Source organism: Streptomyces sp. STAM6, assembly GCF_054963715.1.
The window spans coordinates 169954-224933 of the sequence record NZ_JBUEFZ010000007.1; the positions used below are offsets into that span (position 1 = coordinate 169954).

50 protein-coding genes, 1 tRNA gene and 3 pseudogenes (2 of these 54 only partly in view) are annotated in these 54980 nt (G+C 73.1%); 24 read left to right on the top strand and 30 right to left on the bottom strand.

From position 1 onward, the window contains the following. The 3 genes from ACY34K_RS12250 to ACY34K_RS12260 all read left to right on the top strand — a co-directional run. Window positions 1–1127, top strand: partial view of a SpoIIE family protein phosphatase gene (locus tag ACY34K_RS12250; protein WP_462746225.1) — the end only. Its footprint begins 1708 nt before the window's first position; only the last 1127 of its 2835 coding nucleotides appear in the window; its start codon lies off the left edge, out of view; the stop codon is at window positions 1125–1127. 122 nt (window positions 1128–1249) lie between these two features. Beyond that, a complete protein-coding gene (locus ACY34K_RS12255; protein WP_462746227.1) occupies window positions 1250–2392 on the top strand; it encodes an ABC transporter substrate-binding protein in 1143 nt (380 codons plus the stop codon). Between the two features lie 384 nt (window positions 2393–2776). Next, window positions 2777–2977: a hypothetical protein gene (locus tag ACY34K_RS12260; protein ID WP_462746229.1), complete on the top strand. Its 201-nt coding sequence runs from the start codon at window positions 2777–2779 to the stop codon at window positions 2975–2977. Between the two features lie 471 nt (window positions 2978–3448). On the opposite strand, the gene pspAB is transcribed toward ACY34K_RS12260, so the two are convergent. The 3 genes from pspAB to ACY34K_RS12275 are packed head-to-tail and all read right to left on the bottom strand — an operon-like array spanning window position 3449 to window position 5332. Continuing rightward, on the bottom strand, window positions 3449–4027 hold the full coding sequence (pspAB, locus tag ACY34K_RS12265) for a PspA-associated protein PspAB (protein WP_462746231.1): 579 nt from the start codon (window positions 4025–4027) through the stop codon (window positions 3449–3451). Window positions 4028–4047: 20 nt separating this feature from the next. Then, a complete protein-coding gene (gene htpX, locus ACY34K_RS12270; RefSeq protein ID WP_462746233.1) occupies window positions 4048–4971 on the bottom strand; it encodes a zinc metalloprotease HtpX in 924 nt (307 codons plus the stop codon). Window positions 4972–4984: 13 nt separating this feature from the next. Next, on the bottom strand, window positions 4985–5332 hold the full coding sequence (locus tag ACY34K_RS12275; RefSeq protein ID WP_462746234.1) for a hypothetical protein: 348 nt from the start codon (window positions 5330–5332) through the stop codon (window positions 4985–4987). A gap of 520 nt (window positions 5333–5852) precedes the next feature. Between ACY34K_RS12275 and ACY34K_RS12280 the strand changes: the two genes are divergently transcribed. Further along, window positions 5853–6392 carry a DinB family protein gene (locus ACY34K_RS12280; RefSeq protein ID WP_462746235.1) on the top strand — a complete coding sequence of 180 codons (540 nt, stop codon included), beginning with the start codon at window positions 5853–5855 and terminating at the stop codon, window positions 6390–6392. 11 nt (window positions 6393–6403) lie between these two features. On the opposite strand, the gene ACY34K_RS12285 is transcribed toward ACY34K_RS12280, so the two are convergent. The 3 genes from ACY34K_RS12285 to ACY34K_RS12295 are packed head-to-tail and all read right to left on the bottom strand — an operon-like array spanning window position 6404 to window position 8595. Continuing rightward, window positions 6404–7465 (bottom strand): ArsO family NAD(P)H-dependent flavin-containing monooxygenase, encoded by a 1062-nt coding sequence (locus tag ACY34K_RS12285; RefSeq protein ID WP_462746237.1) that lies wholly within the window; start codon window positions 7463–7465, stop codon window positions 6404–6406. After that, complete coding sequence (locus ACY34K_RS12290) at window positions 7462–8244, bottom strand: aquaporin (RefSeq protein WP_462746238.1); 783 nt, start codon at window positions 8242–8244, stop codon at window positions 7462–7464. The genes ACY34K_RS12285 and ACY34K_RS12290 overlap by 4 nt, the downstream gene beginning before the upstream one ends. A 36-nt stretch (window positions 8245–8280) precedes the next feature. Then, window positions 8281–8595 (bottom strand): ArsR/SmtB family transcription factor, encoded by a 315-nt coding sequence (locus tag ACY34K_RS12295; protein WP_462746240.1) that lies wholly within the window; start codon window positions 8593–8595, stop codon window positions 8281–8283. 79 nt (window positions 8596–8674) lie between these two features. On the opposite strand from ACY34K_RS12295, the gene ACY34K_RS12300 reads away from it, so the two are divergent. The 4 genes and pseudogenes from ACY34K_RS12300 (at window position 8675) to ACY34K_RS12315 (ending at window position 10607) form a co-directional block, all read left to right on the top strand. Next, window positions 8675–9262: a hypothetical protein gene (locus ACY34K_RS12300; protein ID WP_462746241.1), complete on the top strand. Its 588-nt coding sequence runs from the start codon at window positions 8675–8677 to the stop codon at window positions 9260–9262. Between the two features lie 48 nt (window positions 9263–9310). Beyond that, complete coding sequence (locus tag ACY34K_RS12305) at window positions 9311–9730, top strand: arsenate reductase ArsC (RefSeq protein WP_462746242.1); 420 nt, start codon at window positions 9311–9313, stop codon at window positions 9728–9730. 43 nt (window positions 9731–9773) lie between these two features. Continuing rightward, a pseudogene (locus tag ACY34K_RS12310) lies at window positions 9774–9905 on the top strand (thioredoxin-disulfide reductase); the annotation flags it as partial. A gap of 174 nt (window positions 9906–10079) precedes the next feature. After that, window positions 10080–10607: a MarR family winged helix-turn-helix transcriptional regulator gene (locus ACY34K_RS12315; protein ID WP_462746243.1), complete on the top strand. Its 528-nt coding sequence runs from the start codon at window positions 10080–10082 to the stop codon at window positions 10605–10607. 299 nt (window positions 10608–10906) lie between these two features. On the opposite strand, the gene ACY34K_RS12320 is transcribed toward ACY34K_RS12315, so the two are convergent. Further along, window positions 10907–11449, bottom strand: coding sequence for a DoxX family protein (locus ACY34K_RS12320; RefSeq protein ID WP_462746245.1), 543 nt, complete (start codon window positions 11447–11449; stop codon window positions 10907–10909). A gap of 211 nt (window positions 11450–11660) precedes the next feature. On the opposite strand from ACY34K_RS12320, the gene ACY34K_RS12325 reads away from it, so the two are divergent. Next, window positions 11661–12083, top strand: coding sequence for a DUF350 domain-containing protein (locus ACY34K_RS12325; RefSeq protein ID WP_462746247.1), 423 nt, complete (start codon window positions 11661–11663; stop codon window positions 12081–12083). A gap of 90 nt (window positions 12084–12173) precedes the next feature. On the opposite strand, the gene ACY34K_RS12330 is transcribed toward ACY34K_RS12325, so the two are convergent. Next, entirely contained in the window at window positions 12174–12644 is a 471-nt protein-coding gene (locus tag ACY34K_RS12330; protein ID WP_462746248.1) for a hypothetical protein, read from the bottom strand. Beyond that, window positions 12641–14074 carry a WGR domain-containing protein gene (locus tag ACY34K_RS12335; protein ID WP_462746249.1) on the bottom strand — a complete coding sequence of 478 codons (1434 nt, stop codon included), beginning with the start codon at window positions 14072–14074 and terminating at the stop codon, window positions 12641–12643. Before ACY34K_RS12335 ends, ACY34K_RS12330 begins: the two co-directional genes overlap by 4 nt. 198 nt (window positions 14075–14272) lie before the next feature. On the opposite strand from ACY34K_RS12335, the gene ACY34K_RS12340 reads away from it, so the two are divergent. Beyond that, entirely contained in the window at window positions 14273–15031 is a 759-nt protein-coding gene (locus ACY34K_RS12340; protein WP_462746250.1) for a peptidoglycan recognition protein family protein, read from the top strand. A gap of 2 nt (window positions 15032–15033) precedes the next feature. Here the strand turns inward: ACY34K_RS12340 and ACY34K_RS12345 are convergent, their stop codons facing one another. The 4 genes from ACY34K_RS12345 to ACY34K_RS12360 form a co-directional block, all read right to left on the bottom strand. Next, a complete protein-coding gene (locus ACY34K_RS12345) occupies window positions 15034–16257 on the bottom strand; it encodes a carboxylate-amine ligase (RefSeq protein ID WP_462746251.1) in 1224 nt (407 codons plus the stop codon). 13 nt (window positions 16258–16270) lie between these two features. Then, the gene (locus tag ACY34K_RS12350; RefSeq protein ID WP_462746252.1) at window positions 16271–18625 is read right to left on the bottom strand and encodes an MMPL family transporter; all 2355 of its coding nucleotides are present in this window, start codon (window positions 18623–18625) and stop codon (window positions 16271–16273) included. Between the two features lie 259 nt (window positions 18626–18884). After that, entirely contained in the window at window positions 18885–20192 is a 1308-nt protein-coding gene (locus ACY34K_RS12355; protein WP_462746253.1) for a phytase, read from the bottom strand. A 215-nt stretch (window positions 20193–20407) separates the two neighbouring features. After that, window positions 20408–21310: a CAP domain-containing protein gene (locus tag ACY34K_RS12360; protein WP_462746255.1), complete on the bottom strand. Its 903-nt coding sequence runs from the start codon at window positions 21308–21310 to the stop codon at window positions 20408–20410. 408 nt (window positions 21311–21718) lie between these two features. Here ACY34K_RS12360 and tgmA point away from each other — a divergent pair, with 408 nt between their 5' ends. From tgmA to ACY34K_RS12375, 3 genes are all read left to right on the top strand, one after another. Then, on the top strand, window positions 21719–21910 hold the full coding sequence (tgmA, locus tag ACY34K_RS12365; RefSeq protein ID WP_462746256.1) for a putative ATP-grasp-modified RiPP: 192 nt from the start codon (window positions 21719–21721) through the stop codon (window positions 21908–21910). 17 nt (window positions 21911–21927) lie between these two features. Then, window positions 21928–22869, top strand: a complete 942-nt coding sequence (gene tgmB / locus ACY34K_RS12370; RefSeq protein WP_462746257.1) for an ATP-grasp ribosomal peptide maturase — start codon at window positions 21928–21930, stop codon at window positions 22867–22869. Between the two features lie 137 nt (window positions 22870–23006). Continuing rightward, the gene (locus ACY34K_RS12375; protein WP_462746258.1) at window positions 23007–24869 is read left to right on the top strand and encodes a transglycosylase domain-containing protein; all 1863 of its coding nucleotides are present in this window, start codon (window positions 23007–23009) and stop codon (window positions 24867–24869) included. Window positions 24870–24937: 68 nt separating this feature from the next. Here the strand turns inward: ACY34K_RS12375 and ACY34K_RS12380 are convergent, their stop codons facing one another. After that, window positions 24938–25300: a hypothetical protein gene (locus tag ACY34K_RS12380; RefSeq protein ID WP_462746259.1), complete on the bottom strand. Its 363-nt coding sequence runs from the start codon at window positions 25298–25300 to the stop codon at window positions 24938–24940. Window positions 25301–25350: 50 nt separating this feature from the next. Beyond that, window positions 25351–25716: a hypothetical protein gene (locus ACY34K_RS12385; protein ID WP_462746260.1), complete on the bottom strand. Its 366-nt coding sequence runs from the start codon at window positions 25714–25716 to the stop codon at window positions 25351–25353. A 226-nt stretch (window positions 25717–25942) separates the two neighbouring features. On the opposite strand from ACY34K_RS12385, the gene ACY34K_RS12390 reads away from it, so the two are divergent. Next, the gene (locus ACY34K_RS12390; RefSeq protein ID WP_462746261.1) at window positions 25943–26545 is read left to right on the top strand and encodes a Type-2Aa cytolytic delta-endotoxin; all 603 of its coding nucleotides are present in this window, start codon (window positions 25943–25945) and stop codon (window positions 26543–26545) included. A 26-nt stretch (window positions 26546–26571) separates the two neighbouring features. Here the strand turns inward: ACY34K_RS12390 and ACY34K_RS12395 are convergent, their stop codons facing one another. Then, complete coding sequence (locus tag ACY34K_RS12395; protein ID WP_462746263.1) at window positions 26572–27774, bottom strand: FAD-dependent monooxygenase; 1203 nt, start codon at window positions 27772–27774, stop codon at window positions 26572–26574. Window positions 27775–27911: 137 nt separating this feature from the next. Between ACY34K_RS12395 and ACY34K_RS12400 the strand changes: the two genes are divergently transcribed. Beyond that, entirely contained in the window at window positions 27912–30698 is a 2787-nt protein-coding gene (locus ACY34K_RS12400) for a SpoIIE family protein phosphatase (protein ID WP_462746265.1), read from the top strand. A gap of 105 nt (window positions 30699–30803) precedes the next feature. Here ACY34K_RS12400 and ACY34K_RS12405 read toward each other — a convergent pair whose 3' ends face one another. From ACY34K_RS12405 to ACY34K_RS12420, 4 genes and pseudogenes are all read right to left on the bottom strand, one after another. Further along, window positions 30804–31997, bottom strand: coding sequence for an FAD-dependent monooxygenase (locus ACY34K_RS12405; protein ID WP_462746267.1), 1194 nt, complete (start codon window positions 31995–31997; stop codon window positions 30804–30806). Window positions 31998–32266: 269 nt separating this feature from the next. Next, window positions 32267–32533, bottom strand: a pseudogene (locus ACY34K_RS12410) (DUF4246 family protein); the annotation flags it as partial. A 211-nt stretch (window positions 32534–32744) separates the two neighbouring features. Then, window positions 32745–32821: transfer RNA gene (locus ACY34K_RS12415), tRNA-Pro, on the bottom strand. A 52-nt stretch (window positions 32822–32873) separates the two neighbouring features. Further along, window positions 32874–35528 carry an ATP-binding protein gene (locus ACY34K_RS12420; RefSeq protein WP_462746268.1) on the bottom strand — a complete coding sequence of 885 codons (2655 nt, stop codon included), beginning with the start codon at window positions 35526–35528 and terminating at the stop codon, window positions 32874–32876. Between the two features lie 123 nt (window positions 35529–35651). On the opposite strand from ACY34K_RS12420, the pseudogene ACY34K_RS12425 reads away from it, so the two are divergent. Beyond that, a pseudogene (locus ACY34K_RS12425) lies at window positions 35652–36146 on the top strand (DUF309 domain-containing protein); the annotation flags it as partial. Here ACY34K_RS12425 and ACY34K_RS12430 read toward each other — a convergent pair. The 5 genes from ACY34K_RS12430 to ACY34K_RS12450 form a co-directional block, all read right to left on the bottom strand. Further along, window positions 36144–36779, bottom strand: a complete 636-nt coding sequence (locus tag ACY34K_RS12430) for a LutC/YkgG family protein (RefSeq protein ID WP_462746269.1) — start codon at window positions 36777–36779, stop codon at window positions 36144–36146. The pseudogene ACY34K_RS12425 and the gene ACY34K_RS12430 overlap by 3 nt on opposite strands. Further along, the gene (locus ACY34K_RS12435; RefSeq protein ID WP_462746270.1) at window positions 36776–38188 is read right to left on the bottom strand and encodes a lactate utilization protein B; all 1413 of its coding nucleotides are present in this window, start codon (window positions 38186–38188) and stop codon (window positions 36776–36778) included. Before ACY34K_RS12435 ends, ACY34K_RS12430 begins: the two co-directional genes overlap by 4 nt. Further along, entirely contained in the window at window positions 38185–38895 is a 711-nt protein-coding gene (locus tag ACY34K_RS12440) for a (Fe-S)-binding protein (RefSeq protein ID WP_462746271.1), read from the bottom strand. The genes ACY34K_RS12435 and ACY34K_RS12440 overlap by 4 nt, the downstream gene beginning before the upstream one ends. Before the next feature lie 54 nt (window positions 38896–38949). Beyond that, window positions 38950–40182: a cytochrome P450 gene (locus ACY34K_RS12445; protein WP_462746272.1), complete on the bottom strand. Its 1233-nt coding sequence runs from the start codon at window positions 40180–40182 to the stop codon at window positions 38950–38952. A gap of 139 nt (window positions 40183–40321) precedes the next feature. After that, entirely contained in the window at window positions 40322–40918 is a 597-nt protein-coding gene (locus ACY34K_RS12450) for a TetR/AcrR family transcriptional regulator (protein ID WP_462746274.1), read from the bottom strand. Window positions 40919–41083: 165 nt separating this feature from the next. Here ACY34K_RS12450 and ACY34K_RS12455 point away from each other — a divergent pair, with 165 nt between their 5' ends. Both ACY34K_RS12455 and ACY34K_RS12460 read left to right on the top strand, forming a co-directional pair. Further along, the gene (locus tag ACY34K_RS12455) at window positions 41084–41878 is read left to right on the top strand and encodes a phosphatase PAP2 family protein (protein ID WP_462746275.1); all 795 of its coding nucleotides are present in this window, start codon (window positions 41084–41086) and stop codon (window positions 41876–41878) included. Beyond that, the gene (locus ACY34K_RS12460; protein WP_462746276.1) at window positions 41875–42774 is read left to right on the top strand and encodes a DMT family transporter; all 900 of its coding nucleotides are present in this window, start codon (window positions 41875–41877) and stop codon (window positions 42772–42774) included. The genes ACY34K_RS12455 and ACY34K_RS12460 overlap by 4 nt, the downstream gene beginning before the upstream one ends. Here ACY34K_RS12460 and ACY34K_RS12465 read toward each other — a convergent pair. Next, window positions 42764–43132 carry a DUF488 domain-containing protein gene (locus tag ACY34K_RS12465; protein ID WP_462746277.1) on the bottom strand — a complete coding sequence of 123 codons (369 nt, stop codon included), beginning with the start codon at window positions 43130–43132 and terminating at the stop codon, window positions 42764–42766. The two genes, ACY34K_RS12460 and ACY34K_RS12465, sit on opposite strands and share 11 nt — an antisense overlap. 234 nt (window positions 43133–43366) lie before the next feature. Between ACY34K_RS12465 and solA the strand changes: the two genes are divergently transcribed. Next, complete coding sequence (solA, locus tag ACY34K_RS12470) at window positions 43367–44530, top strand: N-methyl-L-tryptophan oxidase (RefSeq protein WP_462746279.1); 1164 nt, start codon at window positions 43367–43369, stop codon at window positions 44528–44530. 105 nt (window positions 44531–44635) lie between these two features. Here solA and ACY34K_RS12475 read toward each other — a convergent pair whose 3' ends face one another. From ACY34K_RS12475 to ACY34K_RS12490, 4 genes are all read right to left on the bottom strand, one after another. After that, window positions 44636–46006, bottom strand: a complete 1371-nt coding sequence (locus tag ACY34K_RS12475; protein ID WP_462746280.1) for a carbohydrate-binding protein — start codon at window positions 46004–46006, stop codon at window positions 44636–44638. Between the two features lie 156 nt (window positions 46007–46162). Continuing rightward, complete coding sequence (gene aspA, locus ACY34K_RS12480; RefSeq protein ID WP_462746282.1) at window positions 46163–47584, bottom strand: aspartate ammonia-lyase; 1422 nt, start codon at window positions 47582–47584, stop codon at window positions 46163–46165. A gap of 94 nt (window positions 47585–47678) precedes the next feature. Further along, window positions 47679–48680, bottom strand: coding sequence for an asparaginase (locus ACY34K_RS12485; RefSeq protein WP_462746283.1), 1002 nt, complete (start codon window positions 48678–48680; stop codon window positions 47679–47681). Next, window positions 48677–49354, bottom strand: coding sequence for a FadR/GntR family transcriptional regulator (locus ACY34K_RS12490; RefSeq protein ID WP_462746309.1), 678 nt, complete (start codon window positions 49352–49354; stop codon window positions 48677–48679). Before ACY34K_RS12490 ends, ACY34K_RS12485 begins: the two co-directional genes overlap by 4 nt. A gap of 338 nt (window positions 49355–49692) precedes the next feature. Between ACY34K_RS12490 and ACY34K_RS12495 the strand changes: the two genes are divergently transcribed. The 5 genes from ACY34K_RS12495 to ACY34K_RS12515 all read left to right on the top strand — a co-directional run. Then, the gene (locus ACY34K_RS12495; protein ID WP_462746284.1) at window positions 49693–50148 is read left to right on the top strand and encodes a hypothetical protein; all 456 of its coding nucleotides are present in this window, start codon (window positions 49693–49695) and stop codon (window positions 50146–50148) included. A 260-nt stretch (window positions 50149–50408) separates the two neighbouring features. Continuing rightward, complete coding sequence (locus tag ACY34K_RS12500) at window positions 50409–51446, top strand: RBBP9/YdeN family alpha/beta hydrolase (RefSeq protein ID WP_462746286.1); 1038 nt, start codon at window positions 50409–50411, stop codon at window positions 51444–51446. Beyond that, window positions 51443–53500, top strand: coding sequence for a vWA-MoxR associated conflict system protein (locus tag ACY34K_RS12505; protein ID WP_462746288.1), 2058 nt, complete (start codon window positions 51443–51445; stop codon window positions 53498–53500). The genes ACY34K_RS12500 and ACY34K_RS12505 overlap by 4 nt, the downstream gene beginning before the upstream one ends. Further along, complete coding sequence (locus ACY34K_RS12510; protein WP_462746290.1) at window positions 53497–54432, top strand: AAA family ATPase; 936 nt, start codon at window positions 53497–53499, stop codon at window positions 54430–54432. Before ACY34K_RS12505 ends, ACY34K_RS12510 begins: the two co-directional genes overlap by 4 nt. Continuing rightward, window positions 54425–54980, top strand: partial view of a NaeI family type II restriction endonuclease gene (locus ACY34K_RS12515; RefSeq protein WP_462746291.1) — the beginning only. It continues 4220 nt past the right edge of the window; 556 of the gene's 4776 nt are visible here — the first part of the coding sequence; the start codon lies at window positions 54425–54427; the stop codon falls past the right edge of the window. The genes ACY34K_RS12510 and ACY34K_RS12515 overlap by 8 nt, the downstream gene beginning before the upstream one ends.

Below are 54980 nucleotides of genomic sequence, written 5' to 3' on the forward strand. Positions count from 1 at the left end.
CCCGGGGCGTACCGGAGCAGTCCGCGGTCGAGGTCGCGCACCGCTATCTGGCTGCCCAGGCCGGTGTGGGTGGTGACTGGTTCGATGTCATCCCGCTGCCCGGCACCCGGGTGGCCCTGGTGGTCGGCGACGTCGTCGGCCACGGTCTCCACGCAGCCGCCACCATGGGCCGCCTGCGCACCGCCGTGTACAACTACTCCACCCTCGACCTGCCCCCCGACGAACTCCTGAGCCACCTGGACGAGCTGGTCGCCCACATCGACACCGACGAGCAGGAGTGGCAGGGGATCACCGGAGCCACCTGCCTGTGCGCCATCTACGATCCCGTCTCGGGGCAGGTGACGGCCGCCACCGCCGGGCATCCGGGCCCCGCTCTGGTCCGCCCCGACGGAACCGTGTCCTTCCCCGAGGTGCCGGTCTCCCCGCCGCTGGGCCTGGGCGAGGGCCTGCCCATGGAGACCATGACGGTCACCCTGCCCGAAGGCTCCCGGCTGGCACTCTTCACCGACGGGCTGATCGAGAGCCGCGACCGCGATCCGGACGCGGGCCTGGCAGCGCTGCGCGCCGCCCTGGCCGGGCCCGCCCGCACCCCGGAGGGAACCTGCACCGCGGTGATCGACGCGATGCTGCCCACCAGGCCCAGCGACGACGTCGCGCTGCTGGTCGCCCGCACCCGCCGACTGGACCCCGCGCGGATCGCCGAGTGGGACGTGCGCCCCGACCCTGCGGCGGTGTCCCCGGTGCGCAACGCCTGCGCCCGCCGACTGGCGGAGTGGGGCCTGGAGGACATCGCCTTTACCACGGAACTCATCCTCAGCGAGCTGATAACCAACGCCATCCGCTACGGCACCGAGCCCATCCGGGTGAGGCTGCTGTACGACCGCAGCCTGATCTGCGAGGTCTCCGACGGGTCCAGCACCTCCCCGCACCTGCGCCGGGCCGAGGCCACCGACGAGGGCGGTCGCGGCCTGTTCCTCGTCGCGCAGTTCGCCGAGCGCTGGGGCACCCGCTACACCGCCCGCGGCAAGATCATCTGGAGCGAGCAGGCCCTCCACGACGGGTCCGCACCGCCCGCGATGGATCTCGGGGAGGCACTCCTGGCCGGGTGGGACGACGAGGGGTCCTGAGAACGCGTCGGTACGGCAGCCGCAGCGGAGACAGCGGACACCACCGTCTGGGACTGCGCTGCCGAGGCTGCCGAACGTACGCCGGCCTCGATCAGTACGCGACCGCCCGTTATGGTGCCTTTGTGCCCGCACCTCGTCTCCGGACAGCCTTCGTCGCCGCCTGCCTGGTCCTCGCGGCGCCCCTCGGCGCCTGCGGAGACAAGCCCACCACCGCGCCCAGAGCACCCGCTGTGGCCACCTCCGCCGCGGACGCCGGCGGCATGGCAGCACTGACCACAGCGGCGAAGAAAGAGGGCTCGCTCAACACGATCGCGCTCCCGAGCGACTGGGCCAACTACGGCGCACTGATCGACGGCTTCGAGCAGAAGTACGGGATCAAGGTCATGGTGGAGAACCCGGAAGGTACCAGCCAGGACGAGATCAACGCCCTGAAGGAGCACAGAGGCGGAGGCCGCGCCCCCGATGTGATCGACGTGGGGGGCTCGTTCGCGCAATCCGCGGCACGGCAGGGCCTGCTCGCTCCGTACAAGGTCGCCACGTACGACGAGATCCCCAAGGAGCAGAAGGACGACCGGGCCCGCTGGTACAACAACTACGGCGGTTACATCTCGATCGGCTGTGACGCCAAGCGCGTCAAGACCTGCCCCGCGACCTTCGCCGACCTGCGCAAGCCCGAGTACAAAGGCAAGGTCGCACTCAACGGCAACCCCACCAAGTCCGGCTCCGCCTTCGCCGGGGTCTACGCGGCGGCCCTGGCGAACGGGGGTTCCTTCGACGACGTCCAGCCCGGCATCGACTTCTTCGCCGAGCTCAGCAAGAACGGCAACTTCATCCCGGTCGAATCCACCCCGGCCACCATCGCGAAGGGCCAGACCCCGATCAGCATCGACTGGGACTTCCTCAACCTCGGATACGCCCAGGAATTCCGCGAGAATGGCACGGACGTCGACTGGCGGACCGCCATCCCCTTCGACGGCAGCTTCGCTCAGTACTACGCGAACGGGGTGAACAAAGACGCTCCGCACCCCGCGGCGGCACGTCTGTGGCAGGAGTACGTCTTCAGCCCGGAGGGCCAGAACCTCCGGCTCGGCGCCTATGCACGCCCCGTCCTCATGGACGCCATGGAGAAGGACGGCACCCTCGACAAGGCCGCCGCGGAGAAACTGCCGACGGTCGAGGGCACGCCGACGTTTCCGACGGAGGCGCAGAGGGAGAAGGCAAGAGAGACCGTCAACCGCGGCTGGGCCGAGGCCGTCTCGAGCTGAGAGCCAAGGGCGCTCCTGGCCAGGCGTGCACCCGCCCGTCCGGGCCTCACACCGGTAGCCACAAGACGAATGCCGGAAATTGCAAGGTGGAGAGGAATCGCTGGTCCACGCGACCCGCGACCTTGCCCACGGCAGTGCCGAACACCGCTACCACCCGAACTCGTGGTCGCCCATGCCCTCGGGGTCCGGGCATCTGGGCAACCGGAGCACGCTCGGGGAAGGACAACGAGCCCGTGCACATACGGTGACCGGACTTGTACTGAAAGATCCGCACGACCTGCGGAATGCGGATGGTTCCCGGCAGCGACCAGTCCTGGCCGGACCGGGATACGTGGTTCAGGATCTCCGCCACAAGGTCGCCCCACCCCCAACCCGACGATCGACGTGCCCTCGACAGCGATCACCGCCTCCGGTGCCGCGATGCGGAACGGTGAGTCCAGCAGGGCGTCCAGCCCGGTCGAGACGACGGCCGCAGGCGGCAGGATCGTGACCGTGCGCGGCATCGCGGCCCCCGCCCGCCTCGCCCGTCTCATCGAAGCCTGGCGGCAGCAGGAACCGGACACGCCGCTCGTCGCCCGGTGGTGATGACGCCCTGCCTTTCAAGGGTGATGGGGACATCGTCGATCGCACTGTGCGAAGGCCGCGACGACGTCGCGGCCGCGGGGCGACCTGGAGAGAGTGGAGTTCGGCCCTCTGGGGTGGGCAGAAGTAGGTGAAGTGCGGGGGGCTTCGATGCGCCCGGTGCCAGGTATCTGCCGGCGCGCCCGTCGGACGACGGGCGGCGACCGGCCGCTGACCGATACCGCGCTCCCGAGGCCGGACGGGTCGCCGCCGAGAGTCGGTGACGGACCAGGTCGATGCCACGCCGGCGTTCACGCACGGGCATGCGGGTCGTTGTGGCTGATGGCGCCGACGATGCGGAGCAGCCTCGGTCCGCTGCGGCCACCCGAGCCGCGGTGTTGCCCCGAACCGACCGCCACCGGTCTCGCGGCGCCGTCGCGTCCCGGCCGATCCGCGCCCCCCGCGGCACGCCGCCGGCGGCGCGGTCCCTCCGTGTCACAGGCCGGGGGCGCCCCAGAGGGGGAACCAGCGGCTCAGGTCCTGCTCGATGCGCAGGTCGTCCTTCAGTACGGCTTTGACCTGGAGTTCCAGCGGGTTGTCGCGCTTGTCGCCGGGCAGCGGGGCGAACGGGTAGAACGTGCCGCGCTTGTAGAGGTAGACGAACGCGAGCGGGCGCAGCTCGGTGTTGTGGAAGGTGACGAGGGAGCAGAGGAGGTGCGGGGCGAAGCCACTGTCCTGCAGGGAGGTGTTGACCGCGTGGAGGTCGCCCACCAGGGCGGGCAGGTCGCCCGGAGGGCGGCGGGAGAGCAGCCAGGAGTAGCCGTAGGTGTCGCGGCTGAACTCCACCGGTGCGCCGCCGCGTGCGGAGTCGGCCTGGAGGAGGGCTCGTACCTCCTGCTGGATCCGGGCGAAGGCGCCGCCTTCGACGGCGGCGAAGCAGACCGAGCCCGCTCCGGTCGGGGTGAAGCCGGTCGCGGCCTGGAGGGTGATCGCCGCCGAGGGCAGGGCGAAAAGCTGGTCGAGGTCGGGCCGGACCGGCTTGCTCCGGCCGAACAGGACGTCCCAGAAGCCCACGGGGGTTTCGCCTCCTTCCCTCACTCCCCGCCCGGTGCGCCGCCCGCCTCGCCGAGCTGTGCCGAGAGTTCCGCGAGCGCCTCCAGCCGGCGTTCCAGCGTGGGGTGGGTGGAGAAGATGTTCGCCACCACTGTGCCGGGTCCGAGGGCGGGGGTGAAGAAGAACGCGTTGAACGCCTGCGCGGTGCGCAGATCCCTCGTGGGGATGCGGGCGATGTCGCCGCTGACCTTGGTCAGCGCCGAGGCCAGCACGGACGGCTTGGCGGTCAGCATGGCGGCCGCGCGGTCGGCGGCCAGTTCGCGGTAGCGGGACAGGGCGCGGATGAGCAGGAAGCTGACGGCGTAGACGAGGGCGGAGACACCCATCACGGCCAGGAAGACGGCGGCGGTGTTCTGGTCCCGCTGATTGCGCCCGCCGAACAGTTGGGAGTAGAAGGCGAAGCGCACGATGAGGCCGGCGACGACGCCCAGGAACGAGGCGACGGTGATCACCGCCACGTCGCGGTGGGCGACGTGGGAGAGCTCGTGGGCGAGGACGCCTTCGAGTTCCTCGGTCTCCAGGCGGCGCATGAGCCCGGTGGTCACGCAGATGACGGCGTGGTCGGCGTTCCGGCCGGTGGCGAACGCGTTGGGCAGGTCCATGTTGGAGACGGCCACCTGGGGTTTGGGCATGTCCGCGGTCGCGCACAGCCGGTCGACGACCCCGTGCAGTCGTGGCTGCTCCTCGGGCGTGACGACACGGCCGTGCATGGCGTAGAGCGCGATCCGGTCGGAGTACCAGTATTGGGCCCCCAGCAGGGCCGCGGCGATGACGACCACCAGGACGACGGACTTGAGCAGCGCGATCAGCGCGGCGATGAACGCCACGTACAGGAGACCGAGCAGGAACGTGGTGACCGCCATGCGGGCGGTCAACTGCCGGTCGGGCTCGAAACGGCTGCGCATCGCCCTCACACCTTCAGTCCGTCACGCGGGGATCAGGCCCTCGTCGGAAGGCGGCTCGGGCGCCTGCCGCGGGCTTCTTGCCCGCGAGGCGCTCACCCGCCGTATCTCCGTGGCCGCGCAGATCACCGCGCGGCCCGGCGCGGGATCGCCGGGGCCGGCCGCATCGGCATTCGGACCGCTCGCGGCCGATCGCCCCGTCGGCCGCGCCGTGCCGCACGCGCCGCGGCATCCGCGGCTGCTGATCGCGGGAATGGTCCATGGCCTCGCGCACGTCCTCGGCCTCGTTCGGAGCCTTGTTCGCCTGAGCCTTGCCGACCTTGATCCGGAAAAGGGTGGCGAGGCGTTCGGTGATGCCGCTCATGGTGACCTCCTTGCTCACGAGGCCGGCGACGGGCCGGAATGCGGCCGAGGCGTACCGCTCTCGACCGCGACACCGGCTCTCTTGCTGGTCACCGACAGCCGAGCACCACTTCCATTGTCCGGCACACCTGCTGCGTCGCAGTTCGATCCTCTGCCGTACGGGCTCGTGCTGGTCACGGCCCGCTCCCGGGCGAGACACCGCTCGGTCGCCGGGGGCGCGGCACGACCGGCGAAGACAGCCGGCTGCGAGTGTCGGCCGGCCGGCTTTCCGGAGGATTTCCGGGGGACTTCCGGAAGGAGGCGGCCCCGGCGGTGAACGGAGCACCGGAGGCAGGGGAAGGCCGATGATGACGGCCCCGCCCGCACCTGGTGGCCGATGTCGCCCCGGGCACGCCAGCCCCCGGCAGCGGCTGAAGGCGCCGGTGACGGCTCAGGTGGCTGTGCGAGCGCGCCGGGGCGTCAATGGAGCAGACAGCCGTCTGCAGGACGGCCGGAGGATCCCCGGAGAGCGGGTGGTTCCCATGACACCTGAGCCGCCGCTGGACCGCCGAGCGATCCACGACGAGCTGGAACGGGCGCGTACGGCTTTCCACCAACTCCTCGGCGACGCGACCGGGGCGGATCTGCGCAGGCCGACCGAGGGAACCCGCTGGACCAACGAGCAGCTGCTCTTCCACATGCTTTTCGGCTACATCCTGATACGCCCGCTGCTGCTCCTGACGCGTGTGTTCACCCGGCTTCCGGACCGGGTCGGCCGGGCCTTCGCGGGTTTGCTGAATGCTGCCACCCGACCCTTCGACGTCGTCAACCGCCTCGGTCCCGTCGGCGCGGTCCGAGTCCTCGGGCCACGCCGGATGGCCGTCGTGTTCGACCGGGTCGTCGCCGACCTGCACCACCGCCTCGACGCCGAGACGGAGCGGGGACTGGGCCGCGGCATGCACTACCCCGCCCGCTGGGACCCCTTCTTCAGCGACTACATGACCGTGGCGGAGCTGTACCGCTATCCGACCCTGCACTTCGACTTCCACCGGCGCCAGCTCACGCTCACGGGCGCCCGCTGAAGGAGCCGTCCTCAGGCTCGTGCCAGGAGACCGGCGACGGCGCGGGCGGCCTCGCGGGCCGGGCGGCCCACTCCGATGAGGGTCGCGGAGGCGGAGCCGGTCCAGTCGCCGTAGCCGAGGAGGTGCAGGCGCGGCTCGTCGAGGGCCCGGGTGCCGTCCGTGGGGATGTGGCCGCGGGGGCCACGCAGTCCGAGCGGGGCGAGGTGGGCGAGGGCGGGGCGGAAGCCGGTGCACCAGACGATCGCGTCGGCTTCCTCGGTCGTGCCGTCGGCCCAGGCCACGCCGGTGGGGGTGATGCGGTGGAACATGGGCTGGGCCTTGAGCAGTCCGGCGTCGCGGGCGGCGCGGACGGGCGGGACGGCGACGATGTCGCCGAGCGAGGCCACGCCGCCGGTGTCGGTGCGGCCCTCGTCGAGGGCGCGGCGGCGGGCGGTCGCCGCGTCGAAGAGGGCGCGGCCGTCGATGTCGTCGGCGAGGTAACGGGGTGCGCGCAGGGTGACCCAGGTCAGTTCCGTGTCGTGCACGAGGTCGGCAGCGATCTGGGCGCCGGAGTTGCCGCCCCCGACGACGACCACCCGTTGCCCGGCGAGGTCGGCGGGGCTGCGATGGTCCACGGTGTGGAGCTGTCGGCCGGTGAATTCCGTGCGTCCGGGGACGGCGGGCACGAAGGGGCGTGACCACGTGCCGGTGGCACTCACGACCGCGCGGGCCCGCCATGTACCGGCGTCGCTCTCCACCCGGAGGTGGTCGCCGTCGCGGTGGACGCCGGAGACGCGTACGGGGCGGTGGACGGGGAGTTCGTACCGCTGCTCGTAGTCGGTCAGGTAGGCGACGACGTGGGCGGCGTCCGGGTACGCCTCGCCGGCCTGGGGCGGCATGAGGCGGCCGGGCAGGGAGGAGTAGGCGGCCGGGGAGAACAGGTGGAGGGAGTCCCAGGTGTGCTGCCAGGCTCCGCCGGGTGCCGGCCGGGCGTCGAGGATGACGAAGTCCAGGCCGAGGCGGCGCAGGTGGTAGCCGGCGGCGAGCCCGGACTGGCCGCCGCCGATCACCACCGCGTCCGTGAGCCGCGTCATTCGGTGGCGGCCTTGCCTCGCATGAAGATGACGGCGACCAGGGCCAGGCCCACCACGGCGCCGATGAGCTGCATACCGACGAACCCGGGAACCGAGGCGGGGGCGATGCCCGCGAAGGTGTCGGTGAACGCCCGCCCGATCGTCACCGCCGGGTTGGCGAACGACGTGGACGAGGTGAACCAGTAGGCGGCCCCTATGTACGAGGCGACGGCGACCGGCGCGAACCGGAGCCGGCCGGTACGGGCCAGACCGAAGATCAGGAGGATCAGACCGGCCGTCGCCACGAGCTCGCCCAGCAGCAGGTTCCCGGCCGACCGGTCGTGCGTGGACCACTTCACCAGCGGCTCGCCGAACATCGCGTCCGCCAGGACCGCGCCCGCGACCGCGCCCACCACCTGGGAGGGCACGTACACGGCCAGTTCCCGGGCGTTCACCCCCGCGCCGCCGCGGCGGGCGGTCCACCACTCCGCCACGGTGACGGCGGGGTTGAAGTGGGCGCCGGACACGGGGCCGAGGAGGGCGATCAGGACGCCGAGACCGAAGACGGTGGCGGTCGAGTTGGCCAGCAGCTGAAGGCCCACGTCGCGGGTGAGCTCGGTGGCCTGTATGCCGGAGCCGACCACGACCGCGACGAGGGCCGCGGTGCCGACGAGTTCGGCGGCGGCCCGGGCCACCAGCGGCGTGCGCGGCGGTGTCGCGCCCGGCGCGGGCCGGGGCTCGCCGGCGGCGGTGACGGCCTCCGCTGCGGATGCGGTGCCGACGGGCTCGGTGACGGACAACGGTTCTCCTCGGGCAGGTGAGAGTGGTGTGGCGGGCTACGGGCAGGATCGCTTGACGTTCGACTCGGCCGTCGCGCGTGCGGTCCGGGCGAGGTCGGCGAACTGACCGGCGAGCTGTTCGATGACGTCGGGACGGAGCTTGTAGTACGTGAACCGGCCGCACGGCTCGGTCTCGACGACGCCTGCCTCGCGCAGCACTCTCAGGTGATTGGAGAGGTTGGTCTGCTTGGCACCGGTCTCCTCCACCAGGTGGGTGGTGCAGAGCGTCTCGCGGGCGAGCAGGCTCACGATCCGAAGCCGCAGGGGGTCGCCCAGCACCCGGATCAGTTCAGTGTCGACTGACGTCATCATGGACTGATACTGTCACATCATCCCGGGCTGATACCAGCTTGGGCTGATCCCGAACCTGGCGGAAGGGGGTGCTCCTGCGATGGCCGCGTTCCCGCGCCCGGTCCTGCCCGACGACCGCCCGGCGGCGGGCGTCACCCGCCTCTCCGTCCGCCGTCGGCGCCGCTCCCCGGCCAAGACCGTACGGTGCCTGATCGCCGACTCGCACCGGTGCCCCACAGACGCCGTGCACGCCCGCACCCACCCGTTGGTGCCGGCCGAGCAGCCGGCAGCCGAGCCCCCGGACGCCACCGCCCCCGGGGCACTCCCCCGGTGGGCCGGCCCCCACGCGTACGGTCCGTCCGCGACCACGACTCCGGCCGCCCCCGGGTCGGGCCGGCGCCGGAGCGGTGACGCCCGGGCCGCACGCCGAGGCGGGGACGACGTGATCGTCTCCACCGCCGGCTCCGAACCGGCCGGAATCATCGACCCGCATGCCGTCCGGGCGGCCACCGCGGCCGCTGCGGTGAGGGAAGACGCGTTCCCCAAGCCGCTGACCGGCGAAGTCACGCGGGCCGCCGACGTCGTCGTCACCATGCGCTACGAGGACGCCTGCCCCGTCGTACGCGAGAACCGCGACGCCCTCGATGCCCGCGGCCGCTCGCCGCGGGACCCTCTGTCCCGCCCCTGAATCCTTTCCGTCCCCGCACCATGTTCCGTCTGCCCGAAGGAAGTACCGATGGCCACCGCTCCGCTCGCCTCCGTCCTGTTCGTCTGCGTCCACAACGCCGGCCGCTCCCAGATGGCCGCCGGCTTCCTGCGCCACCTGGCCGGTGACCGCGTCGAGGTCCGCTCCGCCGGCTCGATCCCCGGGGACCAGGTCAACCCGTCGGCCGTCGAGGCGATGGCCGAGATCGGCATCGACATCGCCGACCAGAAGCCGAAGATCCTCACCACCGAGGCGGTCCAGGCGTCCGACTACGTCATCACCATGGGCTGCGGCGACGCCTGCCCGGTCTTCCCGGGCAAGAAGTACCTCGACTGGGCCCTTGAGGACCCGGCCGGCAAGGGCGTCGAAGCCGTACGCCCCATCCGGGACGAGATCAAGGACCGCATTGAGGCCCTCGTCGCCGAGATCGACACCGCGCAGGAGGCATGAGCTCCGTGACCGGGCCCACCGCCCCCGACGACGTCCGGAGGTCATCGTCATAGGCTCCGGCCCCGCCGGACACACCGCCGCCCTCGACACCGCCCGCGCCCGGCTGAGCCCCTTGCTCTTCGGCGGCTCGATCTTCGTCGGCGGCTCCCTGACCACCCCCACCGAGGTCGAGAACTTGGCGGTCCTGCTCACCGTCCCGGAGCCCGACGCCGCCCCGCGAGAACCCATCCTGTGCGTCACGCGCGGGACCGCTCCGCGACGACGCCTGATTCTCCCGCGCCGGTAACCACCGGAGACGGAGGACGAGGGCGAGCCCCGGAGCGCTGCCGAAGCGCGGTAGAAATGAGGCATGACCAGCGAACAGGACCGCGGGCCGGCGGCGGACGACGTCGATGTGGTGACCAGGGCCGTGCTCACGGCCTCCCGGCTCCTGGTCGCCATCTCCGCCCGCTCACTGGCCGCCGTCGAGGAACGGGTGACACTCCCCCAGTTCCGACTCCTGGTCGTCCTCTCCACACACGGCTCCGCCAAGCTCGTGACGCTGGCGGAACGCCTGGGAGTCAACCCTTCCACGGCCATGCGCATGGTCGACCGGCTCATCGTCTCCGGCCTCGTGGACCGCCAGGTCAACCCCGCAAACCGGCGCGAGACCATACTGCAGCTCACCCCTGACGGCCGGGTGCTGGTGGAGGACGTCACCGCGAAGCGCCGCCGGGAAATCGCCGAAGTCGTGGAGCGTCTCGCTCCCGATCAGCGGTCAGCCCTGGTGGACGCCCTGACCAGCTTCACCGAAGCAGGCGGGGAACCGACGGTCGGCCACGCCGGCACGGGGACGGACGCGCACCCCCTTGGCTGGGCCGAGAGCATCGGCCTCTAGGGCGGGTTTCGAAAGTCCCGTCTGCCCGGGGGCGCCCTCCGGGCGAACGACGCTGCTTTCGAAACACGCCCCAGGGCGAAGGGGGCGATGACCGCGCGGTCGTCGGACCTCAAGCCCGGCAGGGGAGGAGTGGCGCGGTCCGCAGGAACAGCGGCGCGTCACCGGTTCCGGCCGGACCGCGCGAAGGACCGTCCCGGGCGCCCGTGCCCTGCCACGCTCACCTGACGCTGGGTCAGTCGGTCAGGCCTCACCAGTGGCGGCAGCGTGGCCGGGCCGCAGGCCCCCGCCGCCGGACGTACTCACGCCGCTTCGCCGGCCCCGCCTTCGTCGCCCTCCGCGGGCTGGTCCAGGGCGCGTTTGCCGACGACCGCGGCCGCGGCCAGGGCACTGCCGAGGAAGGCTGTCGCCACCGTCCAGGGGCGGTCGAAACGGTGCCGGGTGGCGTGGTCGACCGAGTACCGGCCGGCGCCGGTGACGCCGATGGCCGCCGCGGTGAACCCGAGGAACGCCGGGTACTCGAAGCCGCCCGACTGGTTGAAGAACCCGGCGGGGACGTGTACCGAGACGGCTCCGGCCATGGCGCCGGCGGCTGCCGCGCCGGCGGCGGGGGTGGCCAGCCCGAGGGCCAGGAGCGCACCGCCGCCGGCCTCGCCGAGCCCCGCGGCGATCGCGCTCTGCCGGCCGGGCCGGAACCCCATCCCCTCCATCGCCTTGGTCGTCGCGTCGAGCCCCCCGCCGCCGAACCAGCCGAACAGCTTCTGGGTACCGTGCGCGGCCAGCACCGCGCCGGCACCGACCCGCAGCACGAGCAGACCGAGGTCGCGTCGGTTGAGGGGTGTCATGAGGTCTCCCGGTTGCGTCGCGGTGAGTGGTCGAGGTGTACGGGTTCCACTCTTGCCCCGATCGAATCGCGGGGACCGCGAGGCTGGGCCGGACGGGTCATGCAACGATCGGGCACCGCGCGGGCCGGTACCAGCAGGCCATGCGCTACATTTTGCGTCGCCTTGACCGCGATCATTCACGATCACCCACTGACACGGAGCCGGCATTTCAATGAGTGACATCGTCAACGGACTTGGCCGGGCCAGTGCCTACGGCGCCCTCGGTGTGGTCCTGCTGATCCTCGGCATAGTCCTGGTGGACGTCCTGACGCCCGGAAAGCTGGGCCGGCAGATCTGGGAGCAGCGCAACCGCAACGCGGCCGTGCTCCTGAGCTCCGCCCTGCTCGGCATCGGCGGCATCGTGTTCACCTCCATCTGGACGACGTACAACGACTTCGGCAAGGGCCTCGTGTCGACCGCGGCGTTCGGAGTGCTCGGCCTGGTGATGATGGCCGTGGCGTTCCTCGTCGTCGACCTCATCACGCCCGGAAAGCTGGGTGCGACGCTGGTGGAGCCCGAGCCCCACCCGGCGGTGTGGGTGACGGCGTCCTGCAACATCGCCGTCTCGGCCATCATCTCGGCCTCCATCGCCTGAGGCCCGGCCCGCGCGGGAGGCGGTCCCGGCGGAGGCGGTCCCGGCGGAGACGGTCCTGGCGGAGACGGTCCTGGCCGGAGGGCGGTCGGCTCACCGCCCGTCGCGGACCGCCTCGACCTCCAGGAACCGCCGTTTGCGCGGCCCCCGGTAGAGCAGCGCCTCCCATCCCAGCCGCTCCAGCGCCCGGGCGCACGCGCCGAGCTCGCTCTCCTCGACCTGTGCGGCGCCGCTCCCCGCCGGGCCCAGCCACTCCACCCGCACCGTCCCCGGTCGTTCGCCGGCGATGACGCGGTACCCCGTCGCGACGCGCCGCCCCGCCGCGTCCACGGCCGACGCGGGGATCCCCGCGGCCTCCAGGGCCAGCGCGACCGCTCGGGCCGGACGGCCCAGCTCCCACACCGCGGGCACGGCGCACGGGTCCCCGCCCGCCGTGCCGGTCAGCCGCCGGATCTGCAGCAGCCCTTCGAACGCCACCCGCACCTCGGCCGCGCGCCGCTCGGTCTCGCCCGCCGGGACGGCGGGTCCGTCCCCGGTGGCGGCCTCGAACGCCTCGCCCGTCACTGCAGCCGCCTGATGTCACCGCGCACCCGGTAGAAGCCGCCCGACGCGGCGTGCAGCGCGTCCACGACGTACCGCGCGCCCGGCTGCCGTATCGCACGCGGGAACTGTACGTTCCACGACGGGTCGTAGCCGTCGGAGACCACATGGACCCGCATCCGGCCGCCCTCCTGGACGCACTCGACGATGACGCTTCCCGCGGGCGCCGCCGTCACGGTCGCCACCGAGGCCACCGCGGTCGCCGGGGCGTAGGTCGGCAGGGCGGCGGCGAGCTTCACGTCACGGGCGACCGGCACGGTGCCCTGCTGGGCCGCGGTCACGGCCGTCTCGCTCGCGTCGACACACACCAGAGAGCCGTCCGTGGTGACCAGGTACAGCCGCTCGTCGCGGTACTGCATCGAGAGCGCCGAGCCACCGCCCGTGCCGAGCTTCCACAGCCGCGTGCCGTCCCGGTCGAAGCAGTACACCGACGACGCCGAGTCGCCGGCGAAGACGAACCGGCCGCCGGGCGAGGTGGCGCACGAGTAGACCGGGCTGTCGCAGGCGTACGTCGCCTCGACGGCTCCGTCGTCCTTGGAGAGACGCTGGACGACATGGCGGGCGGTGCCCGCGTACACCGCGTCGTCCTCCTGCCAGCCGAAGAGCACCCCGCCCCGGGTGGCCGTGTGCCACAGTTCGCCGCCGCCGTCCGGTGCGTACGCCGTCACCCCCCGCTGGTGGCCGTGGTAGACCGCCCGGTCGTCGGCGCGCACCATCCAGGCGTGTTCGCCCCGGCTGCGGCGGGCCCACTGGTGCTCGTCCTCGTGGTCGATGACGGTGAGCCGGCCGGCGCGGTCCGCGACGTTGAGCACGCCCTCGTGGATGTCGAGCCAGAAGATGTCCACGTCGGCCGCGATGTCGTACGCCGCGAACGGCAGCTTCGACGACAGGTCGTACACCCGGCCGTCGTCACAGCCGGCGTAGATCCAGAAGTCGTCGGCGACCAGACACTTGACGCCGTCGGGGAGCTGGAAGCGGGCGAGCACCTCACCCGTGTGGCTGAGGGTGTAGACGTCGCCCGACTGGTTGCCCACCCAGCAGTGGTCGTCGTCGACGTGGATGCCGAAGGCGGAGGAGCCGGTGCGGAACCGCCACAGCACGGGGGCGACGGACCGCGCGGTGGACGGCGCGGAGGACACCTGACGGCGCGTGACGGCCCGGGCGGCACGCTGCCCCTGGACGGCGGGCGCGTACCCCTTGCGGACCTTCTCCCCGATCTTCTTGGCGGCGGCGGCCTGGGCCTTCTCGGCGGTGGGGAACGTCGACGTCTGGGTCTGGCCGGCCGCGCCGATCCGTCCGTAACGCACCGACACCACCTGTCCTTGGACGGTCACTTCGTAGAACTTGTGCGCACCGCCGCCGTCCTGCGACAGCTCCAGATACGTCTTGGACATGGCAGACCTCTCCCCAGGGCCAGACCCCGCGGCCTGTTCCGCGGGTCCCACTGCCTGAACCGTAGGCCGGGGCACTGACATTCACCGGACCGGAGCAGTCCGGCGGGCGCCGACCGGGCGAGGGGACGGACCATGGCGGTGGTGGCCACCGCGGCCGGGCCGCAGGGGCCGGCACGATCCGAAGGACACGCCCTGAGCATGCGTCTGGTGCAGCTGACCCGGTCGGGGGCCACCGTGACCGTGCTCGTGACCCTGGCCGTGGCGTCCCTGTGGCTCGTGCCCGGCGCGGCTCCGTCGGGCCCCTCGGCCTCGGCGCCGTCCGCCACTCCTCCGCACGGTGCCCGGCGGGCCGGACCGCGCCCGGTGATCGTGCCGCGGACGGCCTGGCACGCCGAGGCCGTGGGGACGGCGCCGGGGGCCCGCTACGCACCCGTGCTGAAGGCCGCCGTCATCCACCACACCAGCACGCCGAACGGCTACGACTGCGCGACCGTCCCGCGGACGCTCCGCGACCTGTACGCCGGGCACGCCTACGGCCGGCACTGGGACGACATCGGCTACAACTTCCTCGTCGACGCCTGCGGCACCATTTACGAGGGCCGCGCGGGCGGGGTCGACCGGCCCGTGATCGGGGCGCACACCAAGGGGTTCAACGAGGGCACGGTGGGGATCGCCGCGATCGGGACGTTCAACGACGGGGAGACGGTCCCCGGGCCGATGATCGACGCGATCGCCCGGCTGATCGCCTGGAAGCTCGACCCCGCCGGCCCCGATCCGCGCGGCAGGGTCGCCCTGGTGTCCAGCAACGACGAGGCCCGCTTCCCGAAGGGGACGACCGCGGTGCTGCCTGTGGTCGGCGGGCACACGGACGGCTACGCCACCCGGTGCCCGGGCGCCGCGCTGTACGCGCGGCTTCCGGACATCAGCGCCCGGGTGGCGCGCCTGCAGCAGCGCTGACCTCACGTGGCCGGCGTCACCGGGGCCCTCGGCACGGGTCCGGTGGCGGCCGGGCCGGCCGAGCTGATCAGGTGGTCGACGACGTCGGCGAGCCGGGAGCGGCGGCGGTGGGCGGCGCGCTGGCGCTCGGCGCCGTTGCCGTGGCGGCGCAGGTCGTCCCACGCGGCTCGCACCCGTTCCAGGTCGCCGTGGGCCCGCAGGGCGGGCTGTACGTGGCGCAGGAGCTGTTCCGCCTGGGTGGTGGCGGGGACGAGGGCTCCGGTGCGGACGTCGACACCGTCGCCGGCCAGGCCGTCGCGGGCCGCCCGCCAGCAGGCGGCCCGGAGGAGGGTCGATCGGGGTCTCGGGGCCGCCTCGCGGGCGTGGACGGCGTGCAGCGCTGTGGCGGTCAGGGCCCGGACGACCGCGCTGAGCAGCAGGGCGTCCTCGGCCGTGGTGGCGGCGTCGGCGACCCTGACCTCCAGGGTGGGCACGTGCGTGGACGGCCTGATGTCCCAGTAGAGGCCCGCGGGGTCCATCACCGCGCCGGTGTCGATGAGCCGGGCGACGAGTTCGTCGTAGTGGTCGGGTGACTCGAAGTGGGGTGGTGGTCCCGACACCGGCCAGCGCGCCCAGGTCATGGTGCGCCAGCCGGCGTAACCGGTGTCGCGGCCGGCCCAGTAGGGCGAGTTCGCCGAGAGGGCGATGAGGACCGGCAGCCAGGACCGCAGGTGGTTGCTCACCTGCAGGGCGAGCGCGCGGTCGGGCATGCCGATGTGGATGTGCAGGGCGCAGGCGGTCTGTTCGTCGTCGAGGGCGCGGAAGGTGGCGGCGCTGCGGGCGTAGCGGTGCCCCGGGCTGATGGGCGGCGGGGCGGCGGGGCCGAGTACGGGGGCACCGCTGGAGACGATGGACAGGCCGTGCCGTGCGGCGGCGCGGGCGACGCAGGCGCGCATCGTCCGGATCTGTTCGCCCAGCTCCGCCAGGCTCGTATGGGGGTCGGTCCGCGCCTCCACCTGGAAGCGGGTGAGTTCCGGTCCGATTCTGTCGCCGAGTTCGGCGGCGGCCCCGGCCACTACGGCCTCGGCTCCCGGGCTGACGAACCGTGAGTCCGGGTCCACCAGCAGATACTCCTCCTCCACTCCGACGGTCATCGGACCGGCCGGCTGCGCGGGGGCGCGGCGTACGGTGACGCCCTTGATGAGGTGCTCCTTCTGGGCTGATACCGCGTGCTCGTCACTGGGCATGCTGCCCATGGTGTCACCGGGCGGGGCGCCCGGGCCCGTCTGATTCGGGACGCTCGGGGCCCGGCACTTCCTCGCCCTCCGCGTTCACGTGGGGCAGGATCCGGTCCAGCCAGTGGGGCATCCACCAGGCGGACTTGCCGAGGAGCGTCATGGCCGCGGGCACCAGCAGCAGCCGGACGACGGTGGCGTCGATGAGTACGCTCGCGGCGAGGCCCAGACCGAGCATCTTGACCACGATGTTGTCGCTGATGATGAAGGCCGCGAAGACACTCACCATGATCAGCGCCGCGCAGGTGATGACCCGCGCGGTGATCTCCAGGGCGTGGGCGACGCTCGCCTTGGGGTGGCCGGTGCGCAGCCAGGCCTCGTGGACCCGGGAGAGCAGGAAGATCTCGTAGTCCATGCTGAGGCCGAAGACGATCGCGAACATCATCATCGGTACGTAGCTCTCGATCGGCACGTCGCCGGAGACGCCGAGGGCCGGGCCGCCCCAGCCCCATTGGAAGACGGCGACGATGACACCGTAGGAGGCGGCGATGGAGAGGAGGTTGAGGACGGCCGCCTTCAGCGCCACGAGCAGTCCTCGGAAGACGGTCAGGATGACGAGGAAGGCGAGACCCACGACGACAACGATGATCAGCGGCAGCCGGCTGGAGACGATGTCGAGGAAGTCGACCTGGGCGGCGGTCGTCCCCGTCACATAGGTGTCGGCGGCGGTGCCGGAGACAGCCTGGGGCAGCACGTCGTCGACGAGCCGGTTGACCAGGTCCGTGGTGTTCTCGTCCTGGGGAGCGGTGGTCGAGTAGGCGGTTGCGATGAGCACGTCGCCGTCGGACGTCGGCTTCAGCGGGGTGATGAGGGCGGTGCCGGGGACGTCGGTGAGGGCGGTCTGGGCCTTGGTGGCGAGTGCGGAGCGGTCCGCCTGCGGTACGTCGGTCTGGTCGACGACCAGGGTGAGGGGCCCGTTGGAGCCGGGCCCGAAGGCCGACGACATCAGGTCGAAGGCCCGCCGGTCGGTGAAGGACGTCGGGTCGGCACCGTCGCCGATGTGCCCGAGCTGGATCGAGAACAGCGGGACGGCCAGGACGGCCAGGACGACCACGCCGGAGCCGAGGAACCACCAGGGGCGGCGTTCGACGCGCTGGGCGTAGCGGTGCCAGGTGCCGTGTACCTCACCGGCCCCGGCCTCACCGCCCGGCGGGGTGCCCGGCCCGGCCGCCCGGGAGCCGCCGGTCGTGTCCTCGACCTCGGCGATCGGCCTGCGCACATGCAGCTTGTCGATCCGGCGGCCGACGAGGCCCAGCATCGCGGGGACGAGGGTGAGCGCGCCGAGGACCGCCGTGACGACGGTGACCGCGGCGGCGAGGCCGAGTTTTCCGATGAAGCTGAGGCCGGACACCCAGAGACCGGAGAGGGCGATGATGACGGTGCAGCCGGAGACGAGCACGGCGTGGCCGCTGGTGGCCGCGGCCCTCCCGGCGGCGGCCACCGGGTCCTGTCCGTTCATCAGGTTCTGGCGGTGACGAGTGATCAGGAAGAGGGCGTAGTCGATGCCGACGCCGAGGCCGATCATCGTGGCGAGGGTCGGTGAGACGGTGGCGAACGTGAAGGCCGCGGCGAGCAGGGCGAGCAGGCCGATGCCGCAGATCACGGCGATCAGGGCGGTGACGAGTGGCAGCACGGCGGCGACGACGCTCCCGAAGCCCAGCAGCAGCACCAGGATGGCCACGCAGAAGCCGACGGCCTCGCTGGACCGGTCGTCGGCCTTGGGCCGGTCCAGTTCGCCGAGCGGTCCGCCGTACTCGACGTCCACGCCGGCCGAACGCAGGGGCTGGACGGCCTGGTCGACTCCGTCGAGGTAGGACGATCCGAGGGTGGACGGCTGGACGTCGAACCGGACGGTGATGTAGGCGGTCTTGCCGTCGGTGGAGAGCGGCCCGACGTTCGGGGTGCCGGCCGGGGGCGGGGTCGGCGGCGTGCCGGGGGGTGGCAGCGGGTTCTGCGCGCTCAGCACGTGCGGGAGTTTCTCGATGGCGCTGACCGCCGACGACATCTGGCTGCTGACGTCGGTGAGCGGCTTGGCCTCGTCGTTCAGGACGACCTGCGCGCTGTAGCCGCCGGCGGACGGCTCGTGGGCCTCCAGGACGTCAAGGCCGTCCTGCGCCTGGGAGCCGGGCACGGCGAAGTTGTCGGAGTACTCACCTCCGAACGACCGGTCCAGGATCTGGATTCCGGCGAGGGCGGCGAGCCAGAGCACGATGACGATCACGAAGTGCCGGGAGCACCACTCCCCGACCCGTCGCAGCACGCTCTTCTTGCGTTTCCGGGGGCGTTTCCCCGGCCTTGCGGACTGCGGCGGCAACGACATGCGTACTCCCGACGGGGGACGGCACTCCTGCGGCCGCTGGAGGGACGGCTTCCAGCATTGAACGCCGGGTGGCGGCCCGGGGCACGCCGGCGCCGGGAAACGGGTGAGCCGGGGCCGCTCCCGGCCGGCCCCCGGCCGGCCGGGTCGTGCGTCGTGCGGGGGCAGTCGCCGCGCGGGGTCCGTCGCCGGGGGCGGTCCGCGCGGGGGGTCGTGCGTCGTGCGGGGGCAGTCGCCGTGTGTGGTCCGTGCGGGCGGGGCGTCAGTCGTCCACGCGCTCCATGACCTCCCCGAGGTCGACGAACTTGAAGCCGGTGCCTTCGCGGTCGCCGTCGGCCGGGGTCTCGTGCCCGTCCTGGACGACGAGCAGGCCGTTCGGGTACTTCGGGCCGAGGGGGGCGTTGAGGGCGGCGGCGCCGTCGCACTCCTCGGAACCGTCGAGGGCGGGCGAGGCGGCCGTGACGCGGAAGCCGCCCTCGTACTCGTTGTCTTCGCCCGTCTCGCGGTCGTACAGGGCGAAGGTGCTGTCGCCCTGGCTCGAGGCCAGCAGGTGGCCGTCGCCGTCGGCCTCCGTGAGCAGGGTCAGCCCTTCGACGTCGGCCGAGAGGCGGGAGCCGCCGTGACCGGGGTCGGCGCCGGCGGCGCACTCCCCGGTCTCCTCGTCGTAGACACCGGGAACGCCGTACTCCCGAACCTTGTCGACGAGGACGGGTGTACCGGTGAGGTCGGCGCGCAGGCGCCAGATGCCCACGTCCTCCTGGCCGGCGTAGAGCATGCCGTTGCGGGGGTCGACGACCATGCCTTCCACCTGGGGCAGTTCGCCGGGCTCGGCGCACGGGGTCCAGGAGGTGTGGTCGGGCAGCCGGAAGGAGGAGGGCAGGTCCAGTGTGCGGATCCTGCGGTAGGTGACGGTGCCGCGGGCGGTCGGGAGGAGTTCGAGGAGGGCGACGGTGGTGCGGTTGCGGCGGCTGGCCAGGGCGTAGGAGCGGCCGGTGGCGGCGTCGGTCCAGGTGGCCAGTCCGTACGCGGTGTTCTGGTCGTTGATCTCGTCCTGGCCGGCCGAGAACACCGGCGGGGCCGCCGGGTCGGTGATGTCCACCAGTGGGGCGCCGGGGCGGCCCGGGTCGATGCGGTAGGTACGGAGCCGGTCGTGGCCCCGGTCGGTGGTCACGGCCACATCGGCCCGCCCGGACGGAAGCCGGATCCCCCGGACGAGGTCGACGTTGTTGAAGCGGCCGGGCGCGTCGTCCGGCGCGGCCGGCGGCGGGGCCGGCACGGACTGCACCTGACGGGCATCCAGGTCGTACACGCGCAGGCCACCCTCCTTGGCCGTGGCGATGACGAGGCTGCGCTCGGGGCGGGCGTGGTCGCGCCAGATGGCGGGGTCGTCCGCGTCGGCGTTGCCCCCGGCGGCGTCGTCGTACAGCGGGGCGGTCTCGGCCTTGGGGGTGACGGCGGGCAGGTCCTCCGGGGCCTTCGGGCGCGCCTCGGCGGGCACGACGACGGCGAGTGCCGCGAGGGCGGTACCGAGGGCGAGGGCGGCCGGCCGGACGGGGTGGCGTCGGGGCACGGGGGCACTCCTTCATGTCGGGAACATGACGACATACGTGTACGGGCGCGAGCCTGGGAGTGCGCGGTGACGCCCCGGCGTCCGGGGCATGTGGTGCGGGTGTGCCTCTCGTGAACTCACCTGCCAGAGCCCCTGCGCCCCGGAGGCGCCCCGGCCCGGCGCCGCCGGGCACCGGAAGCCCCCGCGGCCCGGGCCCACCCCGCCGGGCGGCGCCGTCAGCCCCCGACGCCGAAGTTCTGCACCCACCAGGGGCCGTTGCCACTGAGGTTCACACCCACACCGATGTCCTTGAAGGAGCAGTTCAGGATGTTGCCGCGGTGCCCCGGGCTGGACATCCAGTCACGCACCGCGGTGGCGGGGTCCTTGGGGCCGCGGTGGATGTTTTCGGCCCAGGTGCGCCATGCGTAGCCGGCTGCCTCCATGCGGTCCCCGGCGTCGCGGCCTTCCGGACTGGTGTGCTGGTAGTAGTCGCGGGCGGCCATGTCGTCGGCGTGGCCCTGGGCGGCGTCCCCCAGCCTGCTGTTGACCCGCAGTGGTGCGCAACCGGCCTTTCCCCGGTGGGCGTTGGCGAGGGTGACGACCCTACGGGCGTACTCGGCGGCGGCTCCGTCCGCTCCCCCGGCCCGGGGGGTGCGCGCGGGCCGGGCAGGCTCGGGTGCGGCGGCGCGTGGCGCGGTGCCGGGGCGGTCGGTGGGGGTCGCCGTGGCCCGGCCGGGTGAGGCGGGACCGCCCGTGCGCTCGGTCGTGGCCCTGGTCGGGGACGCGGAGGGGGCCTCGGAGGCCGGAGGGGAGACGGACGGGGACGGGGAAGAGGCCGCTGACGTGGCGGGAGTGGCCGAAGGACTCCTGGTGGCGGGCGCGCCGGCGACGGTGTCGGGCGCCCCGTGCCTCGTGGGTGTGGCCCGCGGGCCGCCTGCGGCGCCTTCGGTGTCACCGCCCGTGCCGCCGAGTACGAGGGTGCCGGCGACCACGGCGGCGGCCGCGACGGTTCCGGCGATCACGATGCCGACGCCCTGCTGGGTGGTCCGGACCCGCCGCGCGTGCCGCCGTCCCGCGGCGATACGCGTCGCGGGCCGGCTCCGCCGCTGCTCGTGGTGGTCGTCGTGAGGATGCTGCACGGGGACTCCGCTCTCTTCCAGGGGTCTGCCGGTGGCGTCCGGCATGTGGGAGAACAGGCGAAGCGAACGCCGACAACTCTTATTCGCGAGGAGATGACTTCCGTACGGTCGCGGCGCGGAAACCGTCCGCATCCGGAAACGCCCCCGTTGCGCCCCCCATGGCGCATCAGTGCGGCAGATCACTGAACCGGGACCGGGCGAGGCACGTCTTCAGTGACGCAACTCTCGCGGTTGCGCCGGAGGAGAACCGGTGCGCGAGGGCACTTACTCATGTGGTGCTCTCGTTCGCACTGTGACGACCTTCACCCCCCACCGGGCCCGATGTGGCGGAAAGTAATGAGCTCCCTACATGTCCGGAACGTACTGTCACACGTGCACCGCTGGTTGACAAAGCAACGAAGGAGACCCATGCGACCGTTCGTGTTCAACTACGTCCAGCCGAACCAAGATTCGGACGTCTCGCTTCCGTACGCATACGATTCCGCGCTCCAGCTGAACGTACTGCCGGACGGACGGCCCGCCATCAGCGACCGCGCGGTGCTCCTGGCCACTGGCACCACGACGTCCAAGGCCGGCTCCCAGACCCATTTCGACGACTGACCAGCCCGGCAGCACCGATGACTGTGCTGATCCTGACGTGCGAGGAGGACGTCACGACCGACTTGGTCGTGGCCCGGCTGCACGAACAGGGCGTTCCGCTCGTACGCCTGGACCCCGCCGACCTCCCCGGTGAGGCGGCCCTGTCGGCCGAGTACGTCCGCGGCGACTTCCACTGCTACCTGTCGGCCGAGGGACGTATGGTCAGCTCACGGGCCCTGCGCTCCATTTGGGTGCGCAGGCCCGGCGAACCGGCCGCGCACGCGTCCGAGCCCTCGGAGTGGCTCACCGCGGAAACCCGGCAGGCACTGTACGGAATGCTTTATTCCACGACGGCGCGGTGGATGAACCATCCCCGCGAGGCCGCACAGGCGCGCTACAAGCCGTGGCAGTTGCGGTGCGCGCACCACTGCGGCTTCGCCGTGCCCCCCACCGTCATCACGACCTTTCCCCGCGTGGCCGAACAGTTCGCACGGCAGTACCACAGGGTGGTGGTGAAAACGCTTTCGGGGCCGCCGCGTTGCGACCCGCCGATCGCACTGCCCACCGCGCTCGTCGACCCCGGCACGGACTTCACCGGCGTCGCGGCGGGCCCCACCCTGCTGCAGCAGTACATCCCCAAACGGGCCGACATCCGGCTGACGTACGTCGGTGGCCGGATGTTCGCGGCCCGCAAGCTCTCCGCGTCCGGACAGGTCGACGGCCGCTACGGCGAAACCGGCCACGCCTGGGAGCCGGTCGCGGTGCCGGAACGCATCGCCCGGGCCGTGCGCGACTACACGGACACGGCCGGCCTCGCCTACGCGGCCTTCGACTTCGCCGAGGACGCCGAGGAGGACCTCTGGTGGTTCCTCGAGTGCAACCAGGGCGGCCAGTTCGGCTTCGTGGAACTGGAGACGGGCCAGCCCATCGCGGACGCGGTCGCGTCCTGGCTGGGCGCGCCCGCGCGCGAGCCGGTCTGAGGGCTCCCCGGCCTCCGGGGCGCACCGCCCCGTGAACGGGCGGGCGCCCCGCCCCGTAGGAGAGGGGGCACCAGGGTTCACCGCCGATAAGGGGGCCATCATCCGTGATACGCCGTCGCAGGCGACTCGCCACGTTGATGCCGAGTCGTCCCACCGCCAGCACCCGTCGATTCCGCATCGATTACCCGCGCAGCGGCCGGCGCGGACTGCGCCGGCTGATCCCGTCCTGGCGTCAGGTGTGCGGCACCTTCCTCCTCGGCCTGGCCGGGATCGCCGCGCTGTTCGGCTACGTCTACTCCACGGTGGAGATCTCGGACGTGAACGCCACCGCGCGGGCCGAGGCCAATGTCTACTACTGGGCCGACGGCACGCAGATGGTCAGTGTCGGGCCGGTCAACCGGCAGAACGTCCCGTTGTCCGACATCCCGGTCTCCCTGCAGAACGCCGTGATCGCGGCGGAGAACGCCACCTTCTACAGTGACCCGGGCTTCTCCGTGCGCGGCCTGGGCCGGGCCGTGGTCAACATGGCGCGCGGCGGGGAGGTCCAGGGCGGTTCGACGATCACCCAGCAGTATGTGAAGAACACCTACCTGACCCAGGACCAGACCCTCGGCCGCAAGCTGCGCGAGCTGTGCCTGTCGGTCAAGCTGTCCCGGTCCCTGTCCAAGCCGGAGATCCTCCAGGGCTATCTGAACACCAGCTGGTTCGGCCGCAACGCCTACGGTGTGCAGGCGGCGTCCGTGGCCTATTACGGCATGGACGCCAAGGAGCTCGACCCGCCCCGCAGCGCCCTGCTGGCCACGCTGCTCAAGAACGGAGAACAGTTCGACCCTTCCCTGAGCGAGGCGCACCACCGGCGCGCCGAGGCCCGCTGGCGCTACGTCCTGGACCGGCAGGTGGAGCTGGGCTACATGTCGAAGGAGGAGCGGGCGAAGTACACGGTCTTCCCCGAGCCGCGTCCCCAGTCGGTTTCGACCAGCCTCGCCGGACAGACCGGATACCTGGTGGACGTGGCCAACAAGTACATCCAGAAGCGGACCGGGCTGACGGCCGAGGACCTGGGGCGCGGCGGGTACCGCATCCGCACGACCTTCGAGAAGAACGAGGTGGAGCGGCTGCGGGCGACGGTGGAGCAGGTCACGCAGAAGTCGCTCGACCCGGCGCGCCGGATCGCCGACCGGGACGTCCAGATCGGCGCCGCGTCCGTCCGTCCCGGCGACGGGGCGGTGCTCGCCCTGTACGGGGGCAGCGACGCGAGCAAGCACTTCTCCAACAACGCGGACACCCTGGGGGTACCGGTCGGGTCGGCGTTCAAGCCGTTCGTCCTGGCCGCGGCCCTCCAGCACGGGGTCCGCTCCGACGACGCCTCCCCGTTCGTCCTGCGGCAGGCACTCGTCAGAGGGGAACACGACGCCTTCAGCCGGCTGGGCGAGGACGTCGGCCTGGACAAGGTGCGCGATCTCGCGGTCGGCAGCGGGCTGCTGCCGCTGAGCATGGGGCCTCTGGAGCGCTCGTTCTCCATCGGCACCTCCACCCCCAGCGCCATCCGGATGGCCGACGCCTACGCCACGTTCGCCAGCGACGGCCGGCAGGCCGACCCGTACTCCGTCACGGCGGCCACCTACATGGGGACGCCGCTGGAGAACCTGGAGCGGCCGGAGACCCGGCAGGCCCTGGACGAGGACGTGGCACGCGAGGTCTCCGACGCCCTGCGGGCCGTGGCCGAGGACTCCATGGACCCGAGCGCGATCGGCGCGCTGGGTCCGGTCGCCGCGGGCCGCACCGGCGGCGACGACGAACAGCCCGCTTCCTGGTTCGTCGGCTACACCGAGGACCTGTCGACGGCGGTGACCGTCTTCCGCAACCAGCCCGGCAAGGAGGCCCTGCTTCCCCTCACCGGCCTGGGCGGCACGGGAACGGAGCGGAGCGACTTCCTGCCGGAGCGGGTGTGGACGTCGTACATGGTCAGGACCGACCAGGGCACGGAGGACGCCGAGTAGCCCGAGCGGTACGGCGAAGAGGCCGGCGTCCGGGAGGGACGCCGGCCTCGGCCGTTCGGGGCACGGGTTCAGGTACCGGTCATTCCACCGCGGGGCGCCCCCGCGGTACCGGCTTCGGGCTCCTCCACGGTTGCGGCTCCGCGCGCGGCGCCCATGCCGTCACCGGTGTCCGTCCCGGTCCCGGTCTCCGTCTCCGTCACGGCATCGGTCCCGGTCTCCGTCTCGGTCCCGGTGGTCCTTTTCCGGCCCAGGGCGAGCGCTCCGGCCACGACCACGAAGGCGACCCCGCCGGCGCCGACCAGCACCCGGGGCACGTCCCCGCCCTGGGCGCTCCGGCGGCCGTCGACGGCCGGGGAGGCGGCCACGAGCGTGAACGCGGCGGGCAGGGCGAGGAGTGCGACGAGGACACGCCTGGCGCGCTGGGCTTTCACGGTCGTTGGTTCCTTTTCCTGGGGCCGCCCCGGAGGAAGGACGGCACGCCCTAACGGGCCTGGGCCTGCTGCTGGGCGGGGTGCGGGGTGATGGAGGCGACGGGAGAGGTGTCACTCAGGTGGCCGACGTGGGCACGGCTCCGGTCCACGGGCGCGGCGCCCGTGATGGCGGCCGGGGCGGGGCCCGCCTGCGAGCCCTTGGCGCGCTCCTCCGGCCCGTTCGCCACGGACGACCACGTACGGAGCCGGTGGCTGGCGGCCTCGTCGAGCGTCACGGGCGCGCCGCGCTGCTCGGCCAGCCGGCTCGCCTCCCGGCCGAGCGCGGCCACGTCGTCCCAGCGCAGGCTCAGCACGACGGACAGCTCTGCGCCGCCCCCCGGAATCCCGCGCATCGTGGGTTCACTGCGTTCGGTCATGTCCGCTCCTGTCGTTGAGGCAGAGAGGTGTCACCGCACCTGGCCGGGCGCGGGCAGCCGGTAGTACGCAGCGTGCGGGCGTCCTGTTCAGCGGTCCCGCACAGACGAGCGAACCGGTGAACGGTCCGCGTGCGGTCCGCGGACCGGACGCCGGCCCGGGCGGGTGAGTGGCGGGCGTCATACTGACCCCCGCAGTGATCACATTTCGCCACGTGAGGAGCCGCCCATGGCCGAACAGACCACTACGGAGAAGACCACGTTCAAGCCGGTGTTCGAGGTGCGTCCGGAGCATCTGGACCGGGCCCGGGCCATCGAGGGGAAGTTCCAGCACGCGATCGCCCCGGCGACCGTGAACTTCGACTTCGGGGAGATCAGCCGGGCCGCGGGCAGCATCCCGGACAGCTCGACCGTGAAGATCATCCGCGGATTCGGCCTCCAGGAGACCGCTCCGGTCAGCGTCATGGTCTTCTCGCTGAAGGAGACCGTGCGCCAGGCCCTCGGCCGCCCGTTCGAGGTTCCGGGGTTCTGGCAGAAGGCCGAACAGGCCCTGGCCGCCGCCTTCGTCGGACTCGGCCGGCAGGAGGGCACCCACCTCTCGTTCTACGAGGAGACGCCGGACAGCACGAGTTACTACTACAACGTGCTGTTCGCGCTGCAGGACGAGGAGAGCGGCGACGCCGTGTACGCGGTCGCCGTGTGCATCGACGTGACGGTCGCGCTGGGCCGGACCGAGGTCCGGGCCCTGAATCTCGACGACACCGCGCGGTTCACGATCCGCCTCAACGCGATCACCGTACGGCAGGAGCAGCCGCCGGCCGCGGCCGCCTGACCGACGGCGCGCGATCCGCCCGGCCTCTACCCGGAGCCGGTGCGGAGGGTCCGGGCGATCCTCGGGCCCAGCCAGCGCTTGAGCCTGCGCAGCGCTTCGAGCCGGTCCGCCGCCCGGTCGAGCCGGTAGTACAGCTGGGGCGGGACATAGGGCAGCAGGGGCGAGTGGCGCTGGCCGAGCAGGGCGAACATGTGCTCCGGCGGGAGGCCGGTGTAGCGCGGGAGGTTCTCGTACCACCGGGCGCTGTAGCGGGCCGCGCTCTGCAGCGGGAGGAGAGCGGACTTGCGCACCCGCTCGTAGTGGGCGAGGGCCGGACTGATTCCGGCGTGGGCGTGCAGGGCGTCGGTGAGCGCGATGGCGTCCTCCAGGGCCAGGGTGGTGCCGGCGCCGATGGAGTAGTGCGTGGTGTGCGCGGCGTCGCCGAGCAGGACGAGGTTGTCGCGGTGCCACGTACGGTTGGTGAGGGTGTGGAAGGTCCGCCACTGCGGGCCGCCTCCGCCGTGGGCCCCGCCGATGAGTGGGTGGCCGTCCAGTGGCTTCGCGAAGAGTTCCTCCAGGAGGGCGAGGCTCGCGGCTCCGTCCGCCCCGTCGAGCCCGAGGCCGGCCCGGGTCTCCGGCGAGCACTCGACGATGAAGGTGCTGTGGTCCTCGCTGTAGCGGTAGGCGTAGCACCAGATCCAGCCGTGCGCCGTCTCCTCGAAGGCGAAGGTGAAGGAGTCGAAGACCTTGGTGGTGCCGAGCCAGGCGTAGGTGTTGCGGCCGGGCACGGCGCGGGTGCCGAAGTGGTCGGCGTGGCGGTCGCGCAGTGCGCTGTGGACGCCGTCGCCGGCGACGACCAGGTCGGCGTCGGCGAGCGACGCGGCATCGGCGATCTCGTGGTCGAACCGCAGCCGCACGCCCAGGGATTCCGCCCGTCCGGCGAGGATCTCCAGCATCCTGCGCCGGCCGATGCCGAAGCCCTCGTCGCCGTGGTGGGTGGTCGTGCGGCCGTGGATGTGGGCGATCCCGTCGCTCCAGCGGACCGAGCCGGCACGGATGGCACGGGCGGACTCGGGATCGCCTTCTCTGAGCCGGTCGAGCAGACCGCCCCAATAGGTCACTCCCCAGCCGTAGGTCGACCCGGCGGGGAACCGCTCATGGACCGTGATCTCGTGGGACGGGTCCCGGAGCTTCATCAGGATGGAAAAGTACAGCCCGGCGGGTCCGCCGCCGACACAGGCGACCTTCACACGACACTCCATGGTGACACAGGGCAACCGAACGAGAGTGCAGGGTAGCAGTCCGTGACGATCGAGCGGTTCAACGCCGCCGTGTCCCGCGCGGCGGCTGGTCGCTCCTCCGAGGCGTCCGATGCTAGAAATGGGACATGAGCGGACGTCGCCGACGAACCGGGCAGAAGGCGGGCCGCCCGTTCGCCGGCCTGTCGCGGCCGCGCGGCCGGGACGGCCACCCGGGGTCGAAGCAGCCGCCCAAGGGAGCGCACGGCCTGTTCGGCGAACGCAGCGCCGCCGGGCAGGTGCTCTTCCTCCAGATCGTGGTCGCGGTGCTGCTGATCACGGCCGCGGTGGTCGCCCTCGCCTTCCAGGCGCGCCACGACAGCGAGCGGGACGCCCAGGACCGCTCGCTCACCGCCGCCGAGGCGTTCGCCGACGCTCCCGGCACCGTCGACGCACTGCGCTCCTCCGATCCGACGGCCGTACTGCAGCCCCATGTCGAAAAGGCCTGGCAAGGGTCGGGGGTGGACTTCATCACCGTCATGGCCAGGGACGGCACCCGGTACGCCGACACCGACCCCGCGCTGATCGGTGTCCGCGCCGAGGGCGTCGAGCGGGCGGCTTCCGGAACGGCGTTCACGGAGATCTTCGAAGGCGCGCCGAACGACGCGGCCCGCGCCGTCGTCCCGGTCACCGACCCGGGCGGGGCGATCGTCGGCCTGGTCGGCGCCGGTGTCGGCATCCAGAACGTCGGGGACGCGGTCGACCGGCAACTGCCGGTGCTCCTCGGCGCCGCCGCGGCCGCACTCGTCCTGGCCGCGGGCAGCTCCGCACTCGTCAGCCGGCGGCTGCGCCGGCAGACCCACGGACTCGGGCCCACCGAGATGACCCGGATGTACGAGCACCACGCCGCGGTGCTGCACGCCGCCCGTGAAGGCGTCCTCATCGTGGGCGGCGACGGGCGGCTGACCCTCGCCAACGACGAGGCGCGTCGGCTCCTGGAGCTGCCCGTCGACGCGGAGGGGCGCCGGGTCACGGAGCTGGGGCTCGACGCGGACACGGCCCGACTGCTCGCCTCGGGCCGGACCGTCACCGACGAGGTGGTCCTGGCGAACGACCGGCTGCTGGCCGTGAACACCCGGCCGACGGCCCCGTACGGCGGCCAGTCCAGCATGGTCGCGACGTTCCGTGACACCACCGAACTGAGGGCACTGTCCGGTGCGGCCGAAGTGGCCCGGCAGCGGCTGCAGCTGCTGTACGAGGCGGGCGTGCGGATCGGCACGACACTGGACGTGGCGAAGACGGCGGAGGAGCTGTCGGAGGTGGCGGTCCCCCGGTTCGCCGACTTCGTGACCGTGGAGCTGCTGGACCCCGTCCTCCGTGGCGAGGAGCCCACCGGCGAGCACACGGAGATGCGCCGCACCGCCCTCACCGGCATCAACGCGGAGCCGCCCCTCCAGCCGGTCGGCGACCTCATCCTGTTCGACGAGCCCACCACTCCGATGGCGGCGGCGCTGGCCGGCGGTCACGCGGTCCTGGAGGCCGATCTCGCCGAGGCACACGGCTGGCGCGCCCCCGATCCCGAGGGCGCCGAGCGAGCCCTCGCGTACGGCATCCACTCACTGGTCTCGGTGCCGCTGAAGGCCCGGGGCGTCGTGCTCGGCATGGCCAACTTCTGGCGGTCCGCGCGGGACGAGCGGTTCGAGGAGGAGGACCTGGCGTTCGCCGAGGAGCTGGCCGCGCGCGCCGCCGTCGCCATCGACAACGCCCGCCGTTTCACCCGTGAGCACGCCATGGCCGTCACGCTGCAGCGCAGCCTGCTGCCCCGGGTGCTGCCCGAGCACGAGGCCCTGGAGGCCGCCCACCGCTACCTCCCGGCGCAGGCCGGGGTGGGCGGCGACTGGTTCGACGTCATCCCGCTGCCCGGCTCGCGGGTCGCCCTGGTGGTGGGCGACGTGGTCGGCCACGGACTGCACGCGGCGGCCACCATGGGCCGGCTCCGCACCGCGGTCCACAACTTCTCCGCGCTCGACCTGCCGCCGGACGAACTCCTCGGCCACCTCGACGAACTGGTGTCCCGCATCGACGAGGAGGAGAGCGGCGACCCGGCCGGTGCCGGCATCAGCGGAGCGACCTGCCTCTACGCCATCTACGACCCCGCGTCGGGGCACTGCTGCATGGCCACGGCAGGGCACTACGCCCCTGCGGTGGTCCTGCCCGACGGCAGCGTGGAGTTTCCCGACCTGCCCGTCCTGCCCCCACTGGGCCTCGGCGGCGGGCCGTTCGAGACCGCGGAGGTCAGCCTGCCGGAGGGCAGCCGGATCGTCCTGTACACCGACGGGCTGGTCGAACAGCGCGACCGGGACGTCGACACGGGTCTCCGCCTGTTGCGCACCGCCCTGTCGAATCCGGCGAACCACACCCCGGAAGAGACCTGCCAGGCCGTGTTCAGCGCCATGCTGCCGGCGCACCGCCGCGACGACATCGCCCTGCTGGTGGCCCGGACCCGCCTCCTGGAACCCGACCGGATCGCCGACTGGGACGTACCGTCCGACCCCGCCGCCGTGGCACCCGTCCGCGCCGCCTGCGGCCGCCGGCTGGAGAGCTGGGGCCTGGAAAGGCTCGGCTTCACCACGGAACTGATGCTCAGTGAGCTGATCACCAACGCGATCCGCTACGGCTCCGAACCGATCCATGTACGCCTGATGTACACCAGCAGCCTCATCTGCGAGGTCTCCGACGGCAGCAGCACCTCCCCGCATCTGCGCAGGGCGGCCACCACGGACGAGGGCGGACGCGGCTTGTACCTGGTCTCCCAGATGGCCGGCCGCTGGGGCACCCGGTACACCCCCACGGGCAAGGTGATGTGGACCGAACAGTCCCTGCACAACGGCCGCCAGCCGACACCGGAGTTGCTGCTGGACGATCTCGCCTGGTGACCGGGGCGCCTGACGTCCAGCATGGCCGAGATGCTCAGTCGAAGGGTGCAGCGTAGAGATCGGCGTGGTGAGAGCCGCCGTCGAGGAGGAGACGGCCGCAGCACATCACCGCACTCGTCGGTCCGGCAGGCGAAAGCCGTTGAACAGGTCGTCCATGCCTTTCAGCGCCAGCCGGGTGGGGACGGCACGGACCGCGAGGTCGCGGGCCGCCACGGCGAGCGGATGGCGGACGGTGCCCAGGCGGCCGACCCGGCGGGCGCGGACGCGTACGGCGTCGGTGCGGTCGCGGCGGGCGGTGGTGTACGCGGCGAGGGCCGCCGGGATGCCGTCCGAGCCGTCACCGCCGTCCCCGGCGGGCAGCAGGTGGGCGAGGACCACCGCGTCCTCGATGGCCTGGCAGCCGCCCTGGCCGAGATTCGGGGCCATGGCGTGGGCGGCGTCTCCCAGCCAGGCGATCCGGCCGTGGTGCAGGCGCGGGAGCGGGGCGGCCAGCTCGTAGAGGTCGTGTCGGAGAACATGGGCGTGGGTGAGGCGATCGACGCGGTCCAGCAGGGCCGGAATCGGGTCGTGCCACGAGCCGAAGCGGCGGCGGAGTTCGGCACGGGAGTCGGCCGACCGTATGCCGGCCGGAACGACCGCGGTGGCGTAGAGGTAGTACCGGCCGTCGGAGAGCGGGGTCACGCCGAACCGCTCGCCCCGCCCCCAGGTCTCGCTCATGGCCGGTATCCGCAGGTCCGGAGCTTCCACGAGGGCCCGCCAGGCCGTCTCGCCGATGTAGCGCAGGCCGGGATGGGTGGGGAAGTGCGCGCGGCGGAGCGGGCTGTGGATCCCGTCGGCGGCGACCACCAGATCAGCGGGAAGGTCCGGTCCGGCTTCCGTACGCGGGACCGGGCGGCCCGCGGCGTCGTCGACGGCGGTCACGGCAGTGCCGTAGCGCAGGGCGTCCACCGGCAGGGCGCCGGCCAGCGCGGCCGTGAGGGCCGGGCGCGGGACGGCGATCGGTGGCATCCCGTAGCGCGCCGCCAGCGCGGAGGTTTCGGTCCGGGTGAGCCACTGGCCGTCGGGGCGACGCACACCCATGGTGGCGGGCACGGCGCTTCCGGTGGCCCGGGTGATGTCCACGCCGATGGCGCGGAGCGCGCGCAGTGCGTTGGGAGCAAGGCCGATACCGGCGCCGGTGGCGGGTTGTTCAAGGGCGCATTCGCAGACGGTGACCTGCCAACCACGGCGGTGCAGTGCCACCGCGGCCGTGAGGCCACCGATTCCGGCTCCGACCACGACGGCGCGAAGTCTCGGCATGGTGCCTCTCTTCCTTCGGTTCGGGCACTCACCGCACGCGCAGGGCGGCTGCTGCCGTGTGGTGCGCGTGTGTGGTGAGGCTGCTTTGCGAAGTCGAATTGTCGCAGCCGGCCCCGGGGGAAGGAGCCCGTCCCATGAAGTGGGAGTCGGGAACCACGGACGGTCGCCGCCCCACCAGGGATGTCCGGGGGACGGTGGGCACGCCGCCGGTCGCGGGGAGGCGGGCGGGCCGGCTTGAGAACCCGGCGACCGGGGGCGGCGCCGGCGGTTCAGTGCTCGCAGAGGGAGAATTCCCGCTCGTAGAGCTGATCGTTGTGTTCGTCGACGAAGAACTTGCGTTCCCGCATGAGTTGTTCGCGGTAGTTCTTGGCCTGTTCAAGCGTCATGGTGGAGGTGTCGGACCACGGTTGCTGCGGTGGCACATCGGATGTCGACATGATCTTCTGCGACGGGTCCACCAGGAAGAACGCGAGAATTTCGCGGTGTCCCGGGCGGGTGGGGTCCATGAGACGGAATGGGCCGACCCGGTGTTGCAGGAAGCCCAGCGGACTGACACCGCAGCCGTGGTCCCTGTCCACTGCCACGGCGCTGCGGAGGCTCAGCGGGTGGAAGCACCTGTGGATGAGCACGACCCCGGCACCCCACACGGCTCGGCCAGAACCCCTGCGGGAATCCACGGCCGGAGCGGACGCACGAAAGGCCGCCCTCCCATGGATGAGAGAACGGCCTCCGACCTGCGTTTACGCATGGTCGGGACGACAGGATTTGAACCTGCGACCCCTTGACCCCCAGTCAAGTGCGCTACCAAGCTGCGCCACGTCCCGGTGCGCGTCGCCGTGGCGTACCGCCGGGCTCCGCGCGCAAGAGAACATTACCTCACTCCGTGACCGTGTCCGACTCGCGGGCCAGCAGCGCGCGCGTGGCCAGGGTGTCGGCGCCGCAGGCGGCGGCCAGGTCGGCGGCGCGGGCGAGCTCCGCCGGGGAGCGCAGGGCGAGGCCGTACTCGAACCGGGCCAGCGCGTGTTCGTACGCCGACGGGGACGCCTGCAGGTGGCGCACCGCCTGGCCGAGGAGCTGGACGGCCTCCTCCGGGCGGGCGAACAGGGCGGCGCAGCGCAGGGCCTCGCCGATGGCGGTGTCGGTGCCGAAGCGCTCGGCCTGGACGCGGGCCCGGGTGGCGAACCGGGCCGCGCGGGAGGGGTCCTCGTCGGCGAGGGCGCGGGCCAGGTCGCAGGCCCAGGGCGCCCAGATGCCGTTGTGACGGTCGCGGCTCTCCAGGGCGGCTCCGGCCGCCTCCAGTTCGGCGACGGCCTCGCGGGTGCGGCCCTGGGCGAGCAGCAGCCTGCCGCGGACGCAGGGACCGTCCGGCATGACGATGGCGCTGGGCCAGGGCGGGCCGAAGCGGTAGCGGTCGGCGACCGTTTGCGCTTCCGTCACCCGGCCGCGGGCGAGCAGCGTGTCGATCAGGAGGGCGGCGGCGTCCCACTGGACGGCCAGGCCACTGCCGACGCGGTCGGCGAGGCGCAGGCCCTCGCGCAGGAAACCCTCGGCCGCGGTCAGGTCGCCACCGCGGCGGTGGACCAGCCCGAGGAGCGTGTGGGCGAACGCCAGGTGGGCGCCGCTCCAGCCGGAGATCTCGTAGGCGCGCACGGCCTCCTCGAACATGGCCCGGGCGCGGTCGAGCCGATCGGTGAAGGCGTAGGCGATGCCGGCCATGGCCGGTGTCTCGAAGCCCCATTCGGTGTCGGTCCAGCCGAGGCCGCGGGCGGGGCGGCCGTCGACGAGGGCGCGGTCGCACAGGTGGAGGACGAGGTCGGCGTTCTCGCCGCGCAGCATGGCGTCGAACGCCCGCAGGGTGAGCAGGGCGCGTTCGGCGTTGTCCCTGCCCGGGAGGTGGTCGGCGAGTGCGGCGAGGCGGCGGGAGCGGCCCCCGCCGTCGTCCTCGGCCTCCTGGAACCCCTCGTACATGAAGTGCGCGGCCTGGAGTCGCATTCTGGCCGGGCCGGGCGGGGTTCTCGCGGCCTCGGTGGCGACGGTGAGTGCGGCTTCGCGCAGTCGGCTGCTGTGGGCGAGGGCCTGGGCCAGGCGGCACGTCGCGTCGGTGCGGACGTCGCCTGCGAGACCGGGGAGGGCCAGGGCGGTGCGCAGGTGGCGCACGGTGGCGGCCGGGGAGGTGAGGAGGGCGGCGCAGCCGAGTTCGTAGAGGACCTGCGCGTACGCGTGGGGTGGTGGAGGCTCCTGGAGGGCTCGTTCCAGGCAGCGGCGGGCCGCGGCGGGCGCGCCGACGGCGAGGTGCTCGCGCGCCGCCTCGCGGAGCTGGGCGACGACCTCCTCGTCGTCGTCCGGGTGGATCTCCAGCAGGTGGCGGGAGGCGGCCGCGGCGCCGAGGCCCGCGCAGGTGACGGCCCAGGCCGCCCGGCCGTGCATGGCGGTGCGGGTGGCGGGCGGGATCGAGCGGTACACGGCGGTCGCGATCAGGGGGTGGACGAATTCCATGGGGTCGGAGCCGGTGACGATGCGGGCTTCCCTGAGCCGTTCCGCGCAGCTCTCGGCGTCCTCGGGGGCCATCCCGGCCAGGGAGGCGGCGAGCGTCGGAGAGATCTCGGTGCCGAGGACGGCGGCCGCCCAGGCCAGCCGGGTGGGCCCGGTGCCGAGCCGTTCCAGCCGGGAGACGAGGCCGGTGCCGCGTGCCGACGCCCCGAGGTCGCGCAGGAGCGGAGCCGACGTCTCGACCGGGGCGAGCATCCGGTCCCGGACCTTCGCGAGGAGTTCCACCGTTTCGTACGGGTTTCCTCCGGTGACGGCCCACACCTCGTGGCAGAACCGGTCGTCGGCCTCGTCACCGAGGGTGGAGCGGGCCAGTCGGGCGGTGGCCGGCGGGGTCAGCGGGCGCAGGGCGACCCGCAGCCGGGCCTCTGCGCCGAGCCGGTCGAGCAGCTGCGCCCCGGGGGCGAACTCCCGGCCGGGGCGGTGGGCGGCGACGACGAGCAGCGGGAGCCCGCGCAGGACGTCGCAGAAGGAGGCGAGCCAGGTCAGGGATTCGGTGTCGGCCCAGTGCGCGTCGTCGACGAGCAGCACCAGGGGCCGGCGGCGATGCCGCTCGGCGAGCCGTACGACGACCCAGTCGAGGCCGTCGCGCACGCCCTGCGGGTCCGGGGCCGGCCCGGCGGGGGACGCGAGACCGAGGGCGGGTGCCGTGATGTCGTACCGGTCGCCGAACAGCCGGCGGAGGTCGTCGTCGGGGAGCGGCTGCAGGGCGGGCCGCAGCAGTTGGCGTAAGACGTGGTAGGGCACGGAGGTCGTGGTCTCGACGCCGCGGGCGGTACGGACGGTACAGCGGCCGCCGGCCAGCCGGTGGACCGTGTCGAGCAGCGCCGTCTTGCCGATGCCCGCCTCGCCGCGGTAGACGAGCAGGCCGCCACGGGCGGCCGTGCCGCACAGTGCCTCCAGGGCCCGGGCGGCTGCCGCGAGCTCCGGCTCCCGCTCCAACAGCGGTACGGACACCCGGTGTTCCGGCCGGGACGGCAGCATCGGCCTACCTCCCCACGAGTACCCGGCAAGTCACCACGACTTCCGGGTATTCGAGCGTAACCGCGTGCCCCGGGTGGCGGACATGGTTCGGACACTCCCCGCCGGAAGGGTGACAATCGTTGGGTGAACAGGACACGGAGGGACCGGGACGAGGAGGGGCGGGCACGCAGCGCGCGTCCCCGGGACGGGCTGGGGCGCCCGTTGCCGTACGGTGCCGAAGGGGTGGAGCGCCAGCCCGAGGGCGTGGTGCGGACGCCGGAGGAGACGCTGCGGGAGGCCCAGCGGCTGCTGGACGGGGGGCTGCCGTTCCATGCCCACGAGGTCCTGGAGGACGCCTGGAAGTCCGGTCCGGCGGACGAGCGGGAGCTGTGGCGGGGGCTCGCCCAGCTGGCGGTGGGGCTCACGCACGCGGCCCGCGGGAACGCGGCGGGCGGTGCGCGGTTGCTGCTGCGCGGCGCGGACCGGATCGTCGCGTACGCGGACGCCGACACCGAGGCGGACGCGGGGCTCGACCGGTACGGCATCGACGTCGGCGGGCTCGCGCGGTGGGCCCGGGCGCTGGCGGGCCGGCTGGAGGGTGCGGGGGCGGTGGATCCGGCGGCCGAGGCGCCGCGGCTAACGCTCGCCGGGCTCGACCAGGACGACGTCCAGGGTGCGGGGGCCGTGCACGCCCTCGACCCGGTCGAGTTCGATGTCGCTGGTGGCGGAGGGGCCGGAGATCCAGGTCAGGGGCCGGCTGGGGGTGAGCCGGGGCAGGGCCTGGGGCAGTGAGGCGACGACTTGGCCGGGGACGCGGATCACGCAGATGTGGAGGTCGGGGACGAGGGTGAGGGCGCGGCGCCCCTGTCCCGGGCCGGCGTCGAGGACGATGGTGCCGGTTTCGGCGATCGCGAGGGCGCAGGTGGTGACGACGGCGTCGGTGGCGTCGAGGTCGGCGGGGGTCAGTCCTGGGTCGTGGCGCTGTTCGGCGCCGGTGGCGGTGAGCCAGTGGGCCGGGAGGCCGGGCGGGACGACCACGGAGCGGGCCCGGTGGGCGGTGAGCAGGGTGGCGATGGTGTGCGGGAGCCGGAGCTCGGTGGTGCGGTGGGTGCGGGCCCGGTAGTCGCTGAGGTGGTGGTCGAGGAGGTCGACGAGGGCGGTGGGGTCGTCGGGGGTGTGGCTGGTGGCGTAGTCGCGGGTCGGTTCGGGGGTGTCGGGGGCGTGGGTGAGGGCGCCACGGATGCGGCCGAGGATCTGGTCGCGGCTGCTCATGAGTGGTTCTTCTTCCACCAGGTGCGGAAGGGGCGGGGCGGGAGGGCGGGCAGGTCCCGGTCGTCGGTCCAGGAGCCGGTGCCGGGTGGTCTCGACGGGTGTGCCCGGCGGGTGGCGCCGGCGACCCGCTCGGCCGCGGCGAGTGCGGCGGGGTGGTCCAGGAGCCAGGTGGCCGCCCTGACCGCGGCCCGTTCCGCGCGGTGGCCGCTCTGCCCGGCGACCCTGGCGCGGAGGTGGACGAGGACCTCGGGGATGTCGATGGCGACCGGGCACACCTCGTAGCACGCTCCGCACAGCGAGGAGGCGTAGGGCAGGGAGGCGTCGACGGCACTGGTGGTGCCGCGCAGTTGCGGGGTGAGGATGGCGCCGATGGGGCCGGGGTAGACCGAGCCGTAGGCGTGTCCGCCGGCCCGCTCGTAGACGGGGCAGACGTTCAGGCAGGCCGAGCAGCGGATGCAGCGCAGCGCCTGCCGCCCGACCTCGTCGGCGAGGGCTCGGGTGCGGCCGTTGTCCAGGAGGACCAGGTGGAAGGCGGTGGGGCCGTCGGCGTCGGTGGTGCCGGTCCACATGCTGGTGTAGGGGTTCATCCGCTCGGCCGTCGAGGAGCGCGGGAGGGTTTGCAGGAAGACCTCCAGGTCGCGCCAGGACGGCAGGACCTTCTCGATGCCCACGACGGAGATCAGGGTCTCGGGGAGGGTCAGGCACATGCGGCCGTTGCCCTCGGACTCGACCACGACGAGGGTGCCGGTCTCGGCGACCATGAAATTGGCGCCGGAGATGCCGACCTTGGCGCGCAGGAACTTCTCCCGCAGGTGGAGGCGGGCGGCCTCGGCGAGGTCGGCGGGGGTGTCGGTGAGGTCGTCGGGCGCGGGGCGCCCCCAGGCGGCCATGCGGGTGCGGAAGATGTCGCGGATCTCGGCGCGGTTGCGGTGGATGGCCGGTACGAGGATGTGCGAGGGCCGGTCCTCGCCCAGCTGGACGATGAGTTCGGCGAGGTCGGTCTCGTAGGCGGCGACGCCCTCGGCCTCCAGGGCCTCGTTGAGGCCGATCTCCTGGGTGGCCATGGACTTGACCTTCACGACCTCGCTCTCGCCGGTCTCCTTGACCAGGCCGACGACGATCCGGTTGGCCTCGGCGGCGTCGGCCGCCCAGTGCACCCGGCCGCCGGCCGCGGTGACGGCCTCCTCCAACTGGAGCAGGTAGCGGTCGAGATGGCGCAGGGTGTGGTCCTTGATCTCCTTGCCCGCCTGTCGCAGACGGTCCCAGTCGTCGAGTTCGGCGACGGCCCGGGCGCGTTTGTCGCGGATGGTGTGTGTCGCGTGCCGGAGGTTCTCCCGCAGCGTCGTGTTGTCCACGGCGGCCGCGGCCGCCTCCGGGAACGCCGGCATTCCGACGAACACTCCGCTCATCGCCACGGCTCCTCTTCGGTACTGGCGAGAATCTCGGCGATGTGCGCGACGCGCAGCGGCTCCCGCCGCCGGCGCACGAGGCCGTCCAGGTGCATCAGGCACGAGCTGTCCGCCCCGCACAGCACGTCCGCTCCGGTGCCGGCCGCCGCGCGCACCTTGTCGCGCCCCATCGCCACCGACACGGCGGGGTTCTTCACGGCGAAGGTGCCGCCGAAGCCGCAGCACTCCTCGGCACCCGGCAGTCCCCGCAGTTCCAGGCCCTTCACCGCCTCCAGCAGCCGGCGCGGGCGGTCACCCAGGCCGAGGACGCGCAGTCCGTGGCAGGAGGGGTGGTAGGTGACGGTGTGCGGGAAGTACGCGCCGACGTCGGTCACGCCCAGCACGTCGACCAGGAACTCCGTCAGTTCGAAGACGCGGGGGGCCAGTCCCGTCTCGCCGAGCCGGGGGTAGTTGTCCCGGATCATGGCGGCGCACGAGCCGGAGGGCGTGACGACGTACGCGTACCCCTCGAAGGCCCCGGCCGTGCGGCGTACGAGGGTCAGTGTCTCGTCGCGGTATCCGGTGTTGTACTGCGGCTGGCCGCAGCACGACTGGCCGGCGGGGAAGTCGACCCGGACGCCCAGCCGTTCCAGGAGCCGGACGGTGGCCACGCCCGTGGACGGATACACGGCGTCGTTGACGCAGGTGATGAAGAGGGCGACGCGCATGCGGGCAGCCTATGCCCGGTCCGGGGTGAGGGGCAGGAGCCGCCGCTGCGCCGTTCACCAGGTGAGATGGAGGGCTTCCGGCGAACGGTGGATCATGGTGGGCCGCATGACGACCGGCTGCTCCTCGTCGAGGCGCAGGCCGGGAAAGCGGCGGATGAACAGTTCGAGGGTGAGCCTCAGTTGTTCACGCGCGAGCAGGGAGCCCGGGCAGCCGTGCGGGCCGTGGCCGAAGGCGACGTGGCGCACGGGGGTGCGGGTGATGTCGAAGGTGTCGGCCCGTTCGTAGCGGCTCTCGTCCCGGTTGGCGGAGCCGTAGGCCACGAAGACGGTTGCTCCGGCGGGCAGTTCGGTGCCGGCGAGGGTGACCGGTCGGGTGGTGGTGCGGCGGAAGCCCTGGACGGCGGTGTCGTACCGGGCGGCTTCCTCGACGGCCGCGGGGACGAGCTCGGGTTTCGCGCGGAGCAGTTCCCACTGGGAGCGGTCGCGGAGCAGGTGGAGCAGGGTGGTGCCGATGAGTGCGGTGGTGGTCAGGTGCCCGGCGATCAGGAGGTTCTGGAGGTTGGAGACCAGTTCGTGCCGCTGGTCGGGGGTGAGTTCGCCGGTGCCGGGGGCGAGCGCGGTGACGAGCGCCGAACAGAGGTCGGCACGCGGCTGCGCGCGCCGGGCCCGTATGAGGCTGTCGAGCATCTGCTGGAGGGCGACGACGTCCTCGGCCGCGGCGACCTCTTGCGCCTCGGTGAGCGGGCGGAACAGTAACTCCTCCGCGCGGTGGCCGCCGTGCACGGCGGCGGGTACGTCGTCGGGGTCGAGTCCGATGAGCCGCCCGATCACGGCGCCGGGCAGTTCGCGGGCGTACGCGCTCATCAGTTCCGTCCCGCCGTCCTCGGCGAAGCCGTCGGCGAGCGCCTCGGCCCGCTCGGCGGCGTAGGGGACGAGTGCGGCGATCCGGGCGGCGGACAGGCCGCTGTTGAGGGGGGCGCGGTGGCGGCGGTGGGCGGCGCCGTCGGTGGACACGACGGTGGGCCGTTTGCCGAAGCCCCGGGCGAGGACCGCCAGGGCGGCCGGGGAGGGCGTGACGTCGGGGCGCAGTGCCTGGACGGAGGAGAAGTCGCCGTCGCGCAGCAGCACTTCCCGTACGTCCGCGTCGCGGGCCACGAGCCAGGAGTCGAGTTCGGGGACGAAGGTGAGACCCTCGGTCCGCCGGGCGCGCGCGTACAGCGGATAGGGGTCGCGCTGGAGGGCGTCGAGCCTGCCGTGCGGGGTGTCGGGGTCATGGCCGGTCGGCATGCTGCGCCTCCTGGGCGGAAAGGGTTGCGGGCCTGGTGCCTGCGGTGCGCGGCGCGTGGTGCGGGGGTGACGGGATGCGGGTCGTGCGGTCCGGTCATGGTGCACGACGGGCCGTGGCGGCGGGAAGGCCGCGAACGCGTCAGGCGCGCAGGGCCGGCAGGAGGACCGCGTCGACGAACGCCGGGAGGCTGTCGGCGTCGGGGAACCGGTCCTCGAAGAGCCGCTCGACGCGCAGGACCCCGAGGAAGCAGGGGGCGGTGAAGGCGATCGCCGGGTTGCCGGCGGCGATCTCGCCGCGCTCGACGGCGCGGGTGAGCATCGCGTCGAGGGCCGCCACCTCGGGTGCGATAACGGTGTCGCGCAGGGCCTCGCGCAGGTCGGGGTGCTGGAGGTAGGCCTGGCCGACGGCTTCCATGAGCTCGGTGTCGGTGCTGCGGCGAGCGGCGGCGGCCCGGGCCGCGGCACGCAGGTCGCCTGCCAGGGAGCCGGTGTCGATGCCGGTGAAGAGAGCGCAGCGGCTCGTGTCGAGTGCGGCGGTGACCAGCTGTGCCTTGGTCTTCCACTGCCGGTAGAGCGTTGCCTTGCCGCACTTGGTACGGGCGGCGACGCCCTCCATGGTCACGGCGTCGTAGCCGCCCTCCCTGAGCAGGTCGAGCACGGCTCCGTACAGCTCCAGCTCGCGCTCGGGCGTGATCTTGCTGCGGCGCGCGGCGGCCGTGGCGGCCTGCGTGGACATCCTTCACTCCCCGGGTGTGCCCTGCCGGCGGTTTCCTCTCTGCACGTCCGAGGGTAGGTCCCGGCCAATCGAGACGCAAGCGTATCGAGACGTTTGCGTCTCGATAACTTCGGATCTACGCTTCACCCGTTTACTGCTGATTCGATCTGTCGAAGGGGTCCGGGCATGGCCGGCGGGATACGTCCTCCGGGCCCCGGGACGACCGCTGTCCCGGGGCCCGCGGACCGCGGCACCGCGCCGCGGCGCCCGCCCCTGGTGCGTGAGCTGCTGCTCGTGACCGTGCTCTTCCTCGTCTACAAGGCGGGCCGGCTGGTCGCGAACGGCCACGAGGCCCGTGCCTTCCGCAACGCCGGCCGGGTCTGGGACCTGGAGCGGGCGGCGCATCTGCCGGGCGAGGGCCGGGTGCAGTGGCTGCTGCTGCGGGACGACGGTGTGGTCCACCTCGCCAACACGTACTACGCGTGGGTGCACTTCCCGGCCACGATCGCCTTCCTGGCCTGGCTGTACTGGCGCAGGCCGGCCCACTACCTCTGGTCCCGGCGGGTGCTGGCACTCCTCACGGCCGCCGCGCTCGTCCTCCACCTGTGGGTGCCGCTCGCTCCCCCGCGGATGCTCGCCGCCTTCGGGCTGGTCGACACCGCGCGGATCTACGGGCCGTCGGTGTACGGGGCGTCTCCGGAGACGGACACGCTGGCGAACCAGTTCGCGGCGATGCCGTCCCTGCACTTCGGCTGGGCGCTGATGGTCGCGATCGGGCTGATCGCCGCCACCGCCGGCCGGTGGCGGCCGCTGTGGCTGCTCCATCCGCTGGTCACGCTGCTGGTGGTGGTCGGCACCGCCAATCACTACTGGCTGGACGCCCTGGCCGCCACCGCCCTGCTGGGCGTCGCCCTCCTCGTCGTACGAGCACCCGGGACACCGCCCCGCGTGCCGCGTCGGCTGCGGACGGTGCCGGCATGAGGGCCACCCTTCTCGCGGTACTGCTCTCGCTCGCCTCGGCCGCCGGGTACGCCCTGGCCGCCGTCGTCCAGTCGTGGCTCGCCTCGGCGGGCCGTCCCGGGCGTGGCGCGCTGCGGGCGCTGCTCGCCCGCCCGCTGTGGTGGTGGGCGGTCGGTCTGAACGCGGCCGGTGCGCTCACCCATGTCGTGGCGCTGCACTACGGGCCGCTCACCCTGGTCCAGCCGCTGGGCGCGCTGACGCTGGTGGCGGCGCTGCCGGTGGGCGCGTACTGCGCGCGGCGGCGGGTGAGCCGGGCGGAGTGGCGCGGGGCGCTGTGGACGCTGGCGGGTCTGCTCGGTCTGGTGGCCGTGGTGGGGCCGGCCCGCCCCGGGGACACGCTGAGCCTGCCCGAGGCCCTGTCGGTCGCGGCGGCGACGGCGCTGCTGATCGCGGTACTGGTCCGCCGCGGGGCCGGCGGGCGGGGCGGTCGCGGGCTGGGGCACGCGACCGCGTCGGGCGTCGCCTCCGGTGTGGCGTCGGCGCTCACCCAGACGGTCACGGCCTCGCTCGCACGGGAGCTGCCCGGCGGGCCGCTGACGTGGTGGCAGACGACGCTGCTGGCGCTGCTGGTGTCGGTGTTCGCGACGGGCGGGCTGCTGCTGTCCCAGGCGGCGTACCGCGGCGGGCTCGCGGCCCCGCTGGCGGTGGTGAACCTCGCCAATCCGACGGCGGCCGCCGTCATCGGTCTCGCCCTGCTGGGCGAGACCTTCCGAGCGGGGCCGGCCGGCTGGGCGGTCGCCGCGGGGTCGGCTGCGGTGGCCGCGCGCGGGGTCGTCCTCCTGACGGCCGGTCATCCGGAGGCTGCCGTGCCGGTGCCGCGCGGCCCCGAACCGGAGCCCGATCCGGTCACGGCCTGAGCAATTCCTGGAGCAGGGCCGCGTGACTGCGCTCCCCCGGGTCCTTGGCCGCGGTGAGCAGGGTGACCGGGCCCTTCCTGACGAGCTCGCGCAGCCGGTCGAGCGCCTCGGCGGCCTCCGGCGCGGCCAGCTCGGCCTCGTAGCGCCGCCGGAACTCCTCGTGGCTGCCCTCACCGGCGTGATACCAGCGCCGCAGCTCGGTCGACGGCGTCACCGACTTGGGCCACTCGTCGATGTGGGCGTCCTCCTTGGACAGCCCGCGGGGCCAGAGCCGGTCGACGAGGACGCGTATCCCGTCGTCCGGCCTGACCGGATCGTAGACGCGGCGGAGCTTGGGGCGTGATGCGGCTTTCGTCATGGTCCCAACGTAGGAGGCGCACGGCCGTGCCGCCGGGGCGGGCTGCGCCGCACGGGCGAGTGCGCGGCGTGCGGGGCCGGTAGGCGGCGCACGGGACCGGGACGCACGGCGCGGCCAGGTAGGCCGAATACGGCGTTCCCGTGGACGCGTGGCCGGGGAAACCTGGCCCCGCGTCCTTCGCGTACGAGCACAGCCATCCGCCCCTGAGGACAGGACGTGCAGGAGGCCCTGAGGATGTCACCCACCTATGACGTGATCGTGGTCGGCCTGGGCGGGATGGGCAGTGCCGCCGCGCACCATCTGTCCGCGCGCGGGGCCCGGGTGCTGGGACTGGAGAGGTTCGGCCCGGTCCACGGCCGGGGCTCCGGCCACGGCGGTTCGCGGCTCGTCCGCCAGTCGTGCGCCGAGGACCCGGCCCATGTGCCGCTGCTGCGGCGTGCCCGCGAGCTGTACGAGCGGCTGGAGCGGGACACCGGTCGCGACATCACGACGCGGTGCGGCGGGCTGGTGCTCGGCAGGCCCGGGTCCCGGACCGTCGCCGGTTCGCTGCGGGCGGCCGAACGATGGGGGCTGCCGCACGAGATGCTCGACGCCGGGGAGATCCGCCGCCGTTTCCCGACCCTCGCCCCGGACGACGACGAGGTGGCTCTGTACGAGCCGCACGCCGGGCTGCTGCGGCCCGAGAACACGGTCGCCGGGCACCTCCAGCTCGCCACCCGGGCGGGCGCGGCCCTGCACTGCGACGAGCCGCTGCTGCGCTGGGAGCCGTACCGCGACGGAGTGCGGGTGCACACCGCCGAGGACACCTACACCGCGGGGCAGCTGGTGGTCTGCCCGGGCGCCTGGGCGCCTCGCCTCCTCAGCGGCCTGGGGGTGCCGTTCCGGATCGAGCGGCAGGTCATGCACTGGTTCCAGCCGGAGGGCGGCACGGCGGCGTTCCGGCCACAGCACCACCCGGTCTACGTCTGGGAGGACGCGGCGGGCGTGCGGATGCAGGGGTTCCCGGCGATCGACGGGCCGGACAGGGGCGCCGAGGTCACGCTCGCGGGCGCGGGCACCGTGTGCACGCCGGAGACCATCGACCGGACCGTGCACCGGCACGAGGTCGAGGAGATGGCCGCCCGGGCCGCCCGGCTCGTACCGGCCCTCCCCGGCCGCTTCCTGAGGGCCGCCACCCGCATGTCGTCCACCACGGCCGACGGGCGCTGCGTCGTCGGGCGCCATCCGCACCACCCGGAGACGGTCACGGTCGCCTGCGGATTCTCCGGGCACGGCTTCGCGTTCGTGCCCGTGGTCGGTGAGATCCTCGCCGACCTGGTCCTGACCGGCGCGACCGCGCACCCCGTCGGGCTGTTCGACCCCCGGCGTCCCGACCGCCGCGCCCGCGCGTGCCGGTGAGCGGAGCGGCTCCTCGGGTCGCCGTATCCGGGTCGCCGAGCGGCTGGGCGGCGCAGGTGCGTGAGACCTTCACCGCCCGGCCGTGTGCGGTGCCCGGTCAGCGCCTCAGAGGCGCTGCCACAGCAGGGGCTGGTGGGTGGGTCGAAGGCCGCGCTGGGCCTGGTGCGGCTGGAGGCAGCGGTAGGTGACGCCGTTGTAGGTGACACGGTCGCCGACGGCGTACACCTTGCCGGGGGTCCAGGTGCCGGCCGTCTTGTCGCTGTCGGCCGTGTCGTCGGTGGTGGTGGTCCTGAGGGTCAGTCCGTACTCCTGGAGCAGCGGGTTGATCGGCTGGTGGAACGTCGTGCCGCCGCTGCGGCAGTTCCCCGAGCCGCCCGAGGTAACGCCCTGGGCCTGGCTGCCGGACACGTAGGAGCCGCCCGAGTCGCCCGGCTCGGCGCAGACCGTCGTGCGGGTCAGGCCGCGCACGGTGCCTTGGAGGTAGGAGACGCTGGTGTTGTGCTGTTCGATGGTGCCGCAGTGCCAGCCGGTGGTGGAGCCCGAGCGGCAGATGGAGGCGCCGACGAGGGCCTCGGCGGACCCTGCGACCTGGATGTTCTGGTCGCTCTGCCCCTTCACGTAGGGAGTTGCCTTCCAGTCTCCGTTGGTGCCGACCCAGGCCATGTCGGTGCCGGGGAAGGCGGAGGCCTTGAAGGCGCCCTGGGCCACCCGGTTGAACCCGTGGGTGGCGTCGCCGGCGCTGCCGCAGTGCCCGGCCGTGGCGAAGCCCTCCTGGGTTCCCGAGGCGACGGCGAAGCCGACGGAGCACCGGCCGCTGCCGATGTAGAAGGCGTCGCCGCCCCTGATGTCGTGCAGGAGGCGCGGGCGCTCCGAGGACGTCCGCACGCGGATGAGACCGCGGTCGAGACCGGTGGCGGTGATGAACGCCTCGGCCGCCGAGCGCTTGGTGGCCTGGAGCGTCACCGTGTTGGTACGGACGTCGACGTACCAGACGGGGGCGTCGACGGTCGTGGTCCGGACGGCTGTGCGGTCGAGTGACGCCTTGGCGGCGTCGAGTTCGACCAGCCCGTACCGGACGACCTCGGCCTCGGCGCCACCGGCCTTGATCACGGGGACGTCGGCGGCGTCGGTGGTGGCCACGGTGAGACTGTCGGAGAGCGCGCCGCGCACCCACGCCCCGGCGAAGTCCTTGCCCAGGTAGTTCTGCAGACGGCCGGCGATCGCGCCCGCCTCCGCCTCGTTCATCAGCCGGGTCTCGGCCTGTGAGGGCGTGAGGCCCAGGTCGCGCGCCATCGCCCGGAGCAGCTCGGGGGACGGCTTGTCCGCTCCGGGAGTCTCGGTTTCCGGTGTGTCGGGCGGCTGGGCGGTCGTGGGGGCGGGCGGCTCTGCCGCGGCGGCGCCGGGCAGCGCCGTCAGTGTGAGGGCGCCGACGGCGGTCAGCACGGCACACGCGACGGTGGCGTGTCTGTGGAGCATCGGGTGTCTCCTCCGGTTCGGTGGGGGAAGTGCCGGACCGTAGGTGTTGCCGAAAGCCCCTCGAAAGATGTCAGATTGTCGTTTTATTAGGCGTTTCGGGATACGGGGACGCCGCCCAAGCGGCGTAACCCGCACCCTGCCCCGCCCGTGAGCGGGTCATCCCGCGGCGGCCCCGGGCTCCCGGACGCCCGCCAGGTGTTCCGGACGCAGCAGCCCGCTCAGCACCTCGGCCGGCAAGAGGCCCTTCTCCAGTACGAGTTCGGCGACGCCCCGCCCGGTGGCGAGGGCCTCCTGGGCGATCCCGGTGGCCGCCGTGTACCCGATGTGCGGGTTCAGGGCGGTGACGAGGCCGATGGAGTTCTCGACCGCGGCGAGCAGCTCCGCCTCGTTGGCGGTGATCCCGGAGACACAGCGCTCCGCCAGGGTCAGGCAGGCGGCGCGCAGATGGGTGAGGGACTCGGACAGGGAGTGCAGGATGATCGGCTCGAAGGCGTTCAGCTGGAGCTGGCCCGCCTCCGCCGCCATGGTGATGGTGACGTCATTGCCGATGACCTCGAAGGCGACCTGGTTGACGACCTCGGGGATCACCGGGTTGACCTTGCCGGGCATGATGCTGGAGCCGGCCTGCACGGGCGGCAGATTGATCTCGTTCAGTCCGGCGCGCGGCCCGGACGACAGCAGCCGCAGGTCGTTGCAGGTCTTGGAGAGTTTGACGGCGATCCGCTTGAGCACACCGGACATCTGGACGAAGGCACCGCAGTCCTGGGTGGCCTCGACGAGGTTCACGGCGGTCACCAGCGGCAGCCCGGTGATGGCGGCGAGATGGCGCCGGGCGGCGTCGGCGTACCCGGCCGGCGCGTTCAGGCCCGTGCCGATGGCGGTGGCGCCCAGGTTGATCTCATGGACGAGCCGCACGGCCTCCGCGAGCCGGCTCTGGTCCTCCTCTAGCATCACCGCGTACGAGGAGAACTCCTGCCCGAGGGTCATGGGCACCGCGTCCTGGAGCTGGGTGCGGCCCATCTTCAGCACGTCACGGAACTCGTCGGCCTTGGCGGCGAAGGCCTCGCGCAGCACCGTCATCGCGTCGAGCAGCGCACCGACCGCGGTGATCGTGGCGATCCGGACGGCCGTCGGGTAGACGTCGTTGGTGGACTGGCAGAGGTTGACGTCCTCGTTGGGGTGCAGGTGCTCGTAGGCACCCCGGGGGTGGCCGAGGAGCTCCAGCGCCCGGTTGGCGACGACCTCGTTGGCGTTCATGTTCGTCGAGGTTCCGGCGCCGCCCTGGATGACGTCGACGACGAACTGGTCGTGGAGCGCACCGCCCCGGATCTCCCGGCAGGCCGCGGCGATGGCCTCGGCCTTCCGGGGTGCGAGCAGTCCCAGCTCGGCGTTGGCGAGGGCCGCCGCCTCCTTCACCGCGGCGAGCGCGTCGACGAGGTGGGGATAGGCCGAGATGGGGGTGCCGCTGATCGGGAAGTTCTCGGTGGCGCGCAGGGTGTGCACGCCCCAGTACGCGTCGGCGGGGACGTCGCGGTCACCGAGCAGGTCGTGCTCGGAGCGGTACGCGGGCAGCGTCATGAGGGTCCTTGGGTGCGGTTTGGTGCTGAGGCCCGGGCGAGGGGCCGAGGACGGCCCCGCCGGAGGCAGGGGAAGCGCGGGGGTCGTGAGGCCCTCAGAGAGCGCCGGCGGCATGGAGGCTGCCGACCACGGTGGCGCCGCCGTGCACGGGCATGCGGGCGAGCCCGTCGAGCAGCGCGGGATCCACGCCGCAGCGGACGAGCGCCGCGGCGGCCACCGGCATACGGGCCCGGTCACCGCCGTCGGCGATCTTCACACCGACGGCCCGGCCGTCGGGCAACGCGGCGACCTGCACGCCTTCGAAGCCGTCCTTGGCCAGCAGGCCCGGAACGGCCCGCATCAGCCGGGCGACGTCCCGCCCGGCCCCGGACGCCGCCTCGGGGTGGGCGCGCACGGCGTCGGCGACCCGGCGCTCGGGCGTGCCCGGAGCGGCGGAGGCGATCCGGGCGACGGCCCGGGTGAGGCCGAGCAGGGACACGGCGAACAGCGGGGCGCCGCAGCCGTCGAGAGTGACCCGGGCGACGGCCTGGCCGGTGAGGTCCTCCACCGTCGCGGCGAGGGCCGTCTGGAGCGGATGGCCCGGGTCGAGGTAGTCCTCCAGCGTCCAGTCCCGCAGCCGGGCGGTCATGAGCATGGCGGCGTGCTTGCCGGAGCAGTTCTGGGCGAGCCGGCTCGGCCCGAGTCCGCGCCGCAGCCACGCCTCGCGCTCCGGCGCCCCGTAGGGCAGGTCGGGCGTGTTGCGCAGATCGGACTCGGTGAGTCCGGCGTCGGCGAGGATGCGGCGGGCGCCTGCGATGTGCCGCTCGTCCCCGGAGTGGCTGGCGGCCGCGAGCGAGAGCGCCTCGCCGTCGAGCGGCAGGCCCGCGCGGACCATGCCGACGGCCTGGGCCGGCTTGAGTGCGGAGCGCGGGTAGAACGCCGCATCGATGTCACCCGCCGTGAATTCGACGTTCCCGTCGGGGCCGAGGACGACGACCGAGCCGTGGTGGACGCCCTCGACGATTCCGGCGCGTACGAGGTGGGCGAGGGGGACGTGCCGGGGGGCGCGTATCTCGGGGGCGGGGGCCGGGGCTGCGGGGACGAGCGCGTGGTTCATCGGGGTCCGTCTTCTGCGGGGCTCTCGGTGCGGTCGGGGCGCACGATGGAGGTCAGGGTCGTCTCGACACGGTCGAGGTGGTGTGCCATGGCGGCGACGGCGTCGTCCTCGGAGCCGTCGACGAGCGCCTCGACGATGGCCCGGTGCTCGCGGTTGGACTGCTCACGGCGGCCGCCGAGCTCGTTGAGGAACGCGGACTGGCGCGCGAGGGCGTCCCGGATCTCCTCGATCACCCGGCGGAAGACCGGGTTCTGCGAGGCCTCGGCGACGGCGAGGTGGAAGAGGGTGTCCATGGCCACCCATGCGGTGGTGTCGGTCTCCCGTTCCATCCGCTCCATCAGGTGGGCCAGGTGGTCCAGGTTCTCCGGGGTGCGCCGGGCGGCCGCGTACCCGGCGACCGGGATCTCCACGTGGCGGCGCACTTCGAGGAGGTCGCTGGCCGAGTAGTCGCCGAACGTGGGGTCTTCCACCGGCCCGTTGGAGACCACGAAGGTGCCCTTGCCGGTCCGCGACACGGTCAGCCCCATCACCTGGAGGGCCCGCAGAGCTTCGCGGAGTACCGGCCGGCTGACCTCGAGACGCCGGCAGAGCTCCGCCTCGGAGGGCAGCTTGTCCCCGATGGCGTACTCGCCGCGCTCGATGGCGCTCCTGAGGTGCCCGAGCACGGCTTCCATGGCGCTGACCCGGCGCGGGACCGCTCCGGCTGTCTGGCTGTCTGACAGGTTCACGGACTGATGTTCGGTGGCGCAAGTCAGCGCTGTCAAGCGCGGCCCCGGCGGGCCTCCGCCCACCCCTCCGGCCCGCGCTGGCCGAGAATCGCCGACCCCGCCCCGGGAAAAAGCGGAATCCGTTGACAGCCGGGCACTCCCGGGTGGAATGCTGTGCGCGCAAAGTGTGGAGAGAAAGAAAAGAGTCAATCACTCAACCATTTCTCTCTGCATCGTCCGCTTTTCGTGTTCCACCGGTTTTCGGAGGTACTGTGCCCAGACGCTCCTGGTTAGCCGTTCTCTCCTTGCTGCTCGCCGCCCTGGTCGGGTCGGCGACAGCGCCCGCGGCCTTCGCCGCGGACACGACGACGCAGGTGGAGGCCGGTCAGCCGGCCAAGGTGAGGCCCGATCTGAACGGGCTGCGCGTCAAGGACGTGAACGGTCCGGCGGTCTACCTGATCCTCGACGGCAAGCGCCGCCACATTCCCAACCCGGCCACGTACAATAATCTGTTCCGCGACTGGAACGGAATTCACGCGGTGCTCGACATCGGCAGCATCGACGACGGCGGACCGCTGTCCGACGGGGCCGTCCTGGGCAAGGCCCCGAATGCACCCGAGGTCTATCTCATCAGTAACGGAATGAAGCGCTGGATCACCAGCCCGGCCGCGATGGACAAGTACCACTTCGCCTGGAACAAGATCGTGAGCATCTCGCCGGTGGCCCTGCTGTCCATCCCGACAGGCCCCTCGATCTCCTGATCCTCCTCGCGGCCCACCGTTCCGCGGCAGCCCGATCCACCCAGGCCCCTGGCCTGAGCATCTCCCGGCCGCCTCCCCCGGCCGGCGCGCACGGGCCCGTCGGCACCCCCCGCCGGCGGGCCCCGTCGGCGCGCCGCTCATCCCGTCGGTGCGCCATACACGGACTCTCCACAACCGGTTGTCCTCGCTCAACCGCGCGGACGATGATCATCGACTAGCCTCGTGGGCGTCGATTCGAGTGTCGATCGGGGGGAACAACGATGAAGCCGCGTCTGGTTCTCGTACACGGGATCGGCGGCCCCCGGGACGCCCGCGCCGACCGGGACGAGTGGCTGCGCGCCCTGGCCCACGGGGCCCGGGCCGCCGGGCACTCGGCGCGCGTGTCGGCGCTGACGGCCGGCTGGGCCGCCGACACCCGGTTCGCCTACTACGGGGACCTGTTCCGCACACGCGGAGCGCAGGGCGGCGGGACGGCGGCCGGACCGGCCGCCCCCCGGCGCGCCGGATCCACGGCGGTCACGGGCGGGGCGGGGTCCACGGACGCCCACCGGGAAGCCGCGCCACGCGACGAGGAACTCGTCGCCGAACTGCTGACGGAGGCCGTCGACGAACGGCTGGCCGACCCGTCGCTGACCCCCGCGGAGGTCAGGGCACTGAGCCACGCGCGCACCCAACTGGCCCCGCCCGGCGTCGCGCAGGGGTTCGGAAGCCCCGGGCGCCGCACGGTCAACGCCCTCACCAGCCTGCTCGCGGTGCCGGGACTGCGCGCACTGGGCGGCTGGGCCAGCGCCCGGACCACCGCGACCGTCCTCGGCCAGGTCGCCCGCTATCTGAACCGCGGTGAGCCGGATTCGGCCGGGGCGTCCCTGGACCGCCGGATCCGCGACCGGGTGTCGGAGTGCCTCGACCACGACGGCCCGACGGTGGTCGTCGCGCACTCGCTCGGTACGGTCGTCACGCTGGAGACCCTGCACATGCACCGGGCGCCCGTGCCGCTGCTCGTCACCCTCGGCTCGCCTCTCGGTGTCCGTACGGCCGTCCAGCCGCGGGTCCGCCCCCAGCCGCTCTCCACCCCCGCGGCGGTCGGCCGCTGGCTCAACTTCTGGGACCGGGACGACATCGTCGCCGCCCGTCCCGAACTGGAGAAGTTCGTCGCCCCCGGCCCCACGTCGGTCAGACCGGTCAGCAGACGGGTCGACTCGGACGGTGCCTGGGTGCACCCGGCGGCGAAGTACCTCGCACAGCCGGCCGTCGCGGGTCCCCTCGTGGAGGCCCTGGACACCGCAGTGGGCCCATGACGGAGCCCCGCCACGCCCTGGTGATCGGGGCGCAGTGCCCGGAGCTCGGCCTGCTGGACGAGCTGGAGATGACGGCCGCCGGTCTGCACGAGACCCTCACCGCCCCCTGGTCGGGCGCGTGCGAGAAGGACCATCCCTCGGGCGCCACGCTGCTGTACGGCTCCGCGGTGACGCAGGCGGACGTCGAGCGGACCGTCCGCGCCGCCGCCCGGGAGGCGGGGGCCGCGGGAGCGGTGCTGGTCGTGGCGCTGCTGGGGCACGGCATCTCGTCCGGGACCGGGCTCTACTTCATGGCGGGCGACTCCCGGGCCGAGGAGATCTCGACGGCCGTCGACGTCGGCTCGCTGCTGACGCAGGTCCTGGAGACGCCCGGCCTCGCCGGCGTCGTCGCCGTCGTCGACACCTGCCACGCGGCCGGCGCGCTGCCCGACCTCAAGTCGCTGACCACCGGGATCCGCCGGGGCGACACGCGGCTGTCGCTGCTCATGGGGTCCGGAGCGGACGAGGAGGCGTACGACCTCAGGTTCAGCCGGACGGTGGTGAAGGTGCTGCGCGAAGGCATCGCCGACGCCGGTGCGACCCTGTCGCCGGCCGCGGTCGTCGACGCCGTCCGTGAGGACGGCGGCACCGCGGGCCAGGGCATCTTCCGGACCGAGTTCGACGGTGCCCAGTTCGCCACGGCGCGGCTGTGGCTGGCCCGCAACCCCCGGCATTCCGGCGGCCGTCCGGGCTCCCTCCTCGGTCCGGTCGGCACGGAGGAGCTCCTCCGTGCCCTGGAGCCGCTGGGCGTCGACCCGGCCGGGGCGGTCGTCACCGGTGCCGAGGGACTCGCGGCGCTGGAGGACGAGTTGTCGGCACTGGCCCCGCACGAGCGGGCGTGGGCGAGCGGTGTGATCGACGCGCTGCGCGCAGCGCTGCGCACGGCGGGCCTGCTCAGCGCATGGCCGGGTGCCGCGCTGACGTCGGCGCTGCTCCGGCGGGCGCTCGCCGAGTCCTGCGCCGGCTCCGAGACACCGCTGCCCGCCTCGTCGGGAACGGATCTGCTGCGCGACGCCGTGGAGTTCCTGCTGCTGCGGGCGCCCCGGGCCGGCCGGCGGCGCACGGCGCCACTGGCGGAGTTCGTGGCCACGCTCGCCCGGGAGACCGGCGTCGACCCGGCGGAGCCCGCCCTGCGCGGCTGGGCCGCCGCGCTCGGCGCGGAGATCGACCTCAATGACGCGTTCGCGCGGGTGAGCGACCGGAGCCGGGAGATGAGGCTGCGGCTGGTGGTGAGCCTCCATGCCGCGGTCGGCGACGAATGGCCGGAGTCGCTGTCGGCCTGGCTGCTGGACGACGGCACGGTGCGCCACCAGGAGGAGTTCGCCTGCGAACCGGACCGGCCGGGCGTGGAGCGGCGGATCGGCGCGGCACTGCGGTGGGCGTCCCGGCTGGCGATGAAGCTGGACGCCCCGCTGCACCGGGTGGAGATCGCGGCACCGGCGCCGCTGCTCGTCCAGTGGCGCCCGGAGGAGACCGACTTCGGCATCCGGCTGGGTGCCGAACACGACGTCGTGCTGCGGTGGAGCGACCGCATACAACCGCCCGAACACCTGTGGTGGATCAACGACCGGGCCCGCAAGAGCCTGCGCGCGATGGACGCGTGCCCCGACGGCGCCCGGCTGGACTGGCTCGGCGAGCGGGACACCCGGCAGCTCCGCGAGCTGCGCGACCGGCTGATGAGCGGGCCCCGCACCCGTGCGGTCGCGCTCGAACACCGCCCCGCACAGCTGAAGGACATGATGGAGACCCTGCTGGCGTCGTCCCCCATCGTGGTGTGGCCCGAGGACGACACGTCGGTGCCCGCGGAGGCCCGCAGCTATCTGGACTCCAACTGGCACCTGCTCCCCGTGGAGTTCTGCCGCGCCTACCGCGACAGCTGGGCCCCCTGCACCCCGGCCCACGGAACGGGCCGGAGCCACCTGGCCCGGCTGCGCACGGTGTGGGACGGCCCCGAGTGGCTGGATTTCTGCAGCTGGTTCGAACAGTTCACCATGGATGGGGAGAGTCCCGCATGACCTGGCAGCCCTTCTACGCCGGGACCGGCAACGCTCCGGAGCGGCAGGTCGAGATCGCTCCGGCGCCGCCCTGGCGGGAGTTCCCGCGCCGGCCCCTGCACGAGCAGTTCGTTCCGCCGCGCGGTCTGGTCGAAGCGGTCAACGCCGCGCTGGCGCTGCGCCGTCCCCTGCTGCTGACCGGACCGGCCGGCTCGGGCAAGTCCACCGTGATCGAGCAGGTGGCCGCCGAGCTGCGCCTCGGCACCGTACTGCGCTGGCACATCACCTCCCGCAGCAGCCTCACCGAGGCGCTGTACCGGTACGACGCGCTCGGCCGCATCCACGCCCAGCGGCTGGAGGGCGCCGACGGCAGCGACGACATCGCCCCGTTCCTGCGGATGGGGCCCCTCGGCACGGCGCTGCTGCCCGGGCGGCGACCGCGGGCGCTGCTCATCGACGAGATCGACAAGAGTGACCTGGACCTTCCCAGCGACCTGCTCGACGTGCTGGAGCGGGGCGAGTTCGAGATCCCCGAGCTCGCCCGCTACGGGACCGACGTGGTCCACGTCCGTGAGTGGGGCGGCGACGCGCGGCACGCCGTGGAGCGCGGCCGGGTGCAGTGCACCGAGTTCCCGTTCATCGTGATGACCAGCAACGGCGAACGGGACTTCCCCGCGGCGTTCCTGCGCCGCTGCATCCGGTTCACGATGCCCCTGCCCACGGCGGAGTCGCTGCTGCGGGTCGTGGAGGCCCATCTCGGCTCCGACAAGGCCGGGTCGGAGCCGGCCGCACAGCTCATCGAGGTGTTCATGGAGCGGCTCACCGCGGGCGAGAGCCTGGCCGTGGACCAGCTCCTCAACGCGGTGCACCTGCTGGCCGGGGAGAGCGCGCCCGACGACGAGCGGCGCCAGGAGGTCGTGGACCTGATCCTGCGTGAGCTGACCCGTGCCTGACACGCTCGCCCGGATCGTCTCCGCCCTGCGCACGGCCGGCCCGGAGCTGGACGGCCCGGCTCTGGCGGAGGCCCTGTGGCTGGCGGCCCGGATGGCGGGCGGCGAGCAGCCGGGGACGGACGCGGCGGGCGCCGCGGACCGGACGGAGGCCGCCGCGCCGTCCGGCCCGGACGGCCGGCCCGCCGGGCCGGAGGCGGAGCCGGGGCCGCCGGTCCGCGGTCCTGACGGCCCACCGGAGGGCGAGGTGCCCGCCCCGGCGTCGCGGCCCCTGCACGAGCGGCTGGCGGGCAGCGGCGCCCGGCTGCGGGGTCATGCCGTCGCGGCGCCCAGAGCCGCGGGGCTGCCGCGCGCCCTGGAGCTGACGCGTGCGATGCGGCCCTGGAAACGGCCGTGGCCGCAAGGACGCCGCAGCGAGCTGGACATCGAGTCGACGGTCGACGGGTACGCCCGCAGCGGGGAGCTGATCCCGGCGTTCGCCGCCGCCCCCGAGCGGTGGTTCGACCTGGCGCTGGTCGTCGACCGCTCGCCGAGCATGCGGGTGTGGCAGG

What these genes read in the sequence shown, in the direction of transcription:
- htpX (WP_462746233.1), bottom strand. Translation starts at nt 4,971, where the DNA reads ATGCGCAGCCGTTTCGAGCCCGACCGGCAGTTGACCGCCCGCATGGCG.
- ACY34K_RS12275 (WP_462746234.1), bottom strand. Translation starts at nt 5,332, where the DNA reads ATGAGCGGCATCACCGAACGCCTCGCCACCCTTTTCCGGATCAAGGTC.
- ACY34K_RS12280 (WP_462746235.1), top strand. Translation starts at nt 5,853, where the DNA reads ATGACACCTGAGCCGCCGCTGGACCGCCGAGCGATCCACGACGAGCTG.
- ACY34K_RS12285 (WP_462746237.1), bottom strand. Translation starts at nt 7,465, where the DNA reads ATGACGCGGCTCACGGACGCGGTGGTGATCGGCGGCGGCCAGTCCGGG.
- ACY34K_RS12295 (WP_462746240.1), bottom strand. Translation starts at nt 8,595, where the DNA reads ATGATGACGTCAGTCGACACTGAACTGATCCGGGTGCTGGGCGACCCC.
- ACY34K_RS12300 (WP_462746241.1), top strand. Translation starts at nt 8,675, where the DNA reads ATGGCCGCGTTCCCGCGCCCGGTCCTGCCCGACGACCGCCCGGCGGCG.
- ACY34K_RS12305 (WP_462746242.1), top strand. Translation starts at nt 9,311, where the DNA reads ATGGCCACCGCTCCGCTCGCCTCCGTCCTGTTCGTCTGCGTCCACAAC.
- ACY34K_RS12315 (WP_462746243.1), top strand. Translation starts at nt 10,080, where the DNA reads ATGACCAGCGAACAGGACCGCGGGCCGGCGGCGGACGACGTCGATGTG.
- ACY34K_RS12320 (WP_462746245.1), bottom strand. Translation starts at nt 11,449, where the DNA reads ATGACACCCCTCAACCGACGCGACCTCGGTCTGCTCGTGCTGCGGGTC.
- ACY34K_RS12325 (WP_462746247.1), top strand. Translation starts at nt 11,661, where the DNA reads ATGAGTGACATCGTCAACGGACTTGGCCGGGCCAGTGCCTACGGCGCC.
- ACY34K_RS12335 (WP_462746249.1), bottom strand. Translation starts at nt 14,074, where the DNA reads ATGTCCAAGACGTATCTGGAGCTGTCGCAGGACGGCGGCGGTGCGCAC.
- ACY34K_RS12340 (WP_462746250.1), top strand. Translation starts at nt 14,273, where the DNA reads ATGCGTCTGGTGCAGCTGACCCGGTCGGGGGCCACCGTGACCGTGCTC.
- ACY34K_RS12345 (WP_462746251.1), bottom strand. Translation starts at nt 16,257, where the DNA reads ATGCCCAGTGACGAGCACGCGGTATCAGCCCAGAAGGAGCACCTCATC.
- ACY34K_RS12350 (WP_462746252.1), bottom strand. Translation starts at nt 18,625, where the DNA reads ATGTCGTTGCCGCCGCAGTCCGCAAGGCCGGGGAAACGCCCCCGGAAA.
- tgmA (WP_462746256.1), top strand. Translation starts at nt 21,719, where the DNA reads ATGCGACCGTTCGTGTTCAACTACGTCCAGCCGAACCAAGATTCGGAC.
- tgmB (WP_462746257.1), top strand. Translation starts at nt 21,928, where the DNA reads ATGACTGTGCTGATCCTGACGTGCGAGGAGGACGTCACGACCGACTTG.
- ACY34K_RS12375 (WP_462746258.1), top strand. Translation starts at nt 23,007, where the DNA reads ATGCCGAGTCGTCCCACCGCCAGCACCCGTCGATTCCGCATCGATTAC.
- ACY34K_RS12385 (WP_462746260.1), bottom strand. Translation starts at nt 25,716, where the DNA reads ATGACCGAACGCAGTGAACCCACGATGCGCGGGATTCCGGGGGGCGGC.
- ACY34K_RS12390 (WP_462746261.1), top strand. Translation starts at nt 25,943, where the DNA reads ATGGCCGAACAGACCACTACGGAGAAGACCACGTTCAAGCCGGTGTTC.
- ACY34K_RS12400 (WP_462746265.1), top strand. Translation starts at nt 27,912, where the DNA reads ATGAGCGGACGTCGCCGACGAACCGGGCAGAAGGCGGGCCGCCCGTTC.
- ACY34K_RS12405 (WP_462746267.1), bottom strand. Translation starts at nt 31,997, where the DNA reads ATGCCGAGACTTCGCGCCGTCGTGGTCGGAGCCGGAATCGGTGGCCTC.
- ACY34K_RS12420 (WP_462746268.1), bottom strand. Translation starts at nt 35,528, where the DNA reads ATGCTGCCGTCCCGGCCGGAACACCGGGTGTCCGTACCGCTGTTGGAG.
- ACY34K_RS12430 (WP_462746269.1), bottom strand. Translation starts at nt 36,779, where the DNA reads ATGAGCAGCCGCGACCAGATCCTCGGCCGCATCCGTGGCGCCCTCACC.
- ACY34K_RS12435 (WP_462746270.1), bottom strand. Translation starts at nt 38,188, where the DNA reads ATGAGCGGAGTGTTCGTCGGAATGCCGGCGTTCCCGGAGGCGGCCGCG.
- ACY34K_RS12440 (WP_462746271.1), bottom strand. Translation starts at nt 38,895, where the DNA reads ATGCGCGTCGCCCTCTTCATCACCTGCGTCAACGACGCCGTGTATCCG.
- ACY34K_RS12445 (WP_462746272.1), bottom strand. Translation starts at nt 40,182, where the DNA reads ATGCCGACCGGCCATGACCCCGACACCCCGCACGGCAGGCTCGACGCC.
- ACY34K_RS12450 (WP_462746274.1), bottom strand. Translation starts at nt 40,918, where the DNA reads ATGTCCACGCAGGCCGCCACGGCCGCCGCGCGCCGCAGCAAGATCACG.
- ACY34K_RS12455 (WP_462746275.1), top strand. Translation starts at nt 41,084, where the DNA reads ATGGCCGGCGGGATACGTCCTCCGGGCCCCGGGACGACCGCTGTCCCG.
- ACY34K_RS12460 (WP_462746276.1), top strand. Translation starts at nt 41,875, where the DNA reads ATGAGGGCCACCCTTCTCGCGGTACTGCTCTCGCTCGCCTCGGCCGCC.
- ACY34K_RS12465 (WP_462746277.1), bottom strand. Translation starts at nt 43,132, where the DNA reads ATGACGAAAGCCGCATCACGCCCCAAGCTCCGCCGCGTCTACGATCCG.
- solA (WP_462746279.1), top strand. Translation starts at nt 43,367, where the DNA reads ATGTCACCCACCTATGACGTGATCGTGGTCGGCCTGGGCGGGATGGGC.
- ACY34K_RS12475 (WP_462746280.1), bottom strand. Translation starts at nt 46,006, where the DNA reads ATGCTCCACAGACACGCCACCGTCGCGTGTGCCGTGCTGACCGCCGTC.
- aspA (WP_462746282.1), bottom strand. Translation starts at nt 47,584, where the DNA reads ATGACGCTGCCCGCGTACCGCTCCGAGCACGACCTGCTCGGTGACCGC.
- ACY34K_RS12485 (WP_462746283.1), bottom strand. Translation starts at nt 48,680, where the DNA reads ATGAACCACGCGCTCGTCCCCGCAGCCCCGGCCCCCGCCCCCGAGATA.
- ACY34K_RS12490 (WP_462746309.1), bottom strand. Translation starts at nt 49,354, where the DNA reads ATGGAAGCCGTGCTCGGGCACCTCAGGAGCGCCATCGAGCGCGGCGAG.
- ACY34K_RS12500 (WP_462746286.1), top strand. Translation starts at nt 50,409, where the DNA reads ATGAAGCCGCGTCTGGTTCTCGTACACGGGATCGGCGGCCCCCGGGAC.
- ACY34K_RS12505 (WP_462746288.1), top strand. Translation starts at nt 51,443, where the DNA reads ATGACGGAGCCCCGCCACGCCCTGGTGATCGGGGCGCAGTGCCCGGAG.
- ACY34K_RS12510 (WP_462746290.1), top strand. Translation starts at nt 53,497, where the DNA reads ATGACCTGGCAGCCCTTCTACGCCGGGACCGGCAACGCTCCGGAGCGG.